Origin of the sequence: Spirosoma flavum (genome assembly GCF_042686045.1) — a bacterium.
GTDB classification, from domain to species: Bacteria; Bacteroidota; Bacteroidia; order Cytophagales; family Spirosomataceae; genus Spirosoma; species Spirosoma flavum.
On record NZ_JBHUOM010000043.1, the window covers coordinates 1 to 57,671 of the forward strand.

At 40.4% G+C, this 57,671-nt stretch carries 54 protein-coding genes and 1 pseudogene (1 of these 55 running past the window's edge); 23 read left to right on the forward strand and 32 right to left on the reverse strand.

Annotated elements, in window-relative coordinates:
• The 3 genes from ACFS25_RS28280 to ACFS25_RS28290 all read right to left on the reverse strand — a co-directional run.
• A partial coding sequence (locus ACFS25_RS28280) for an MBL fold metallo-hydrolase (protein WP_381508031.1) occupies window positions 1-1,327 on the reverse strand: 1,327 nt, incomplete at its 3' end.
• Window positions 1,328-1,924: 597 nt separating this feature from the next.
• Window positions 1,925-2,377, reverse strand: a complete 453-nt coding sequence (locus tag ACFS25_RS28285) for a type II toxin-antitoxin system VapC family toxin (protein WP_381508033.1) — start codon at window positions 2,375-2,377, stop codon at window positions 1,925-1,927.
• Complete coding sequence (locus ACFS25_RS28290; RefSeq protein WP_381508035.1) at window positions 2,374-2,556, reverse strand: hypothetical protein; 183 nt, start codon at window positions 2,554-2,556, stop codon at window positions 2,374-2,376. Before ACFS25_RS28290 ends, ACFS25_RS28285 begins: the two co-directional genes overlap by 4 nt.
• A 527-nt stretch (window positions 2,557-3,083) precedes the next feature.
• Here ACFS25_RS28290 and ACFS25_RS28295 point away from each other — a divergent pair.
• The 3 genes from ACFS25_RS28295 to ACFS25_RS28305 all read left to right on the forward strand — a co-directional run bounded on the left by ACFS25_RS28295 (window position 3,084) and on the right by ACFS25_RS28305 (window position 8,682).
• Window positions 3,084-5,423 carry an nSTAND3 domain-containing NTPase gene (locus tag ACFS25_RS28295; RefSeq protein WP_381508038.1) on the forward strand — a complete coding sequence of 780 codons (2,340 nt, stop codon included), beginning with the start codon at window positions 3,084-3,086 and terminating at the stop codon, window positions 5,421-5,423.
• A gap of 220 nt (window positions 5,424-5,643) precedes the next feature.
• Window positions 5,644-6,873 (forward strand): IS256 family transposase, encoded by a 1,230-nt coding sequence (locus tag ACFS25_RS28300; RefSeq protein WP_381508040.1) that lies wholly within the window; start codon window positions 5,644-5,646, stop codon window positions 6,871-6,873.
• Window positions 6,874-7,146: 273 nt separating this feature from the next.
• Window positions 7,147-8,682, forward strand: coding sequence for a ComEC/Rec2 family competence protein (locus ACFS25_RS28305; RefSeq protein WP_381508042.1), 1,536 nt, complete (start codon window positions 7,147-7,149; stop codon window positions 8,680-8,682).
• Between the two features lie 383 nt (window positions 8,683-9,065).
• Here the strand turns inward: ACFS25_RS28305 and ACFS25_RS28310 are convergent, their stop codons facing one another.
• Window positions 9,066-9,224, reverse strand: coding sequence for a transposase (locus ACFS25_RS28310; RefSeq protein WP_381508044.1), 159 nt, complete (start codon window positions 9,222-9,224; stop codon window positions 9,066-9,068).
• 428 nt (window positions 9,225-9,652) lie between these two features.
• Between ACFS25_RS28310 and ACFS25_RS28315 the strand changes: the two genes are divergently transcribed.
• Both ACFS25_RS28315 and ACFS25_RS28320 read left to right on the forward strand, forming a co-directional pair.
• On the forward strand, window positions 9,653-10,798 hold the full coding sequence (locus tag ACFS25_RS28315) for a DUF3800 domain-containing protein (protein WP_381508046.1): 1,146 nt from the start codon (window positions 9,653-9,655) through the stop codon (window positions 10,796-10,798).
• Window positions 10,799-10,996: 198 nt separating this feature from the next.
• Window positions 10,997-12,577 carry a DnaB-like helicase C-terminal domain-containing protein gene (locus ACFS25_RS28320; RefSeq protein ID WP_381508048.1) on the forward strand — a complete coding sequence of 527 codons (1,581 nt, stop codon included), beginning with the start codon at window positions 10,997-10,999 and terminating at the stop codon, window positions 12,575-12,577.
• 80 nt (window positions 12,578-12,657) lie between these two features.
• Here ACFS25_RS28320 and ACFS25_RS28325 read toward each other — a convergent pair whose 3' ends face one another.
• The 10 genes and pseudogenes from ACFS25_RS28325 to ACFS25_RS28370 all read right to left on the reverse strand — a co-directional run bounded on the left by ACFS25_RS28325 (window position 12,658) and on the right by ACFS25_RS28370 (window position 24,048).
• On the reverse strand, window positions 12,658-15,057 hold the full coding sequence (locus ACFS25_RS28325; RefSeq protein WP_381508050.1) for a hypothetical protein: 2,400 nt from the start codon (window positions 15,055-15,057) through the stop codon (window positions 12,658-12,660).
• A gap of 6 nt (window positions 15,058-15,063) precedes the next feature.
• Window positions 15,064-16,248, reverse strand: coding sequence for a hypothetical protein (locus ACFS25_RS28330; protein ID WP_381508052.1), 1,185 nt, complete (start codon window positions 16,246-16,248; stop codon window positions 15,064-15,066).
• Window positions 16,249-16,482: 234 nt separating this feature from the next.
• Complete coding sequence (locus ACFS25_RS28335) at window positions 16,483-16,824, reverse strand: hypothetical protein (protein ID WP_381508053.1); 342 nt, start codon at window positions 16,822-16,824, stop codon at window positions 16,483-16,485.
• A gap of 757 nt (window positions 16,825-17,581) precedes the next feature.
• Window positions 17,582-18,493, reverse strand: a pseudogene (locus ACFS25_RS28340) (IS3 family transposase); the annotation flags it as partial.
• Between the two features lie 11 nt (window positions 18,494-18,504).
• Window positions 18,505-18,882 (reverse strand): transposase, encoded by a 378-nt coding sequence (locus tag ACFS25_RS28345; protein WP_381508055.1) that lies wholly within the window; start codon window positions 18,880-18,882, stop codon window positions 18,505-18,507.
• 99 nt (window positions 18,883-18,981) lie between these two features.
• Complete coding sequence (locus ACFS25_RS28350) at window positions 18,982-19,419, reverse strand: hypothetical protein (RefSeq protein WP_381508057.1); 438 nt, start codon at window positions 19,417-19,419, stop codon at window positions 18,982-18,984.
• A gap of 379 nt (window positions 19,420-19,798) precedes the next feature.
• Window positions 19,799-20,272 (reverse strand): hypothetical protein, encoded by a 474-nt coding sequence (locus tag ACFS25_RS28355; protein WP_381508059.1) that lies wholly within the window; start codon window positions 20,270-20,272, stop codon window positions 19,799-19,801.
• Window positions 20,273-20,570: 298 nt separating this feature from the next.
• Window positions 20,571-21,509 carry an ArdC family protein gene (locus tag ACFS25_RS28360; protein ID WP_381508061.1) on the reverse strand — a complete coding sequence of 313 codons (939 nt, stop codon included), beginning with the start codon at window positions 21,507-21,509 and terminating at the stop codon, window positions 20,571-20,573.
• Between the two features lie 213 nt (window positions 21,510-21,722).
• On the reverse strand, window positions 21,723-21,977 hold the full coding sequence (locus ACFS25_RS28365; protein ID WP_381508063.1) for a hypothetical protein: 255 nt from the start codon (window positions 21,975-21,977) through the stop codon (window positions 21,723-21,725).
• 22 nt (window positions 21,978-21,999) lie between these two features.
• Window positions 22,000-24,048 carry a toprim domain-containing protein gene (locus ACFS25_RS28370; RefSeq protein WP_381508065.1) on the reverse strand — a complete coding sequence of 683 codons (2,049 nt, stop codon included), beginning with the start codon at window positions 24,046-24,048 and terminating at the stop codon, window positions 22,000-22,002.
• Window positions 24,049-24,238: 190 nt separating this feature from the next.
• Here ACFS25_RS28370 and ACFS25_RS28375 point away from each other — a divergent pair, with 190 nt between their 5' ends.
• Entirely contained in the window at window positions 24,239-24,925 is a 687-nt protein-coding gene (locus tag ACFS25_RS28375) for a hypothetical protein (protein ID WP_381508067.1), read from the forward strand.
• 25 nt (window positions 24,926-24,950) lie between these two features.
• Here ACFS25_RS28375 and ACFS25_RS28380 read toward each other — a convergent pair whose 3' ends face one another.
• Window positions 24,951-25,082 (reverse strand): hypothetical protein, encoded by a 132-nt coding sequence (locus tag ACFS25_RS28380; protein ID WP_381508069.1) that lies wholly within the window; start codon window positions 25,080-25,082, stop codon window positions 24,951-24,953.
• A 243-nt stretch (window positions 25,083-25,325) separates the two neighbouring features.
• Between ACFS25_RS28380 and ACFS25_RS28385 the strand changes: the two genes are divergently transcribed.
• The 9 genes from ACFS25_RS28385 (at window position 25,326) to ACFS25_RS28425 (ending at window position 34,066) form a co-directional block, all read left to right on the forward strand.
• Window positions 25,326-25,682 carry a hypothetical protein gene (locus tag ACFS25_RS28385; protein ID WP_381508070.1) on the forward strand — a complete coding sequence of 119 codons (357 nt, stop codon included), beginning with the start codon at window positions 25,326-25,328 and terminating at the stop codon, window positions 25,680-25,682.
• Between the two features lie 291 nt (window positions 25,683-25,973).
• Window positions 25,974-28,442: a VirB4 family type IV secretion system protein gene (locus ACFS25_RS28390; protein WP_381508072.1), complete on the forward strand. Its 2,469-nt coding sequence runs from the start codon at window positions 25,974-25,976 to the stop codon at window positions 28,440-28,442.
• Complete coding sequence (locus ACFS25_RS28395; protein WP_381508073.1) at window positions 28,439-29,374, forward strand: hypothetical protein; 936 nt, start codon at window positions 28,439-28,441, stop codon at window positions 29,372-29,374. Before ACFS25_RS28390 ends, ACFS25_RS28395 begins: the two co-directional genes overlap by 4 nt.
• An 18-nt stretch (window positions 29,375-29,392) precedes the next feature.
• Window positions 29,393-30,019 (forward strand): hypothetical protein, encoded by a 627-nt coding sequence (locus ACFS25_RS28400; RefSeq protein ID WP_381508075.1) that lies wholly within the window; start codon window positions 29,393-29,395, stop codon window positions 30,017-30,019.
• Entirely contained in the window at window positions 30,019-30,813 is a 795-nt protein-coding gene (locus ACFS25_RS28405) for a DUF4138 domain-containing protein (protein WP_381508077.1), read from the forward strand. The genes ACFS25_RS28400 and ACFS25_RS28405 overlap by 1 nt, the downstream gene beginning before the upstream one ends.
• A 12-nt stretch (window positions 30,814-30,825) precedes the next feature.
• Window positions 30,826-31,989: a conjugative transposon protein TraM gene (traM, locus tag ACFS25_RS28410; protein WP_381508079.1), complete on the forward strand. Its 1,164-nt coding sequence runs from the start codon at window positions 30,826-30,828 to the stop codon at window positions 31,987-31,989.
• An 8-nt stretch (window positions 31,990-31,997) separates the two neighbouring features.
• Entirely contained in the window at window positions 31,998-33,230 is a 1,233-nt protein-coding gene (locus tag ACFS25_RS28415; RefSeq protein ID WP_381508081.1) for a hypothetical protein, read from the forward strand.
• A gap of 3 nt (window positions 33,231-33,233) precedes the next feature.
• Complete coding sequence (locus tag ACFS25_RS28420) at window positions 33,234-33,587, forward strand: hypothetical protein (protein ID WP_381508084.1); 354 nt, start codon at window positions 33,234-33,236, stop codon at window positions 33,585-33,587.
• On the forward strand, window positions 33,566-34,066 hold the full coding sequence (locus tag ACFS25_RS28425) for a hypothetical protein (protein ID WP_381508086.1): 501 nt from the start codon (window positions 33,566-33,568) through the stop codon (window positions 34,064-34,066). The genes ACFS25_RS28420 and ACFS25_RS28425 overlap by 22 nt, the downstream gene beginning before the upstream one ends.
• A 335-nt stretch (window positions 34,067-34,401) precedes the next feature.
• On the opposite strand, the gene ACFS25_RS28430 is transcribed toward ACFS25_RS28425, so the two are convergent.
• From ACFS25_RS28430 to ACFS25_RS28465, 8 genes are all read right to left on the reverse strand, one after another.
• Complete coding sequence (locus ACFS25_RS28430; protein ID WP_381508087.1) at window positions 34,402-34,890, reverse strand: hypothetical protein; 489 nt, start codon at window positions 34,888-34,890, stop codon at window positions 34,402-34,404.
• Between the two features lie 438 nt (window positions 34,891-35,328).
• Entirely contained in the window at window positions 35,329-35,937 is a 609-nt protein-coding gene (locus ACFS25_RS28435) for a hypothetical protein (protein ID WP_381508089.1), read from the reverse strand.
• Between the two features lie 86 nt (window positions 35,938-36,023).
• Window positions 36,024-37,298, reverse strand: coding sequence for a hypothetical protein (locus ACFS25_RS28440; protein WP_381508091.1), 1,275 nt, complete (start codon window positions 37,296-37,298; stop codon window positions 36,024-36,026).
• Between the two features lie 582 nt (window positions 37,299-37,880).
• A complete protein-coding gene (locus ACFS25_RS28445) occupies window positions 37,881-39,149 on the reverse strand; it encodes a Y-family DNA polymerase (protein ID WP_381508092.1) in 1,269 nt (422 codons plus the stop codon).
• Complete coding sequence (locus ACFS25_RS28450; protein WP_381508094.1) at window positions 39,146-39,613, reverse strand: LexA family protein; 468 nt, start codon at window positions 39,611-39,613, stop codon at window positions 39,146-39,148. Before ACFS25_RS28450 ends, ACFS25_RS28445 begins: the two co-directional genes overlap by 4 nt.
• 178 nt (window positions 39,614-39,791) lie before the next feature.
• Entirely contained in the window at window positions 39,792-41,690 is a 1,899-nt protein-coding gene (locus tag ACFS25_RS28455) for a type IV secretory system conjugative DNA transfer family protein (protein WP_381508095.1), read from the reverse strand.
• Between the two features lie 210 nt (window positions 41,691-41,900).
• Window positions 41,901-42,956 carry a DUF5712 family protein gene (locus tag ACFS25_RS28460; RefSeq protein WP_381508096.1) on the reverse strand — a complete coding sequence of 352 codons (1,056 nt, stop codon included), beginning with the start codon at window positions 42,954-42,956 and terminating at the stop codon, window positions 41,901-41,903.
• Window positions 42,953-43,471 carry a hypothetical protein gene (locus tag ACFS25_RS28465; RefSeq protein WP_381508098.1) on the reverse strand — a complete coding sequence of 173 codons (519 nt, stop codon included), beginning with the start codon at window positions 43,469-43,471 and terminating at the stop codon, window positions 42,953-42,955. Before ACFS25_RS28465 ends, ACFS25_RS28460 begins: the two co-directional genes overlap by 4 nt.
• A 672-nt stretch (window positions 43,472-44,143) precedes the next feature.
• On the opposite strand from ACFS25_RS28465, the gene ACFS25_RS28470 reads away from it, so the two are divergent.
• The gene (locus tag ACFS25_RS28470) at window positions 44,144-44,842 is read left to right on the forward strand and encodes an AAA family ATPase (protein WP_381508101.1); all 699 of its coding nucleotides are present in this window, start codon (window positions 44,144-44,146) and stop codon (window positions 44,840-44,842) included.
• A gap of 9 nt (window positions 44,843-44,851) precedes the next feature.
• Window positions 44,852-45,406: a RodZ family helix-turn-helix domain-containing protein gene (locus ACFS25_RS28475; protein ID WP_381508103.1), complete on the forward strand. Its 555-nt coding sequence runs from the start codon at window positions 44,852-44,854 to the stop codon at window positions 45,404-45,406.
• Between the two features lie 14 nt (window positions 45,407-45,420).
• Here the strand turns inward: ACFS25_RS28475 and ACFS25_RS28480 are convergent, their stop codons facing one another.
• Together ACFS25_RS28480 and ACFS25_RS28485 are read right to left on the reverse strand one after the other, a co-directional pair.
• Window positions 45,421-45,693: a helix-turn-helix domain-containing protein gene (locus ACFS25_RS28480; protein ID WP_381508105.1), complete on the reverse strand. Its 273-nt coding sequence runs from the start codon at window positions 45,691-45,693 to the stop codon at window positions 45,421-45,423.
• A 74-nt stretch (window positions 45,694-45,767) separates the two neighbouring features.
• Entirely contained in the window at window positions 45,768-46,019 is a 252-nt protein-coding gene (locus ACFS25_RS28485) for a helix-turn-helix domain-containing protein (protein WP_381508107.1), read from the reverse strand.
• Between the two features lie 863 nt (window positions 46,020-46,882).
• Between ACFS25_RS28485 and ACFS25_RS28490 the strand changes: the two genes are divergently transcribed.
• Window positions 46,883-47,977, forward strand: a complete 1,095-nt coding sequence (locus ACFS25_RS28490) for a replication initiation protein (protein ID WP_381508109.1) — start codon at window positions 46,883-46,885, stop codon at window positions 47,975-47,977.
• 51 nt (window positions 47,978-48,028) lie between these two features.
• Complete coding sequence (locus tag ACFS25_RS28495; RefSeq protein WP_381508111.1) at window positions 48,029-48,667, forward strand: hypothetical protein; 639 nt, start codon at window positions 48,029-48,031, stop codon at window positions 48,665-48,667.
• Window positions 48,668-48,842: 175 nt separating this feature from the next.
• Here ACFS25_RS28495 and ACFS25_RS28500 read toward each other — a convergent pair whose 3' ends face one another.
• The 3 genes from ACFS25_RS28500 to ACFS25_RS28510 all read right to left on the reverse strand — a co-directional run bounded on the left by ACFS25_RS28500 (window position 48,843) and on the right by ACFS25_RS28510 (window position 50,555).
• Complete coding sequence (locus ACFS25_RS28500; RefSeq protein ID WP_381508113.1) at window positions 48,843-49,082, reverse strand: hypothetical protein; 240 nt, start codon at window positions 49,080-49,082, stop codon at window positions 48,843-48,845.
• Window positions 49,083-49,353: 271 nt separating this feature from the next.
• Window positions 49,354-50,241, reverse strand: a complete 888-nt coding sequence (locus ACFS25_RS28505) for an IS3 family transposase (protein ID WP_381508115.1) — start codon at window positions 50,239-50,241, stop codon at window positions 49,354-49,356.
• Window positions 50,238-50,555 carry a transposase gene (locus ACFS25_RS28510; RefSeq protein WP_381508116.1) on the reverse strand — a complete coding sequence of 106 codons (318 nt, stop codon included), beginning with the start codon at window positions 50,553-50,555 and terminating at the stop codon, window positions 50,238-50,240. Before ACFS25_RS28510 ends, ACFS25_RS28505 begins: the two co-directional genes overlap by 4 nt.
• 349 nt (window positions 50,556-50,904) lie before the next feature.
• On the opposite strand from ACFS25_RS28510, the gene ACFS25_RS28515 reads away from it, so the two are divergent.
• Entirely contained in the window at window positions 50,905-51,249 is a 345-nt protein-coding gene (locus ACFS25_RS28515) for a hypothetical protein (protein WP_381508118.1), read from the forward strand.
• 657 nt (window positions 51,250-51,906) lie between these two features.
• Window positions 51,907-52,563, forward strand: a complete 657-nt coding sequence (locus ACFS25_RS28520) for an FkbM family methyltransferase (RefSeq protein ID WP_381508120.1) — start codon at window positions 51,907-51,909, stop codon at window positions 52,561-52,563.
• Between the two features lie 136 nt (window positions 52,564-52,699).
• Here the strand turns inward: ACFS25_RS28520 and ACFS25_RS28525 are convergent, their stop codons facing one another.
• The 4 genes from ACFS25_RS28525 to ACFS25_RS28540 all read right to left on the reverse strand — a co-directional run bounded on the left by ACFS25_RS28525 (window position 52,700) and on the right by ACFS25_RS28540 (window position 54,144).
• Complete coding sequence (locus ACFS25_RS28525; protein ID WP_381508175.1) at window positions 52,700-53,032, reverse strand: transposase; 333 nt, start codon at window positions 53,030-53,032, stop codon at window positions 52,700-52,702.
• Window positions 53,033-53,035: 3 nt separating this feature from the next.
• On the reverse strand, window positions 53,036-53,536 hold the full coding sequence (locus tag ACFS25_RS28530) for a hypothetical protein (protein WP_381508122.1): 501 nt from the start codon (window positions 53,534-53,536) through the stop codon (window positions 53,036-53,038).
• A gap of 183 nt (window positions 53,537-53,719) precedes the next feature.
• A complete protein-coding gene (locus ACFS25_RS28535; protein WP_381508124.1) occupies window positions 53,720-53,929 on the reverse strand; it encodes a transposase in 210 nt (69 codons plus the stop codon).
• Entirely contained in the window at window positions 53,842-54,144 is a 303-nt protein-coding gene (locus tag ACFS25_RS28540; protein ID WP_381508177.1) for a hypothetical protein, read from the reverse strand. Before ACFS25_RS28540 ends, ACFS25_RS28535 begins: the two co-directional genes overlap by 88 nt.
• 413 nt (window positions 54,145-54,557) lie before the next feature.
• On the opposite strand from ACFS25_RS28540, the gene ACFS25_RS28545 reads away from it, so the two are divergent.
• Complete coding sequence (locus ACFS25_RS28545; RefSeq protein WP_381508126.1) at window positions 54,558-56,249, forward strand: TlpA family protein disulfide reductase; 1,692 nt, start codon at window positions 54,558-54,560, stop codon at window positions 56,247-56,249.
• Window positions 56,250-56,977: 728 nt separating this feature from the next.
• Window positions 56,978-57,671 carry the beginning of a DUF6734 family protein gene (locus ACFS25_RS28550; protein ID WP_381508128.1) on the forward strand. Its footprint extends 851 nt past the window's final position, so 694 of the gene's 1,545 nt are visible here — the first part of the coding sequence; it begins with the start codon at window positions 56,978-56,980; its stop codon lies beyond the right edge, outside the window.

Consider the following 57,671-nt stretch of genomic DNA (forward strand, 5'->3'; position numbering starts at 1 on the left):
CCGGTTTACCCGTTTTGGGTAACCACACCAGGTCGTCTTCAAACAACAGCTGCTGATCCGGAAAATAGTAGATTAAGTAATCATTGGTATGAGCCGACTGAGGACCCATGTGATAGATCTCCATCCGGAACTGGCCATCGGTAATGGTTTTGTGAGCACCCACTGATTCAAGTTTCAGTGGTTTGGGAGCCAGCGCCAAGCTGTCGGGGCTTAGCTGATGGGTAGCTGCCGTCACATCATGAATATAGGCTTCGTTGCCAGGGCTGCTCAAAATGGTAGCCCCCCGGTGCACAAAGGGCCGAACACCACCCAGATAATGGGGATGATGGTGGCCCGCCACAAAGTAGCGGATGGGCTTAGCAGGAACCAACTGACGGACCTGTTGAATAATAAGCTCCCCGTTCTGACTGCTGAGTGGTGCCTCCGCTACCAACAAAAAATCGGTGAACTCAACCAGCATCACCCGGTCATCGGTGTGGGGCAGGGTGATGAAATAGATGTGATCGCTGTACTTTTCCGAGTGCAGCGTAGCGGTCACTTCCCCCACCGGTGTCAAGGCATAGTCGGCCGGTCGCTGGAGTAAAACGGGGGCCTGCGGGGTTAGTTTGGCCTGAGCGAGTAGGACCTGATCGTGTAGCCGTCCATTAACCTTATCTATGGTGATGCGGGTTGGTTGCCAGCTATGGCCTAGCCGGCGGTATTCCTGGTAGGTAATGGTCGTTAATAAGTCGCCCAGCATCGGATCAGCTTCCAGCAGCGTAACCTGGTCCAATAGCCCGTCCGAGTGCCGAATAAACAAACGAACCCGGGTTTGATTAAGTTGGAGCTGATAACAGGCCCGCTGGGTTGAGCTACGCTCAGGGTCAAGCGCAGGCGGATACCGATGGGCATAGTCAAGCAGCCAGATTGGTGAATAGCGAGCAGCCGCTAGTAGCTGGGCGGCCAGCCGTTGCGGGCTGACCGTCGCCAACTTATCTTCTCCCGGCTCAAGCAACAGGAGTGTCTGGGGGTCCGCCTGCGTTTTGGCGTAATACACCTTTTTACGGGTGGGGCTATAGAGTGTGTCGACTTGGCGGAAGTGAGTGGCATTGATCCATAAAGTGCCCCTCGCCTGATAAGGCGTTTGTTGCCAGGGTTCGGCAGTATGCTCCAACTCCGAACGCTGTTCCTGATAGCTGACTTGTAGATACTGCGGACCGAGGGGCTCAACTTGCTTGGCCCAGCAGCGAGCCAGGACCTTTTGGCTCATCGTCCCTGATGGTCGGGAAGCACTGGTTAGCCTAGAGTTAAGTAGATTCAGTAGAAGTAGATACAAAAGGAATGGCATAGGTAGACGGGTCATTGGCTGCCAAATCTACGTATTCTACCGTATCCAAGTATCAAGCTTAACCTGAGTTTGACGCAGCAACTCGCTGTCTTGTCAAGACAATCGGACTATTAATTGGCTTCGTCTCAAATAAGGCTCCTAAGTGAGACGATGTATCTTACGTGTATATACTTCCAACATGACCACGCCCGCAACGGTGGATCGTGATGCTTCGGGTGTTTAAAGAGACCCAATCCGATCTTCAACTAGTACTTTACCGTTATCTGAAATAAAGGGAAGCTGAACTCACACTTTTTTAGAATTTGTACATTTCATAGTAAGCGTTCAGATAACGCAACCTTTTCGTGAACGATTTTAGGGAGTAATCGAAAAGGCAAGGGTACATCACTGAGCAACAAGTAACGTCCAGTTGACCAAGCGATTTCGTGGACGTTTTTCACTTACGCGAAATAGTGGTACAGCCTACTGATATACAAAAGGTTGTGCGTTCAAATAATCTATTTTATTTGCCTTTAAATGAACGGTTCGGCTCTTAGACGTTAGAAAAGGGATCAACAAGGTCAACGGCGTCTAATGGAGAAGTGGCAGCTATGTCTCTTAAATACGTCTGGTACTTTGGAGGAGTTGCTGATAATTTTCAGGCTTATATAAAGTAATCCCCTTCATTCGCTCGAAATGCTTAGGATTGAGCGTAAAAACCGGAACGTCAAACACTAAAGCCGTCCCAATCGTATAGGCATCACCGACACCGGTATCAGGCCATCGGCGGGCCACCGCTAGGGCTTGCTCACTAACCCCATCACTATTTAGAACGATGTAGTTATCCAACCGCTTTCGATGCCGATCATACTCTGCCCGACTAATAGGCATGGCTAGTCCCCGTTGAATGAGTAGCCAATGTTGTAACTCGATGAAGACAGCCGTGCTGATAGTTTCCTGGTACTGTTCAATAGCTCTTTGATACGCTTCTAAAAACGGTGGTTTGGCTAAAAAAACACGGCTTAACAACCCTGTATCACACAGCAAGGCAGGCTTTGTTACGGTAATCAAGGGATAGGGGTCGGTTCGATATGTTTGTGTTTGCCCAGTTCACGGGCTATGGCCAATCCAGGGTCTTCTGTTGACAGTTGCCCTGATGGGATGATGCCCTCAATCACCTGACCCGATGCATTCAGAAGTTTTACCTTAAGCGGCCTTTTGGCCCTTGACTTGGTTTTGGTCGTTGCCATAGCTTGATCGATGTTCACAAAATTAACAAAAGTCGTGACGAATAGATCCAACTAATACTTATATCCGAAAGCCAGATGAGGGTTGTTTTTGAATTAGTGAAAACATAAATAATACGATGAGTGGGATTGCCATTCATACACGTTCTAACTAGTTTTTATAGCTTCTTGACTCCCAGTAGCTTATATATATTTAATGGATTGTCCTATCAACAGTGTTTCAACCGGGAGGATATAATGTGAAGAAACCGCCCAATTAAGCTAAGCGCACTCCCGAAGGGACTTAAACTTTTAGCGTAAGTTGTTGATATTAAGTATAATATATTAATTTAGTTGGTTTGGTTGACGGAATAGTTGACGGAATAACAAATGTGCCAAATTATTTACAGAGTAGTTGACGGTCTGATTGACGCGGAAATGTATTTTTACCCTTCAATCGGGCGACCTCTACCGGCTAATTAATACGGTTTGAGCTAGATGGGTATTTGAATCGATACTAAATTTAGAATTAAAAGATAATTTCGCGAAATATGGATGATTATAATTTTACTACTCTAAATGATAAAGAGTTCGAATTAATTGCCAAAGATTTGCTAAATGCAAAATACAAACTTGGACTTCAAAGTTTTAAATCAGGTAAAGATAAAGGTATAGATTTAAGATTTTCCACTTCTGGAAACAATAATTCAATAGTTGTTCAGGTAAAACACTATGTTGGATCCGGTTTTCAAAAGTTCAAAAAAGTTTTAATAACTGAAGAGTTAGATAAGATAAAAAAATTAGCACCAGATAGATATATAGTTGTTACCTCTCTTCCGCTTTCCGCCGTTCAAAAAGACGAAATTAAAGTTGCACTCGATCCCTATATCTTAACTTCTAATGATATATTTGGAAAAGAGGATTTAAATGGAATACTTTTTGACTTCAAAGAAATAGAAAAAAAATATTTTAAACTTTGGTTCTCAAGCATTAATATTCTGAATACAGTATTTAATAATGCCATTGAAGGTAGGACAAAATACATGTTAGAACAGATAAACGAGAAAATACGTTTTTATGTAATTACTAAGAAGATAAACGATGCTATTAAAACACTACAAAAAGGTAAATTACTGCTTATAACGGGTCAGCCGGGAATTGGGAAGACAACTTTAGCTGAAATTATATTATTTGACAGAGCTAAAAATGGGTTGAAAATATACAAAGTTGAAAATATATTAGAAGCAGAAGATGTTATATCTCCGAATCCTGATGAAAAACAACTATTTTATTTTGATGACTTTTTAGGTGCCAACTATTTCGAAATAATGAATGCATCTAATACCGAGACGCAACTAACAAATTTCGTCGAGAGAGTAAAAGCTACACCGAATAAATATTTAATTTTAACTACGAGGACAGTAATACTTAATCAAGCGATTGAAAGATATGAAAAAATAAGTAGGTCTAGGCTCAATAATCAGCAATTTGAGATAAAGCTGTCTGATTATACAAAATACGAAAAAGCACAAATTTTATATAATCATCTATATTTTAGAGAAATACCTGAGCGATTACTTGATGCTATAATATCGAATAGGTTTTATATGAAAATTATAGAACATAATAATTATACACCACGAATAATAGAATTTATTACTGATACGCATCGAATTTATAATTTATCGCCTGATGCATACAAACAATTTATTTTAAACAATTTACGTAACCCAAAAGAGATTTGGCGTTATTCCTTCATTAATCAGATACAATATTTGGATAAATGCTTATTGCTAACTCTGTTTACATTTGAAATTGAACAATTTGAAATATCACTCATTGGAGCATTTGAAGCTCGTTTGCAGTATGAGAAAACGAAACATAACCAAATAATTACTGCGAATCAGTTTCATGATTCTATTAAAGTTCTCCTAAACGGTTTTATTTTATCTAGTTTGCATAGTGGAAAACCGATAAAGCGTAGCTATAGATTTATAAACCCCTCATTAGTAGATTTTTTAATTGGGTACGTTGTAGAATCATTTCCTGAAAGGAAAAGTATAGTGTCCAGCTTTTTATATGTAGAACAACTTGAGAGATTTAATCCAGAAAGGGGAATAATTCCTTTAGAAGAAGAGTTGCAAATTATTATAAGAGATATGGTTCCTAAAGAACAATTAACAAGTATACAAAGAGATAGGGTAAGTTTTGTAGGAGGTGTAAGGAGTGCTGCTTATATGAGAATTTTAATTACATATTGCCCATTAATAGACACAGATGCGCACCTCCTTGAGAATTTTAATAAGCTCAATTTTGAGGAAGATTGGGATCTTTTTTTGGAAGATATTGAATATTTTCTAGTTAATGTCGCTGACGCACCACAAACGTATCATTACATTAAGCAAAATTATATTAAAATTATTGAAAAGGTTATGATTACAAATGATGAGGTTGCCAGTGCGGAGAAGATACCTGAATTATTTGAAAAATTTGGATATAAATATTTAGATTATCTACAAGATAATGATAAAGCTAGAGATATAATAACAGATATGATAGAGAACGTATTATGTAAAAGTGAGGAAGATCTGAAGTATGCACATGAGGATACAGTAAAAGATAAAGATGAAGTTAGTGATATATATAAAGAAATTTATATTCTTGAAGAAAAATTATTAGAGGTCTTATTACCTGATATTTCACCCTCTTACGACTTAAAGGTTACTATAGATTGGTCTTTTTGGGAAGAAAAAGTTGAAACCAATATTGTAAAAGCTGAAGCTGAGGATTCAGCTTTTGACGATTATGATGAAGATTATTATAAAGAAGCAATGAGTGATATGAGTGATGAGGATGATGAAATTGATAATCTATTTTCGAAAAACGATTAGACTGAATTGCTATGTATAAAACAGTAAAAGGCAAGGTTGCTAGTTTGTTCTAAACTAGTCGGTCACCTTATAATAGTCTATTTGAGATGTTAAGTTCGACTTATAATGAGATAAACTATACAGAATGGTAAAAGATCATGTTGAGAGACTGCTCGCTGAACTGTGTCAAGCCTGAGGGTGAATAGAAGGGAAAAAGAAAAAATTTTTTATTTTCACTATCATGACGGACACAACTAACAACTTCGATTTCGAGTCCTTCAAGCAAGCGGCCATCAAAGGCCTCTACGAAGGCAAACTCTTGACGGGCGAAAACGGACTTTTCGCCCCTTTACTCAAACACTTCCTGGAATCAGCCTTGGAAGGGGAAATGAATGGACACTTGGTGCAGACCCTGCAAACTGAACAAAACCGCCGAAACGGCAAGGCCACCAAGACCGTCAAATCCAGTGCTGGTCTACTGGATTTGACCACACCGCGCGACCGATCCGGTACTTATCAACCTCAGATCGTGCCCAAACGGCAGCTGGTCCTTACGCCCCAGTTAGAGCAGAAAGTACTCTCCCTCTACAGCGTTGGAAACAGCTATGCCGACATCGCACATCACCTCCAGGAGATGTATGGTTACTCGCTCTCCGACAGCGAGTTGACGGCTATCACTGACAAAGTCATTCCCGCTATGCGCGAGTGGCAAAACCGGCCTTTGGAAAGCTTGTACGTATTGGTTTGGCTCGACGGCATTTACTACAAGGTGCGCCATGAGGGCAAAGTTGTCACGCGCGTGCTGTACAGTCTGATCGGCCTGACGTTGTCGGGCAAAAAGCAGGTGCTGGGCATCTATACGGCCGAAAGCGAGTCGGCTAAGTTTTGGCTTTCGGTGCTGACCGATTTAAAACAACGGGGGGTGGACGACCTGCTGATCACCTGCGTAGATGGGTTGAAAGGCTTCGATACGGCCATCAACAGCGTTTTTCCGGCCGCTACGGTCCAGCTCTGCATTGTCCATCAGTTGCGCAACTCGTTCCGCTTCGTACCGGACAAGTTGTTGAAAGACTTTGCCAAGGATTTGAAGACGGTTTACCAGGCTCCTAACCGAGAGCAAGGCATGGAGAATCTGTTGTTGGTACAGGAAAAGTGGGGATCGGCTTATCCTAAAGCGGTGCAACCCTGGTTAGAAAAGTGGGAACTGCTGTCGCCCTTTTTCGACTATCCAGCTCCCATTCGCAAGGTGATGTACACGACAAATACGGTCGAAGGCTACCACCGGCAGTTGCGTAAAGTGACGAAAACCAAAGGTGCTTTTAGTTCGGATGTGGCTTTGCAAAAGTTGGTCTATTTAACAATCCAAAACCTACAAATCAGATGGGAGACGACAACCTATAATTGGAAAGAACTGATTAATCAGTTCAGCATTATATTTGATGAACGCATAAAGCTACATCGCTTCGACTAAACCCTGCTGACACAGTTCAGCGAGCACTCCCTTTCAACGTGTTCACATTCATCGATTAGTGGCTAAGCTTTCATCTTATCAAGAGAACAATTCGTAGCTTCCATCCAAAATTTAGATAAACAGCAATGAAACTAAATCCTAGTTATCAAACTGAGATAAATTTCAATAACTAAGGTTCGATTTGGAAAGTTGACTGAGGGTGAATAAATTGTAGGTGTTCACAACTAACTAAGTATGAGTAAGTTTTACTCTAACTAGTTCACCACAAATCGTATGCCTGTCCCCGCTACACTTTCTACACTATCTACCCAAGGCCACGGGTTTGCTGTCTTTCCTGAAGTGAGGATATGTCGTGTCCCAAATGGCAAAGGCTTTCAACATTTATTATTTGGCGATTATATTACGCCACCTAAAAAAAGTGACGGGTCTTATTCTCGATGGGGAGAAGACTCTACTCAGGAAGTAAACGGGGAAACATGGCTTAAGGTCAGAAGCCGTCAAGAAGAAGGCTGGATCAGGCTTAGTGAGATTCAGACCCAACGACTTCTTGAGGTCAATTTTGTGGACATAGGACAAGGGGACGGTTGTCATTTGGTTACACCTAGCGACGAACATTTTATCATTGATGCCGGGGAAGGAGATAATATGTACCGATTTCTTCGCTGGCGCTTTAACCTGTCACAATCCGGGGGCCAACTGCCTAAGTTCACGGCTATAATTAGCCATCCTGATGAGGACCACTACAAAGGCCTTAACTTGCTATTAGCCCAGCCTCCTGCGAATCAAAAGAGACAGATTCGATTTGACGAGGTCTTCCATAATACCATAATTCAACGTGCTGGTAGTACGTTAGGGAAGTCCACCTCTTTTAATGGCGTAAATTATTTATCAGAGTTTATCGATACTCAGGCTAAACTAGTAGACGTCTTAGGAAAAGATGGTGCCAAGAGTAATTATGAAAAATTGCTTAAGGGAAGCCTGAATACTTTTCCCAACCTTTCTATAAAAGGAATTTGGAAAGATATGGGTCAGGAGACCCTTATATACGATGATCCTTTATTGAGGTTAGAAGTTTTAGCCCCTATCCCTGAGACCATAGAAGTTGATGGTGTGAAACAGAAAGCGTTGCGATGGTTTGCCGACGATGTAGGAAAAACTAAAAATGGGCATTCCGTGGTACTCGCTGCCCGGATTGGTAAAATGAAAATATTACTAGGGGGTGATCTAAATTCAAAATCGGCTGATTACTTAATGTCTCGTTACAGTGGGAAGAATGTAGAGCTGGTCAAGAAGAAAATAGCCTTAAGTAACGATGAGCAGGAGTTAGTGGAGCTACGGTCAGAACTTCAGGAAATTATAAACGAAAACCGGACGTATTTTCAGTCTGAGGTAGCTAAAGCCTGTCACCATGGAAGCCATGATATAACTAATGAGTTTTTACAGGCAGTAAATCCAATCGCTACCATTATCTCCAGTGGCGATGAGGAATCGTTTTGTCATCCTCGTCCTGAAACATTAGGGGCTATTGGAAAATTCAGCCGAGGCGAACGTCCCTTAATTTACAGTACTGAACTAGCCCGTTCTTCTCCTGAGTACATTACTCTTCAGACAAAAAACCTTAAAACAGATACGGTGAAGCAACGGATTGTGTCGACCTATGGCATGATCACGCTGAGAACGGATGGAGAAACCGCTGTGATTGCCCAAAAACTGGAAAAACCTCGTTCCTCGTTCGGTGATATTACCAAATGGCAAATAGATAAGCTGATTTGGAATGACGAACGAGGCGAGTTTATCTCGAAAAAGTAGCGTTTTCGTGGACGAAAGCACAAAAATTACTTTTGCACTTTTTGCAGATAATAGAAAACACTTTCAAGGTATTTAGGGTAGTGCATAATTGTATTATTTCTTAAAGCTTGGGTATGGATTCGTACCAATAGTTTTACTGACTCATCTCATAAAACAAAATATGTTGTTAATTAATGAGATGGAAATTTAACCGGGCCCATTTCTATGGTTTACGCAAGTGGTGACACATAATTTTTGTCATATTTTCACCCCAAGCCACCACCGCGTACACCCGATGACTGAGCTTATTGCGATCGGATCGCCTAATCGACTGCATTCAAGACGAGCATTTTGTTCTTACCCTATTTGACTTTGCCACACCGGCGGACCGGCTGGTAGTAATCCTACAGTTGGCCCTTCGCTCGAATAGCTGTCATCGAGCCTAGATGGAATAAAGATTTGAGCCGTTTACGGGCATGCTGACTCACACCCGGTCGCCCTCGGACACTGCTACCCGACCGATAGTTAAAAGGAGCACTTCCCCGCATGACAGGCCATTTCATTAGGCTCCGTAGTGGTCTACATTTCATTCATAGCAATGACGATCTCCTTGGCAGTGGCCGTACCAATGCCGGGGACTTATCACAAGTTGATTCGTAGAGTTATAAACGCAATGAAGCCACTACAAGTCTACTAAAAGACAGCCCGTTTAGTGTGGCTCGAGTCTAGAGATTCTGCTAATAAACAAGTTCTGACTTGAGACTTTTAAATCATAGGAATTACTCGGATGAGTCTGCTTGGTTTATTTCGACATAGCGCCGACGAAGGATTTTGTAGTCTGATTGCTTGTAGTTTGCATAAGGTCAACAAGTTACAAATATTACAGCCTTGATCACTGATCAATAATATATAAAGCCAAAATGGCCTGTAATTAGCCGAGCTATTTTTTTCATATATTGCTATATCCACACTAATCTTTTGTAATAGTCTAATGGAAGCACCAGAGCCAAACCCCAATCAAAATGAGGAGAACCAACATTTATCAAATGAAGAAGGGGAAGCAGTTGACGAATTAAGCAGCAGGAAACAGCGGCAGAATGAGGCAGGTCGTGAGCAGATATTAGCAAGCGTTGGTAGTAATAGACCTAAAACTACCAAAGAAAAAGTAGCATATGTCCTCAATCGATCAATTGAGGCACGTAATTCGGATGTTGACTTAGCCTGGGAATATTGGGGTGAATTTGAGTCTGACAGATTTAACGGTCATTCAGTTACTAAAGACGATTTGAGGTCCCTAACGGGCTTGCCATCCATATCCAGAGCAAGAGCTAAAATACAAAATGAATACAAATTATACTTAGCTGATGTTGAGGTAAGGAAATTTAGAGGAACGCTAGATGAAGATATAAGAAAAGAAGTTGTTGAGGATCGGCCTGGTGATTTGGGTGTATATACGGTTTACGTTGATGAAGCGGGCAAAACACAAGAATTTATATCTGTTGGCTCCCTCTGGCTGCTAGATGCTGGCTCAGAGGTTATCTCTAGACAACGCGAGATTGAGGATTGGGTTAAAGCTAAAGGAATAAGACATGAGTTTCATTTTAAGGCACTTACAAACTCGAGAGATCAATTAAATTCCTACAAACAGTTCTTTACCTTATTTCTTGAGAAATTCTCTACAATAGGCTTTAAGGCGATTATTTTAAATAATTCTGGGTTTTCAGACACCCGATCTGTGATAACCGACTTAACCTATCATTTAATAAGTAAAGGCATTGCTCACGAAGATGAAACGCAACGGGCTCCGCTGCCAAGGTTACTTCAAGTCTGGATTGATGAAGAGGAACGCGGAAGCGATACATTGAAACTGGAGAATATTAAAGAGCGGTTAACTAGTCAAAAAATAGCTGGACTTCACTTAAATACATTTACGGCTGTTTCATCTAAAAACAACTTCTTCATTCAGATGACTGATCTATTTACTAGTGCTATTAATAGGAGACTCCATAATGCCCCGAGTGGTCATTTTAAAGATGAATTAGCCGATTTTATTTTACATGAAACTGGCTTTAATCTTGATGAATTGGATAAAGGAAACAACCAATCCGACAGTGCAAGGGTGTTTAATTTGAGATAAACCAAAAACTATCAAAAGATTGCTGGATAATTTTTAAAAGACTGATTAATAGCTTGGTTATTTTACAATAAAAACTGGCCAGGTTGGTAATCAATCTATTAAAATTGTTTACAGTAGTGTTTAAAAGTAAAAAAAATATCTCCAAAACTATCCAAGAAAAATTTATTTGTCTTGGTTTTTCAATAGCTCATTTGTTATATGGCATCTAAAAGAAAGCTTCAAGTTTTTGTCTCTTCAACTTACACCGATCTTATTAAAGAAAGGCAGGCTGCTGTTGAAGCTATTTTAACGGCTGGGCATATTCCTGCTGGTATGGAATTATTTTCAGCTGGCGATAAATCACAGATGGATGTCATAAAAAGATGGATAGATGAATCAGACGCGTATTTATTAATACTCGCTGGTCGATACGGTTCTATTGATCCAGAATTAGACAAAAGTTATACTCAGCTGGAATATGAATATGCGCTTGAAAAAAGCAAAGCATTTTTCGCCTTGGTAATTACGGAAAAGCGGTTAGATGAGAAGGTTAGATCTGAAGGTAAGGGTATTTTAGAACTTGACAATCCTCAAAAATTAAAAGACTTCAAAGCCTTAGTCGAAACTAAGATAGTTAAGTTTTGGGATGATGAACGAGATATAAAGTTAGCTATATTACAAACGCTTCCCGAATTTGAGCGCCGTCCTGAACTGATTGGTTGGGTTCCAGGAAACGAGGCAACAGCGTCAAATATGGTGGCTAAAGAGATCGCCCGACTGGCTGAGGAAAACTCAGCTCTTAAAGCTAGAGAGTCGTTCAATGTTTCTGTTAAGAAGGCTCTCGAAAGGCTCGAAGGAAGGACCTTCTCGGAAGGACTAACGGGGGTACCTTCTATGCTTATAGAAATAGATAGGCTTACCTCTGGTTGGCAACCTTCAGAACTAATTATCATAGCAGCTCGGCCAGCTATGGGCAAAACTTCGCTAGCCATCTCGGCGTTGCTGAACGCAGCTATCCATTTTGGTACACCTGTAGCTATCTTCACAATGGAACTCTCTAAAGAGCAGTTAGTTGATCGTCTTATTGCTTCAGAAACCGAAATCGATAGTGATAAAATCAGAAAAGCAAACTTGGCTCCTTATGAATGGGTGCAAGTTAGTAACAAGTCCCAACAGCTTATGGAAGCGCCAATTTATATTGAGGACACCTCCTCCCCTTCAATCAGTGAAATATGTGCCAGATGCCGCCAGTTGAAAGCCCAGCATGATATTCAAATGGTTGTAATTGACTATCTACAACTCATAACAGATGATGATAGCAAAGGCATAAATCGTGAAGAGGAAATCACTTCTATTTCAAGAACATTAAAAAACCTAGCTAAAGAGTTGAATATACCAGTCTTAGTACTCTCACAACTAGGTCGGGAAGTGGAGACGCGAGGTGGTGATAAGCGGCCGCAATTATCTGATTTACGAAATTTAGGAAGCATTGAAGCCAACGCAGATGTGGTCATGTTCCTTTACCGGCCTGAATATTATAATATCATACAAGACGATAACGGAAATTCGACAGCAGGTGTAGCCGAATTGATTGTTGTTAAAAATAGAAGTGGTAGTCTTGGTACGATCCAGCTCAGGTTTATTGGGCGGTACACAAAATTCGTTGATTTGGAAAGTTATAATGTAAGTAATTCCAGCTCCTTTGATTCTGTGTTCAAAAGCACAAAATCTTCAACAAGTCGTGCTAGTCGATTTTCTGGTCTCGGAAGTGCTGACCCATCAGATGAACCCCCTTTCTAGTTTTCAGTTTTGTCAAACTACGTTAATGACGACAAGTCCATCATCAAGTCACGACCAAAAATCCTAAGTTAAACATTGCTTCACTCTTCATTGATTTTTTCAGCTACAAGCCTATCAAATTTTGATTTTATATCTTCTTTAACTAATACTTCTTTTCTAATATACTTGACTAGGCCTTTAAGTATTGTGTCTTCATTTTTGTAAAATTCTTGCTCTTCTAAGAGAGCTATACAATCTTCAACTATACCAAAAGTAAGTTTCAGTTTTTTGATTGCAATCGCATAAAAAAATTCATTCAATGCTTCTGCGTGATCATCCGCAATATGTAGTATCATATCACCTAAGACAGATTGCATTTGTATACTTGACTCTTTTGAAATACTGTAATCCAGCTCATCATTAGAACATGCTCTCAATAAACAAGCTTGTATAATACCATCATTAAACCTAACGAAATTGCCTGGATCAAGAATGTTTCTAACGTAATCGCTTTGGTCGAATATTCCTTTATTTCTCATGTCATTTAAGACAGAAGATACGATAAAATAGATCTCTGACTGTTTTGATTGTGAAATAAATTTATTATGTGCCGTGCTACCTTGAAACGGGGCAAAAGCGAATCCATTTCTAATTTTCAGCACTTTATTCCTTATTGTGGGTAAAAATAGATTGTTGGAAAGTCCTTTATTTTTACCGCTTTGTGTAAGCTGTAATATTCTTTCATTACTATAATTAATGATAGCGTTAAAATCTTCGAAATTTTCAAAAAAATCCTGAAACTTTTTCACTGCTTCTTCCTCAATATGCCATGGAGTTTTCTGTGCTTCATTTGAACAGTGTATAGTTTCAACATTAAATATTTTATGAGTATCAACCCCAAATTCTCCCAACCCTAAATTTGATTGAAGAAAATCCAAATGATTTTTATTTCCAGTTCTGTTTATAAAAGTAAAATATAACCTTCTGTAAGATGATTCAACATCTCGCAGCGCTCTGCTTAAATAAAGTAGATTTCTACCTGTTACTATCGAGGAGCTTGCGATTACAATAGATCCTTTAATATTTTTATCTATTTTATTTATTTCCTTAAGACTCAATATTTTAACGGAAGTATTTCCATCGGAAAAAAGAATTTCATTTATTATTGAAGCTAATTTCCGAGAACCATCATCTGGTAGTGTGATTATGTATCTTAATGATGCGGGAATATTTTGAAGAAGATATTTCTCAAGCTTATTAAAAATTAGCTTATATGGATGGTTTTTATCTTCTCTATTTTTCCATTGATCTAAAATAGAAGCTACATCAATATAGATTTCGTATTTTTTATCATTAAATCCATTCTCTTTATGATAGCAGCGTATAAGTGGTTCTGCATCTTTATTGGATTTTTTATAGTAGTTTGAAAAGTCTCTTATGTATATAGGTAAATCAGTCTTTTTTATTAAATGAGGAGTTACAATTGGCTTTTCTAAAAGAAACACATCTCCTTCTACCTTTAATGCTTTAGAACCAATTGAGCAAAATTTACATACTTCACCACGGTTTACATTATAACTCTCAAAAGGTTCTATACAATCAGAGTTGTGTTTATTTTTAGTTAAATCGCAAATAACTTGTTTGTTATAAGGAGACTTTACACTCAGACCATATATTATTGCTATATTATTTAATTCAATGTTTTTTACATTCTTATTGACGTCAGTCATTCGGTTCAATATGCTACCTGAAGTTGAAGACGAGATTAGAAATAGTGAATTACGTCTTGCTTGAAATTTCGACTCCTCAAACATTTTATAAGAACCAAAACTTTCAACATGTACCGACTCTTTAAATGATGGATTTAGTTCTTTTAAAAGGTTTATATATGCATATACTAATGAATTTATTGATGATGTATCAGAGTATATTGATTCAAAACTACTCCTTTTAAAATACTTAATTAAAGAAGCAGCTATAAAGAATATTTCAGTTCCAGCTACTAGAACATTTCCCGTACGCAAAAACCTATTACTGTGTTTTCCCGATGGGAATACAAAGTGGTGCGCTGGCTGAGATATAATAAGGCCTCCGTGCTTTCGGAAAATTTTAATCATTCCTCTTGTAAATATATCATCTATTTCATCTGCCGATGGGCATAAACCAATAACTGATTTAAAATCACCTTTTTCGTTTAAAGAAATTACACAAATTCCTTCTTGGTTTTGGTTAAAGTCAAACTTTGGAATGTAGTTATATATATCCGAATCACTGTTAAATAATTCTTTTACATCATCTTTATTAAATTCAAAACAAATTACAATTAATTTATCAGGTAATGTATGCTGATAAAAATAGTCTCTTAATTGAATTTGAAAATCAGATTGACTTTTCAGTATACCTTTATACGGAAAAAATACTATCAAGTGATTTTGTTTTTGTAAACCTTTACTTTCTACAAAAACCTCTTTGGTGAAACCAAAAATAAAACTATTTTTCATTTATTATTAATTTAAGGGGTAAGCTAGTGTTATGAGCGTGCCCTCTACATTTGCCATTTCACTGTAACTAGAGTGATTGCATTTTATCCAGTCGTAAAGCTCTATTTCATGTGGTACAGTTGTTGATTTATAAGGTGATATGATTAAATCTCGGTAGACTGAAACACGACCAGTACGAATTTTGAGAAATCCTTTTTTTTGGTTTAATAGTTTTAACACTTCATCTAAACCAAATCCTTTACTTTTAGTCTCATTATTTGTGACTGATGATTGGCCTTTAATTAAACATTTACGTATCGTGTCTATATCTTCTTGAATTGGTTGGTTAGATAACCATTTTTCTCTTAAAAATCTTTTAACCAACCCTGGTCCACTGTCAAATATAGATATTTCAAGAATAAAAGATTGACCCGAGTCGATTAGAGCAGATTCATAATAAGTTTTTAAACCTCTATGGTTAGTATTATCAATGAAGTTTCTTTTCGAACTTCGTTGAATCCTCAAAAACATACCTCTTGTATTTGGTGTCAGCTTGACTTGATCTAGATAATCTTTTTTTGCATGTTCGTCAGTGTTTTTCAATAACTCCCAAATTATTTTGAGTAAGCTCTCAAAAGAATCAGCGATATTATTTGACAATCTGTTAGTGTATATCTTGGAGAGATGTTTTAAAATAAGAAATAATGAGTTATCAAAATCGAATGGTGTTTGCCAAAAATTAAATTTTTCTGTATAGAACCAATGTGATAAACCTTTTTCATTTGAATAATGGTCAAAACAGGGAATCAAGATATCCTCATTTGGTAACTTTTCTGACAAAGATTCAATATAAAAATGTATTACAGGTGTATATTTTCTAAAGGTTGATCGCAACGATTCACCTTCTTCATTAATAATTTCACAATGTCTCCATATTGTTGATAATACTAAATACCCATAAAAATCAAGAGTAAAATGCTTAATAGATTCTTCGTCTGTTATCTTTATTGGTATAATTAATCTCCCTTTTTTAGACCGCATCCATGTAAATATTATTGAATACACAGCAGGTAATATACCAAAACCTTTGTAACTAACTTCAAATGGGATTTTAAGATCTACCGCTTCTGGCTCTTCTTCTAATTCTTTCAGCAGCTTTTCAAAAACTTCGAATGAAATATTCTTCGGAATGAGTATTGTTCTTTGATTCATTATAAGTCTTAGATATTAAAGATGCCCGTTTATAGATCTGTAAATTAGTCCGCAAAGTAACTACACCTATATCTTGTTACACTAAGCTCGGTTGATGCTCATGTTATCCCGCTTAACTTTACAGACTTGCTCACGGGTCAATAAATAAGCCTGACCTTTCGAGACGTTTGCTCTGTCAGCCGCAAGCCGCTGTACAAAACTTGACTGGAGAAGCCCGTCGCCGGAACGTTATGCTTACTTGAACTTGATTGCAATGTCCTCACGAGCACCAGTTTTGATAATTATTCCATCAAATTCCTTCTTCTTTCTTTCCCCTATTTTAATCGCCTTCTCTATTGCGGCAAAAGTGAAATCACCTGGTTGGGAAACATTACTGACACGGGTGACAAAATTGAAAGCTATTTCATAGTCGCCTACTGGCTCACATTCTAAGAATACATATTTACCAGATTTTTTCTCAACACGGACTAGCCCTTTGTCAGTCTGGTCGAAGCTGCGTTGATAGGTGGTGGTCGAAAACGCGAACAGCCCAGTGATCAGCAGTCCAGCCACAAAAAACGTAATGGATTTTTTCATGTATTATAAATTGATTGTTTCTTGTGTCAAAACTTTATAATTATGGTGTTTCCTATGTCATTCGAAACCCGCCGAACGAGCAAAGACCTCACCTCTGCGGCCTGCAGCCTGTCGCCGGAATGCTGCCTTGCAATCTAATTTATGGATCTGCACCCGACATGTTAAAGGGCGTAAAGCCACTTAATTACTTTCAACTGATAATCAATTACTTAGAGTTAAGTGTATCTTGTCATCAACTTTAACAGTTAGCATTCAAATATGTAACAATTTTAAATTATTAGGTTGATTATAGTGAGAAAACATCTAGTAAAAATGTCTATTTTTCTGTTATTAAATGAATATGGTGTACTGAAAGGATGTGGCGTCAGCCAATAGGAGGCCGCCGATAGGATTGGCTTTGTACTATCGAAGACTAGACAAATGCTCCTGTAAGGATAAAGATGAAAGAGAAAGTATTCAAGTTTATTATCAAAATCCTAGAAACCGTTTAGCAAAAGCCAACTAGGGGCCAAAATTGTGAACGATTAAACTGAACGGGTTTATTGGACGCAAAAAGGGATGTCTCCCACCCCTTCCCTCCTACCCGGCCACCGTTCATTTAAACGTCCGAATGATTTCTGGACAAGACAGTTTGTATCGTCCTAAAATAAGTTGACCGTTGTCCGATCCTGAAAATAAGTTGTCAGTTTTGGGGTCAGCAATTTTGGTCAATAGTAATCCTGGTATAGCGTTGTCAAAATAGATGAAACAGATGGACTTACCCAAATTGGCCCTGGTCTCGGACAACCTTGGACCGTTTATATACCTTCGGTTTCCAGTGCTTTTTAAGCGGATGCTCACTCTGATGAGCCATCACCGGAGTCAGGTAACCACAGCTCATGTGCGGGCGCAGGTGATTATAATTGTAAATACTTTTTTCAACCGCCTTCTCAGCCTCCTCAAAAGTAACGAACACTCGGTTCAGCCGGAAATCCGTCTTTAATATTCCATTCACCCGTTCAGCGATGGCGTTTTCATAAGGGTCGCCTTGCTGTGTCATGCTAATCAAAATGTTCGCTCCTTTTAACTTGCGAACGTAGTCATAACTACAATATTGGCTGCCACGGTCTGAATGATGAATCAATTCATCTTCCCTTTCCAAATGGGTAGCTAAAGCCATATCCAGGGCCTTTAAACTACCTTCTGCTGTTAAGAATGGATGCAGGCAGTACCCCACGATCAGCTTTGAATAAGCGTCCGTTATTAACGATAGATAGCCAAATCCTAACCCAATATACAAGTAAGTTATATCACTAACCCAAACCTGTCTGGGAGCATTTATAACCCTATCAATAAGCAGATTAGGATATCTCTGTAAGCGATGATTAGAATCAGTTGTCTGGGGTACCTGTCGACCCTGACGGATAACCATAGCATGATTGTATAAGATCTTGTGCAACTTGTCACGACCTAATTTGATGCCACTTTTGGCTAATGGTTCGGCCAACAAAAGATGTAATTTCCGAGTGCCCAAGCCAGGCACATCTCGTCTGAGGGCCGTCACCAGGGCCAGTACTAACATCGCATGGCTCACCGATCGCTGAGCACGTTGTTTTCTAGCATGAAATGCTTGTCGGCTCACACCAAACAGTCGGCAAAGGCTTCCGACGCTCACCTTTGCTATCTCGTTCTCACGAAGGTTTAAGACCGTTTGGTGCCAGACTTTTTTCTTATTGGCACATTTAGTTCTTTTTCAGCGGTCTCAATCATCGTGTTAAGTGCCAGAATTAACAGATTGGCCTGCTGCAGAGTCTGTTCCAGCTCCTCGTTGCGCTGTTTGAGAGCTGCCATGTCGCGTTTTTGTGCTTGCTTCATGGCGGGTAAAGTTAACAGGCCCGTCTTCATCTTCTGACGATAGAGTTGCACCCAGCTACGAATCGTGTAGCCACTATGAATGCCTAAATCTTCCATCACTTGGCTAACTTCTTCTCCGCCGAAGAGAATACGAAACACGGCCGTCTCCCGGAGTTGTTCGCTGTACTGAAAGCGACTCAGCAGGTCGCGAATGTGGTCTTCCATAGTTGTCAATTTTTGGTGAAAATTGACAACCTATATCAGGACAAGACAGTTTTTTGTACCGTGAAAGCGCGTCTTATTAGAGGAAACGATAAAAGTTTATCAAAGGCTCATTATAGTTTCAACGACTTGCGTCATTTTCTCCACCTCGGCCTGACCCCACAGACGGGGGTCTTTCTGCTTTCGGTAAAAGTTAGACGTGTCAATACCTAGTTTTTTGCAGAGAAAGGTAACCGAAATATCGGCTCGTTTAATATTATCATCAATGACAACGGTCATTTGATGGCCTAATTTGTGAGCATCCTCAAAGAGTTGGATAAGGCTATCGTCTTTTAGGAGTTCAGCCAACGCTTTTATTTCCTCAATTGGAATATTTTGCGGGTAGTTTAACCGCTGGTAATACATGTTTGCAGTTAGCCCTAACTCCTCCTTGAGTTCCCTTAGGGAAGATTCGGCTTTTACTCGGCTCTTTATTGTGGCCGCACACTCAGCCAGTTTTTGTCTGTAAGCGTTATACGCTCCTGTAATGTCAGATTCCATACTAGTCTATCTTTATAAGCATATTGACCGCTCCGGCGTACCGATGAATCTAAAGGTTGTCTGGATCTGCGGCCAGGCTACCTGTATAGGCTATTATACCATAACAAAAAGAGTTGTAGAAGAAGCCTCTACAACTCTCAATCAATTTGTTGAAACTTAAAAAGGACAACTTCTTCACAGAAGCTGAACAGTTAAGAGATACAAATATCGAGAATTAGTGAAAGATTAAGAGCCATTAACATTTGTATTTATTAAAAACAAAATCGTTACATAACTCTATTTCTCGGTAGTAGGTTGATCTAAACTAATCCAATCAACTAGGGTCACCAGTTTTCATTTTTTACGATTTTATAAAGCATCAACAAAGCTAAACCATTGTTTATGAACGCTCTGCAAAATGTATATTTTGTTGTTTACAATAAAAAGATGGTTTGTCGGCTCTGAACTTAAGAAGAGTTATACGGTGAAGTCCTGAACTGATATAATGTTTATCCTCCGAAACTAAGTAAATAATTGATGAACAATCTTTATTCCACGGCAAAACGTTAGTCGAATTGATAAGGTTGTCGTCTATCTTGGCTATATCCTCTTTTGCGTATTTGTATACTCTCCGTAGTTTATTTAATAATTGAAGCCAGTTTAAGGATTGAATCTCATTGGTAAATCCCCTTCGGAAATAGTCTATATGGCTTGAATACAGACCAACTACCTTATCAAGATCTATATTAACTCCCTGTTCTGGCTCGCCGTGGACAAACTTTACTTCTCTCAGCAATTCCACTTCAGTATAAGCAAAGGCAGGCAATTCAGTATTAGGGTACTTTTCATGATAGATGTCAAGGGATGTTTGCATCGTTCAACTATTCAAAAGATTCTTATAAGCCGCTATTATAACGGGTGAACTAACTGATTTTCAATTCAAGCTTTATACTCTTCCCAATTCATGCCACTGTATGTAGAAGCGGTAGGTCTTTGTTGACGTTATGCCACTGGTCATTGTAATAAGCTATTTCGTCACGTTGGGTGGTTCCGCTGAGGCATTTTTCTATGGAGTTAAACTTAGGTGAATTTTTAAAAAGTTCCGGCGTAGCCGGACGATTTTATTAATAATTGGCCCGAAACCGTAGCGGCTCCGGGCCTTCAATAGTGGGTTATTCTTGTTCCGGCATCTCCTGTAAATCAGTTAAGTTAGGAGCAATGAAGTTTACTGCCTTTTGTGCTTCTTTGGCTGCCCAAAAAATGAATTTTTTATCTTCTTTCAGTGACCTTAACCAGCCTTTTAAATAAGCGGCTGAATTATCAATTAGGGCTGAATTTGCAATGCCCGTAAACGTAGATAGAAAGGCGGCTCCTAACTCAGCCACTAATTCTTCTTTACTGTAGTTAGTTGAACCATACCGGCAAAGATTGGTAACACCCTCCCGGTTTAGTCGGCTCTGGTGGCCGGTGCTGTGGGTCAATTCGTGGAATAAAACATTATAGTACTCGGCAGAGGTGTTAAACTGCTCGATAGCTGGCATATTAACATAATCAGCACTAGGCACGTAATAAGCTGCATCTTTATTGGCATGACGGATGGCCGGGGCCATTGGCATACTAGCTACAATATTTTCACAGATATTAATTGTTTCATTGGGATTTTGGGCAACTGTCGGTTCAGGTAATATAAAGTCTATCCCTTCCACGTCACGGACATTAAAGACATTATAATACTTTATAAATGCGTTTTTCTTCGGCTCGGCCTGACCATCGCGGGTTACTGTCTCCGTCTTGGAATCAACAACGTTCCAGTACACGACTGGTAAACTTTTTGCGCCTTTACGAATGCTACCGCCTTGCGCCTTTGCTTGATTGAACGTACAGAAGTAAGGCACATTAAAAGGAGTCATGCCCAACAGAAAAAGATTAATACCGTGATAGCTTTGTTTGCTGAAATAATTTTTAGGAACAATACCAGACGTTGACCAAGTTTTGTACCACGGATTTACGCCCGATTCAATTCTTTCAATGAACAGGTCTGTAATTTTTTGGTAAACATCGGTTTCGGCTGTGGGAACATCCGTTCGAGGGGTGAATTTAGACGATTTCATAACTGTTTCCGTTTAAGTGTTTCAACTGATTGATTATGAAGTAAAGATACGTCTTTATTTCATATTACGCAACAGTTTTCACGTGAAATAGTGAAATATCATTATCTTTAACCCTTTTTTTCCCCTCTGTTCTTTTGTAATTTCTCGGTATGGAATATCTGTATAAAAATGAAAACCCGCCTTTTCGACGGGTCTCTAAACTGTTATATTATTTCAAATAAATGGTTCTTTACTTATGTTACTATTGGTTCTCAAGTAGAGGTTATAGGTCAGTTCGAAGGCTTTGTAAGGCGTTATTTTTAGGAATTGAGCTAAGTTATGTATTTCTTCAATGGATACGTTTTTACAACATCTTTGACGGTTTTTATACCAGGTTGTAACCTGCATGTTCATTGACTGAGCAATAATTTTATGTTTGATTCCTTTTCGCTTTACGTAGGCTTCAATTGTCTCATTTGTTGTTTTCATGAGCCTTAATTTAAAAGATGTATTACATAGACAATGAGCGTTTGCTTTCCTGCTCCTGGCTAATGTCTTGCTTCGTATCTTTTAAATCAGCTCCATCGACATTACCGGCTCCCCGGTTGGTAGCTCCCGCAACTTCTTTGTTCATCGCTGTTTGTATCTCTCGTCCAGAAGTACCTTCTCGCGTCAATTCTTCTTGATCGTACCGCTGCTCCTTGCGAACGTTGCTATGTCCTTGACTATCTACCTCAACTTTATATTCTGTCTTCCCGACTATATTACCGTCGCCATCCACTACTCGTACATCTCCTGAATTTGCCTTTGCTTCCGCTTCTGCTGCCTGTTGCTGACGGTCGATAGCAGCCGTTCCTTGCTGATTATGTTGTTCATTTACACGTTTTTCAAATTCGGGCGTTGCTACAACTCTTTCGTTCTCTCGGTCATAATGAGCTAACACTACCTTCTTTGACCCCTCATTTGTCCTGATCTCCATATAAGCAGATACCTCTTTTGCGTCTGGTCTTTCCTGAGCTTTTTCAGCTACTGCATTATAAGCATCGACCTCTTTATTATAGCGCCCTGCAATATGCTCCCTACTATTCTGTTCTTGATAAGAAACTATATATGGGTTAGCCCGTTTCAAATCTTCATTATAGTCTTTCTCAGCCGGGCGCCGTACTTCCATGTGATTTTCTAAACCACGTTCTTTAATAAGAGCTTGCTCAACGCTGATAAGATTTTCCCGGTTGGCAATAAACGCAATCTCTATTTCTGACGAACGAGAACCGTTTTGTACAACTACGGCCCTAGCTTCCCTCTCGGCTCCATCAGGTATGCTTTTATTAATGGCAGTAGTAAAGCGTTCGGCTATTTCCTTTAACCGCTCTTGCCCTTCCTGCTGATTTTGGTGATTGATGGTTATAAGTAATCGTGCGTCGGTACGATCATGTATATTCAACTGAGCATGTGTATTCTCACTTTTTTCAGTAAGGTTTAGCCGACCGGCTATATTGATATTTTGCTTTACCCCTCCGGGGTCATTGTCATTAGCCAAGACCACTTTCTCAGCTTGACTTTCCTTAACTAGCTTTTCGATAAGTACGGGTTGATCTCTGGATATATTACCGGCTGTAGCTATATATAACCGCTTTTCATCTCCTTTAGGCGGGTTAAGTTGATGATAGGAAAGCGAGTCAATTGGGCTTTCGTGTATAACAACTGCGTTAACTGGTCGCTTGTCAAAGTCCGTTCTAGACGACCAAACAGCGTTTTCTTTCGGTCGTTCAATACGGTTATATTCTTCGTTACGATTAATAGACGCTATAACGTGTTCTTCATTACGAAGGGGAAACGATGTATTAACGATTATCCGATCAGTAGCCCCTTCGGGAGCCTTATATCCATAAGTGTTTTTTAGGGATTCTAAGTAGTTGGCTGGCAGTTCGTTCGTGTCTTTAACATGATTCTGAACAGTCTTTAATTGATCGAAAAAGGGCTTAGAATAGTATTTCTCCAAGCCTATTTCCTGAATCTTAGCTTTATCCGCTTCGGCTATTGGAGCCATTTTACCCAATTGATTGACTCCATTTTCTAAATGCTGTTTATAGCTGAACTCCTTATTGAAAATCCTATCCTTAAACTCGTCAGCATGGATAGTAGTCTTATTGATACCCCTACTCTCTAAATACTCAGTTTCTGTGATAGGCTGAAACTTGAAATTATGCTGGAAGGCTTGGTTATGAGAATGTGAGTTGACTTGCTGCGGGAGTTGGCGCTCTTGGGGGACTTCACCGACGTAACGGGCTAATTTATCGTTGATGTCCTTCCACTCAGCCCCGTTTTTGAGCCTTTCAAAGCTGATTACATCTCCCCTCTCTTTGGAATTATTAGGCGTATAGAAATAATCATGCTCTTGCCCCTTATACACGACTATAGTGTCTTGGGTTTGCCCCTGGCTCTTCTTGTCTAGTACGGCTGCTGTAGCAGTCGATTTAGCGTCGTCTTTCTCCCATCCTTGACGCTGGGCGTACTCGGATAGGTCTATCCGCTTCTTGTACTCATCGAAGGTCGTCATAAGTCATTCTTTAGATTTAATGCCTGTACACTAAAATGCTATTTTTTTCTACCATTCTCCAAATAAAAAAATATTTCTTAATGAGTAAAAAAAGTAGCACACAATTCTAATAAATTTTTTCCTATACTTGTTAAATATTTCAAAAAAAGCCGCCAAATAACCAATATGTTGCACTTTTACTAATTGTAATATGATTAAAGTGGGAAGTTTAATCAAATGGCTACCAATATGCCTAGCATCAGTAGGAGTATTTTTATACGCTTTTAGTGGTAGAAATTTTGCCCATAACTTATTTACTTTTATCATTGGTGATTCTTATAATCTTGTGGGCTTATCCTTAGCAATACTGTGGCTAACATGCTTAGTATGGGTAATCATCAAAGGTCGGCAAATAGAAACATCTGAGGGTGAAAGTTCAGGCAGTCTTTTTAAAATAGCTAGTGTCCGCGAACACCATCTACTTCACGTATCAGCAACACCGTATAACGAGCAAAGCAGGCAAGTCATAGCAAGGTTCAATCCTGATCCAGCTAAAGGACAGGAAAAAGATAATAACAAAGGGCCAGCCGTAAAACAGGAACACCAAAATAACACAAGCATAACCGGCAACTTCCCTAACAATGGAAAAAAAAAGGAGCAATCAAAAGAGGTAGCAAAAGAAGCTGAAACAAATACCGAAGACAATAAAAAATCAGCTCCTGATTCCAAGCCTGCTGAGGTCTCAAACAAACCAACAGATTCTATCGACAAAGGCCCACTTGCCGATGTAAATACAAGTATTAAAGGGGTAAGCCTACTCGATGAGGAAAAAGCAAATAAAATAAAAGGAAGATTGAAATTTTACGGACCAAAGCGTAAAGAACCCCAAGAAAATTAACAACCAATCAATTATCAATTATGAATCACACAACATCCTTTTTACTCGACAATAATGCGTTGGCAAAATCGCCAATACCCAACAAATTATTAATGGAAAGCACGTACATAAACACATTGGAATCCATGTGTAGTTCGCTGTTAGAAAACCTGATCATGATCTTTATAGCAATAATAACAATAGCCATAATAAGACAGTCATTCCGATTAATAATACTTAAAGGTTTTAATTATAACCAACTGAATAGCCTATGGAAAAATAGAGTAAGTGTAGCGCACAAAAATTAGGAGACGTAACTGTTTTTGTTGCATTATGTTGATTTAAATTTTCAATAGTAATGAAGCAGATTTTCCGATTAACAGTTTTTTTAATTAATGTTCAATAATAACCAATTACAATTATGTTACTCACAAAAAAAGAAAATGCAAAAAAAGTAACTCGCACAGTGGGTTTTATCATTATTGCGTTCGCCTTGACTTTAATTGCACCTGACGCAATGGCTCAAGGCGGTGTAGCTGGCTCCGTTAAGAATATCGCCAAAATAATTCAGACTTCGGCCAACGTCTTATTTATTATTTTAATGGTAGTGGGCTTAATTCGTACTGTAGCGGGATTCATTTCAAATTCTCCTAACGCAAGCAAGAATTTACTTATGCTAGTTGTCGGTGCAATTCTATGGTTCGGCTTTAACACGATTGTTGAAGATATTACCTCCTCAGTAGGTAGCAGTTCATCAGGCGGCTACGAAGGAAGGTAACAATTAGCCCTATGGAAGTCAGAAAATCATTGGAAAAAAAGACCCTAATATTAGGAATTGAAATACGTGATTTAGGAATAATACTGGGGCTTTTTTTCGGAGTTATGATTCTTATAAATATTGTACGGGTGTTCTTGCCTATTTCAGTGTGGTACAATATCGCGGGAATTGTTGCAATAGGTGTATATGTGGGGATTGTCAGATATGGGTTAAAGAATAGGCATCCGTCTTATATAGTAAGCTTACTCTCATACCATTTCTTTCAACCAAAGCAAATCTGGATGAAAAAGTTTGATTTCATCGAAAAACGCAAAAAATCCAATGGTAAGCAACGACACAAACACTAGAACTATTGATGACATCATACCAATATTCTCGGTAGAATCGAATCAATTAGTGTTGAAAGACGGTCGTATAGCAGTAGGTTTTTCCGTCTCTGGTATAGAGACGGAAAAACTTAATGCAAAACAGTATGACTACCTAAACACGTTAATTTATGGAGCGTTAAAAGTTTTACCAGAAGGTACTATTGTTCAAAAACTTGACACTTACTACTTTAAAGAGTATGGTGAATCGACGAAGAATAAGACGTACTTTCAACGTAGAACTATAGAGCATTTTGCGGAACGACCAATACTAGTCCATGATAGCTATTTATTTATTTCTATTGGACAAAGTGTAGACAGGGAACGTAATGCTGCAAATACATTATTTGCTCTAGGGAAAAGTGTAATAAAAAATCCCTTTGAAAAGATTGCAGAAAGACAGGCTTCTATTGAACAATTGGCCAACGATTTCATAATAACCATTACGTCTTTTGAAGGAATTTCTTTCAACCGTTTAGATGACCAACATCTACAAGATGTATACCTCCAATATTACAATCTTGAGTTTGATTCAGATAACCAGCCTACGGATTCATTAAGGACGTTTACACCCTGCTCAACTCACGCGGCTATTGGCGAAAAACGAGTTAATGTTATTACTATGTCTGGTCAGGGTGGGCCGATAGAGCCATTTGCCCGGAATAGACAAAATATTATGTCGCCCTGGATATACCCCATTGCTAACTATCTGTATTTCCCGCACGTACTGAGTGTATCCATCAAGGTAATGAATAAAGACAAGGTTCTGTCTGGTATGGACACAACGGCCAAAGTTATTCAAAACCTTGATTTCATGATGACTCAGGACAACCGAATTAAACGGGAAGAAATATTAGAGTTTACAGAAGAAGTAAGGAGCGACAATAAAAACATAGTTACAACGAATGTCAGTGTAGTAGTGTATTCGAGCAATGATTATGAAGTTGAAAAAAACATTCAACGGACTGTTGCTGCATTTCGGGAAATGGGTTCTTCTGAGTGCTTTATAGAAAGTATTGATACCGCTAACTTATTTATCGCTAATGCTCCGGGTAACTCAGACCAAAATTATCGGTGGTTGACTATGACCGGGGATAATGGGGCGGTATACTTAAATTTTATCACAAAATATACGTCTGATCTTAAAGGCGATTTACTTACTGATCGCTCCGGTGAACCATTATTAGTAAATCTTTTTAATGAAGATTTAGAGAATCAAAATGCTGTCGTTGTTGGTCCTACTGGTAGTGGTAAATCTTTTACAATTGCCAACTTTCTAGTACAGCGGTTTGATAGAGGAGAACCCCAAATTGTAATAGACGTAGGCGGGACATATTTAAGTGCTTTCACAGCTTTGAACGGAAAGTATTTTGAATATGACCCGGAACGACCCTTGAAGTTCAACCCCTGCTTGGTTCAACGTGAACTGGACGGTACATTCACGTTAAACAATGACAAAAGTAACTTTCTAACCAATTTAATAACCGTCATTTGGAAAGGCCAAGACGGGGTAATACGTCAGCATGAAAGGTCTGTATTGAATGAGTTAATACTACACTACTATCTAAAATATAACGAAATAGTAAAGAAAGATTCCAGCATTATATTACTGCCTTCCATATCGGGATTTTATGAATACATCATTGATTACATGGATTCCCATAGCGAGGATTTAGAATACAAAAAGCAAGCGGGTTCTTTCAATTTTAACGAGTTTCTTTTATGTCTTAAGCCTTTTGCTGTTGGGCAATATAAAGAAGTGTTAAACTCGGATGAATACGAAGATTTAGCAGCTTACAAGCTGATTTGTTTTGATATGAAGAAGATTAAGACAAATCCTATTCTTTACCCCGTTGTTGGCATGTTAATTACAGAGTTAGCCGCTGACCAATTAGCTCGTTATCCTAAAACCAACAAATGGATTTACATGGATGAAGCTTGGTCAATGCTTTCTGATACCATGACTGATTTTATTGAATTGATGTACCGGACTATCCGTAAAAACAATGGTAGTATGTGTATCATCACTCAGGGTATTAATGAAATTATGACTTCACCCATTGGTAAGGCAATTAAAATTAATGCGGCTACCAAAATAATACTTCGCCATACTGACACGGAAGAAGTAGGCACTTTATCTAAAGAGTTTGCTTTTACTCAGCATGAAAAAGAAAAAATCCTTTCACTTTCGACTGCACCTACTCACAGAGAGATTTTCATAAAACAGGGTGAATATGGTAAAGCATATCGTGTAGACGTTCCTTTTGCCGTACAAGCTATTTTAACATCTAAACCACGTGAGCGGGAAATGTTAAGAGACCTCACAGCAGAGTACGGTGATATTTTTGCGGCAATCAGACAATTTGTTGAACTAAAAAAGACAGGAAAATTATGAACACGTTAAACCTCATTTTACTTCAAGCTCAACAAAACATTGGAGAAATGTTTTTTGCGTCTGCAATAGTACTTATCAAAGGCATTGTTACAAAATGCTTGACATTTATTCCCTTAATGCTATTTGTTCATTTAGTCATTTCACTTACTAAAATGTACCTTGGTGATATGAGGTTTGACCCCTCCGCATTAATCAAAGTTATTGCTATTTGGATTTGCGTTGCAGCTTATGAGCCGATAGTATACGCTATTTATGATGCGACCTCTTGGTTCAATGCGCTGGTAAGCAACGTTGATACTGATATTATGAAGTCTTTAAATACACTCTCAGAGACAGGTTATTTAAAGCAGCATACTAAGGAATTTTCCTTCCCTAACGTCAAAGTCCCATTTGATGATATGACCTCTTTTTTTACCTGGCTCATATTAGCTGTAGAAAACGGGCTTTCAATGATTGTACGCTTATTTATCGAGCGTATACGGGGAATGTTAATTGCCTTCATCCTAGCGTGTGGTCCTGTTGCTTTCACGATCAGCACCATACCGGGCTTTGGTGGCACTATCGGCCATTGGCTACGGATTTTCCTTTCTACTGCTCTTTGGGGGCTAACTCTCGGTATTCTGGATGCTATCATGGTAGGCTTTATTTCAAAATTTACTATTCCTACCGGAACAACTCTTTCAGAAGCATCAGCGGTGCTTGATTTATTAGTCGTAAATGGAGCCGTAATCTTAATGTACTTGAGTGTTCCGCTTCTAACCTCTTTTTATATCGGTAGTGCGGCTTCGTCGTCTTTCCTACGAGCGGCCCAGGGCGCGGCTGGTGCGGCTACAACGTTTGCTGGTGGTGCGGCGAATAAAGCACTAAATGACTATCGGAAGGATCGGGATAAGAAAAAGGAGCGGCAACAGCAATTACAGGAAAGTAACTAACCATAACATCAGCCAACGATGGTAACAGATAATAATAAGCTCGGTGTAGCGGTCAATTTCAGCAAAGCATTTACGGCTTTGAAATGGATTACAATTGCCGCTGTGATTCTGCTCTTTGCTTCCAATGCTTTTTGGGGCTGGACGTATTCAAATAGCTTAAAGCAAGCTCGTCAAACGGTGTATGTCGTTTCTGATAGAGGCACTACCGCTGCGGTTGAATCTCCCACCGCTACCCCTAGTGTCTACGAAGCGAGAAACCATGTCAAAGACTTCATGCGCTTGATGTTCAGTCATGATGCGGAGACGTACAAAGATCGTATTGACTTAGCGATGAAGTTAATTAACCGGCAAGATGGGTTAGCCATTTTCCAAACCTTCCGGGAAGGGAAAGTACTGGAGAATTATAATCGGTATAATATCCATACTGAACTCGAAATAGACAGTGTAAAGGTGAATGTAGCGACTGAACCGTATTCAGGTATGGTCTATTCAAAACAGAAAGTTATCTACCCTGACGAGGTACAATACGTTCCCGTAGCGGCAAAATTCCTCCTGCTTCAAACCTACCGATCTGAGGACAACCCATTTGGCTTGCAGATTAAAGATTTCAATTTCATTCAATATAACCCCAAATCAGAACCATAATGAAAGCGATTATAGCCCTGTTCCTTTGGGGCAATCTGCTAACTACGCAAGCTCAAAAATTAGATACTATCAGTGTAACCAGTGAGGGAACTAGCTACCTGATTTTTGATGAGCCAATTAGTTTAGTCAATCTAGGTACGAAAGCGTATATAGGTAAGGTTGAAAAAGACCGGATGCTTTTTTTAAAAGCTCTTTCTCCTAACACTGAGCCTACCACCCTCCTTGTTCAAGCGGGTTCAACTCTGTTTACTGGCTACGTTCGATACGTTAAAAAGCCTTCTAGGAGCTTCTATGATTACCGGATAATGGACGAAAGTAGTAGTAGTAGTCCAGCAGCAAGAAGCGTGGTTTCATCCCTTGCTCCAACGATCAGCAAGTTAGTAAAGATGAAAACAGGCAAGCCCAATGTCAGTGTTCGGGAAGTAAAAGACGGTGTAGACATCGAATGTATACAGGTGTTCAATGATACGCAACGTACCTATTTGAAGCTGGCCGTTAAAAATACGACAACAATAGCCTACGTGTTGGATTTGGTGACGTTCACCTATAAAGAACGTTTACCACGTCGGTTAAGAAATAAGGTTGCTCCTCAATATGAGGAAATGACACCAGACGACAGAATAGAACCCGCTCGGATAGAAGCTGGTAGGATCAAATACTTTTATTACTCCTTACCGCTCTATTCTACTACTGAATCGGGATACCTGGAAATGATTTTTCGGGAAAAAGTTGGTGCGCGGGTAATCACCCTTGAAATACCGGCTAAAAAAATCATGACTGCATCTCTACTCTAAAACTTCTCAAATATGAATGTAACGGCCAAAATAATAGACATTCTCGGGCTAAGGAAACAGCCCGAAAACGCTTCCTCTGTTCCCGCTGAAAATCCAGGAACGGTTTCCGCAACTAGCCAACGATTACAAAGTATCGCGGCTAAGAATAAGACTACGCTTTTAGCAACTGCGGCTGTTGTATTGATCGCTGGTGCTTTGTTTGCATTGCGTCAGGTAAGCACTGGCCTAAGAGGGATGCATATAACCCCATCTGACCCTAATCTATACAAAACGGTCAAAACTAACGTCGGCAAATCCAGCATGGTAAGCTCGATGGAAACAGAAATCAATAACAATAGTTTGAGTGGCAAGGGGCCATCTACTGAGGTTAGTATGGTCGCTCAAAAATGGAACTACAAGCCTGTAGGTTCAATACCAGCCAAAAAGCTGCTCGACACCAGTAAGGTTAATGCAACTATTCCGGTCGCTTTATCTTCAGTTACGGCTCCTCCTACTTCTTCCATAGTTGCGCCCAAAGAACGGATTGTTGTTAGAAATGTCTATCCGAAGTCGAAGCGTAAGGAGAGACAAGCTGAGGTTTACGACCCGTTTAATACCGTTCGTGTTGGTGAAAGTGAACCCTCATCTACTCGTACTGCTGCGGCTCCTCCTGTGGTTACAGCTTCTTCAGCTATAGAAGCCGAAGAAGTACGCTTTATTCCGGCGGTAGTGTATGGCAAGCAATCTCTTAGAACAGGGTCTAAGGCTCGGTTTAGAACTACGGAGTCCGTGACCTTTCAAGGTGTTTATATACCCCGTAATACAATCCTAACCGCTATCACTTATCTAGGTTCTGGCCGGATTCAGTTTCAAGTCCCTACACGTGTCGTAGCTGGGCAAAAGTTGCCGGTAGATTTAATGTGCGTTGATAAAGATTATCAATCAGGCATAACCTATAACTATGATTATGTAGACGACAATATGCGACAAGTAAGCAGCTCAACTGTCAATGACGCTGTAAACGGAGCTACTTCTTATCTGCCCTACAGCTCTGCGTTCGGTGTAGCTGGTGCTATTGGTAGTTCTGCGGTGCGTGGTATCACTAATGCTGTTACATCAGGTAAACGGCAACGCTCGATGCAACAAGTAGAAATTCAGGACGGATATCAGGTCTTTTTCAAATCAACCAAAAATTAATAACAGCGATGAAACGTAAATTCATGTTAGCAGGCGTTCTCTCATTCTTCATGCTGCTTGCCCGACCAGCTAGAGTAGAAGCTCAGATTGCCATTGATGTAACAGCCATTCAGCGGCTGATTGAGCTGAAAAACTTGGTTGATAAAGCGAAGAAACAGCTTGGCGAGTTACAGAAATCGAATACCATCAACAACGGTACTCGTCAGAATACCAGCGCAATACTTGAAACACAGGTTGAAATTGAAAACCTGCTCCGGCAAGCGAATGAGTTCTTGAAAGTTGCGGCAAAATTAAATCAATTCTCTGATGTTGCCACGTTCAACCATTTCGCAGATTTCCATACGGTTTCCTATTCTGAATACATACAGCCGCTTCTTTGGGACCAAGCCTATATTTTCAGTAAGGTACAATCCGATCAAGCGTTGGGCGAAACTGATGGTATGAAATTATATGATTACATACAGACAGGGCGAACGGCTGAAAGTCAGGCGGAGGTAAACGACCTGGGGGAATACTTTGAGGTTAAAAGAAACTCCCTTAACCGGACGTATGGACTGCAAACGGTCATGCAAAAGCGCAAAGTTCAACAAGCACTGACGTATTATAAAATGGCTGAGGAGTTGGAAAAGAAGGCGTTTGCAATGAATCTGGCCGTTAAAGGCGAAATAAAGGGCACTCCCTTAATGGTGGCTAACAAAGGATTGTTTACTACAGGCTCATTAGCTGATGGTAGCGTTTACGGAGATCCGTTCAACTTTGATAATACCTGGAGTGATGGGGCTATGTCGAACCTCATCTCACTGTTTTCTGGCGGTTCGGGAAATAGTAGTAATGGGTTATTGGGCAAGATTCATGATTTGTTAGAAACCAAGTCTGAAAAAGAAATTGACAAAGCTGTCAATGACATGGTAGCACGTGCTCAGGCGGATGCTCTCAAACAGTCAATGTCTTCATTTCAGGGGGGGGCAAATGTTGATTATGCGTCGTATTCAAATGCACCCGCTATAGGTGCTGCGGCTTTCGGTACATCCTCAACGGCTACTGGTTTACGCATGACTACCGGCGAACGAATCGCCAACCAGAAAGGCGCATTAGACCTTTATGTGAAAGCGGCTGAACTTCGTCAGAAAGGGGATGAATTAATGTTCGAAGCTGTTCAGCGAACACCCGAACAAAAGTATGTAGACGGTATGCGCGAACGAGCCTTTCAACGCACTGCACTGGCAGCAGTTAAATTATAGGTTATGAAAAAGGCCATACTAACACTGCTAGTAGGCGCTGTTCTAACGGGGTGTTCAACGAATCCGAACACCCCTGAACATACCTGCGAGGTTTATATGAGCTGCATTAATGCTCAGAAATGGGAGTCCGCTACTCAATTCCTTTTCGACTCTACTACCTCCCTACTACAGCTTTCTCCATTGATGACCAAGAATTTCCAGTACAAGAAATTCAAATTTGTGAAGGCTGATTATGGTCAGGATTCAAGTCGTGTACGCGTAAAGGGAGTATTAATTTATGCCGATGAGACCTACTTAGATGCTGTTTTCTTACTGGAAAAAACTCAATCGAACTCATGGAAAATAAAATCAATCTAAAAAAACAGTTACCATTAATAACGACTGTACTAGTTTGTCTGATAGGCTTTTCTGTCCTAGTGGCTGAATTAATCGTGCATTTTTCGTCTAGTCGCAAAAAAGCAAATACAGCTCTTGAAATGGTAAGCACTGTTGAACCTAAACAGGTTCTAAAAACTGTCTATCAAAATGCAAATAATTACTTTGCAGGAGATTCAGTTGCTATGCTTCATTCGATGACTGTTCACTGTTCAAAGCCATTGGTTCAGGTATTTAATAAGACTCCCGGAATTATGGAGTATACCTTTGCTAGAGAAACCCGTAATGGTCAGTTAAAGGCCATTGATGTTATCTCGCAAGAGTTCAAAGGGGCCGATTCTGCCATAGTGAATGCAAGAGCTTTATACAATGATGGTACAACAAAAAACTTTAAACAGTACTTCATCAGAGAAAGTGGCAAATGGAAATTAGGATTGAAATACGGATATGATATACGATAGCTTATTCTCTGCTAACAATTAACCAAAAACAAAATAGTGGGTTTAGCCAAACAAACAGGGACGATTCTCCCATTAAAGGGCTACCTATAGCGAATGAAATGTAGTCATTTACGCCAATTTCTCATGCGTTTGCCGGGGGTAGCACACTGTCGCTAAAACGATAAAAAACACGCTTCTTTATATGCTTGCCTATCCACCCAACGCCAACGGGTGTTGATGGTAAGAGCAAAACTCAACTGAACAACCGTACTTGAACCTTTACACACCCGTTTGGTTGGGCTGAAAACTGTCCTGTGAGACGTTCTACCTGTCGCACGAGCCACGCGGAGCGCAAATTAACTATTCAATTTTTTCCCCTCCAGTTTGAATCTTTTACTGTGTGAGGAAATAATGCCCGCTGCTCTTTCTAATTCCTCACATGCTTCATCTATTTTTCCCTTTACATATGCAGGGAATTGGGCATCTTTCGTGTCGTAGCTACTGTGCAAACTGTATCTGGGTTTCTCGTCGATGAAAAAATCCACATCGCGCATCATTTTGCCTATCATCGGAAGTTGAAGGTCAAAAACTTGAGCAAGTTCAGGATATTTCTCCTTAAACGGCTGGGCAAGCTTGTCAGCTACATTTATAATTCCAATGAGTTCATAAGCTTCTCGCCGAGGTACTACTCTACCTTTAAACTTCTCTCGTATATTATCTAATAAGGTAGCAATATCGTTTAGGGCTACTGACAGATGACGCTTCTGTCTTTTTGGAAGCCCTAAAATCAAATTCACCGAGTCCCAGAATATATCCCAAACGTCTTTAATTACTCCCATGTCCATGTTTTCAAGTATTTACGTTTTTAATTTGTCTACTGCGACCTAAACAGATTTCGTTTACTTTCCCAACTAGGGCGTTCGCGTTGTCGACCGAGACCCCGAAATGGAAGCCCAAAGCTGCCCTTGCGGGACGTGCCACCTGTCGCCGAGACACCGGCACACAAGCAATTACTTGGACGGGCCACCCAACACCCACAAGTGTTGATGGTGAGTAAGCTACTCAAAAAAACGAACGTACCTCAACCTTTACACACCTGTTTGAGTTGGGCTGCAAACTCTCTTTTAGGACGTGCGGTCTGTCACAGGAAAGCGACCCCACGCGGAGCGGACAAAACGCACCTTCCGCTTTTTTATGCTCAGAGCTAAACATAACAACCTAACCAATACCTCTTTTTGCAAAGTGTGAATTTCTCGATGGGAAATGCGTTTGTTCGAAGCGAATCAATAGGGTGGTACTCCTACATAAGTATCCCATTGCGGAATTGCCAATCTAAGACCTCCATTGCCACTAGTAGCCGAGTTAAAAACTTTATCAGCAAGAGCACTACCATCTTTCGTAGTAATATCAAAAACAGCAAAACCTAAGCTGGCTAGTGCCGCTGCAATACGCACAGGAGCTGGACCTGCACGCAGTGCTATCTGAGTCAATACACTGCTAATGAGTAAAGTTGAACTTTTTTGAAAAGCTGCTTGATAATTACCTTGTGCAAAAGAAGTCCCTAAATCAATGAATTTGAATCCTGCCGAAATTTTACTAAGTACAGAGCTCATGTGTTCCATTTGTTCAACTATATCTTTTTCAACTTCTACCCCCAAAGTTGCAGCTTCAACCAGTTTTTCAAAAACATCCTTGTCTTTATCGAAATATCCAACTGCATCTAATAAAGTATACTGTGGATTAGTCGGTTTTGAGGAAAGGCTCGGTCCATTTCCATTACTATCATGTCCACCGTGGGGAACACCGTCGTGGCCGGGTGTAGGTGTAGCGGGTCTATCGGCAGTTACGACAATACGTTCAGGTTGATCTTGCGAATTCGAATTCGCGTACATACTATGAAAATTAGATGTGTGGTTTGAAGTCGAAATTCTTAGCATTTGCGAAAGCCTTGTGTGTAAAGGCTATTTAAATTCTCTGATTAAAAAGTTGTTTTTCCTACAATTATAATGTCAAGTAATATATCATCAATACCGGAGAAACTTTCAACTTTATTTAAAGGAGAATCAATCTTAATTGACCAGTTTCCCTCTGGATCTGTGTCATCATCTGAGGAGCCGATAGGACTGGCATTGCAAAGGGAAATAAGGCCGCCAATCTCGACTGGTGAAGTAGATTTTCGATTTTCGACACGACCTAACAAACAGAGAGGTATAGCAGTCTGATCAATTGGTTTAGGTTTGCCATTTTCTCGGTAAAAAACGGCCTGTTTTGGAACACCAATAGTTATTGTCCACGGAAATAAACCAGCACTACCAATTATTGAAGCGCCAACTCCGCGTACTCTAACGCTAACATGGGTTCTAAAAAAATCAGAAGGAATATGTAAAGGTAAAGGCGTATCAAAGTTTCCTAATTTATTCCATTGCTCATCGCCTAGTAAATATCTTACCGAGACAACACGAGTAAAACCTTGCTCTAACTGCTGATACGCAATCAACCATTCTATAGCTTCACTGTTCCAAATGGCTAAGCTCGAAATCAAATTTTTCTCTTCCTTTGGAAAGTTTTTTTGCTCATATCCATAGATTGATTCAAGCCCTTGTTTTGCAACGGCTAAACGGTCGTAAGCATCTTCATAGTTACGTTTCAAACGTTCTTTGACCGCATCAATACGAATAGAAAGGTCAAATAACCCACCACTTTTTGTTTGCTCTCTTTTCTGATCATGCAAATGACGTCGAGTACCTATTTGTGTCTTACTGTTACCCTCATCTTGATTCACCCAAACTGCTTTGGTACTTAATAAGTCGGCTCTAGAGTTTCTCTGTATTTCTTCAATATTTTTTTCAACCAATCTTTGTGATGCTTGCTCGTATGGTATAAGCCCCTCACCAGACGCGCCACTATTGCTATTATCGTAAGCACCTCTTGCGGCTTTCTTTGATTGCTGGAAATCATTTTCCGAATCTTTTAAAAATTTATTTTCAGAGTCAATATAAACTCGATCTCTATCAAAATAGGCATTATCGCGTTTCTTTTCTTCTAACACAATACTATCTAGCTCAGCCTGTAAGTTTAACTGAAATTGTTTCCATTCAAAATTAAGAGTGTTATACTCTCTCTCTTCTGCTAGACATCTTTCCAGTAAATCAGCCGATTGATTCAACAAAGCCTCAACGTGCCATATACGAAATTTTGAGGATAGCTTATGGGCTAAAGGTTTGTATTTTAGTAGTGTGCTCGTTAAAGTCATGATAAAAATTGATTTAAAGATTAAATTTAAAGGATTAAAAAATGTGGCTGACCGGGACGTTTTCTGTGTCATATGCGACCTGCCGAACAAGAAAAAAACCTGACCTCTGGGACGTGCAACCTGTCGCCGGAATGCTGACGAGCGGAACCCGATGAATTTGCACCCAACAAGTTATTGTATGCAATTACGCTTAATATCAAACTAATCTAAATCAGTCAGTTAGTATTAAGCGTTACGGTATACCCCACTATTGATCTTATCATTAATTAATGAAGAATTGCATACAACGATAGCTATTTCTGATCAGACTCATGTAGATCCAATGATCAGAGTCATCACTTTAAAGGCCTATTTATTGTGCGGTAGTAGGAGACTCGGAAATTCAACACGGTTTCTAGTACTATCAGAAGGTGGTGTTGTTCTCAATCATCCAACTAAAAGGTATCAAAAGGACAAATGATGAATGATAAAACTAAACGGCTTTATTGTAGACTAAAGTTTGTTTGGGCTACTTCTCTCTTCCCATCCGCCTTCCAGAAAATCGTCCGTTTCAGTATGAGTATAAGTACCCACTTTTCTGAACTATTTAGTTATTCTTAAAATCTCGTTCCAACGAGTAGTATAACGTCTACTTAAAAATTTGCTGCGTGGTTTCCAATGGTCGCTATATCCTTGAGCAGCAAAGCGTATTTTATCTCGTCCATACTTTTCATTCAGCATATCAATCGTCTTACTGACAACCCGTAGACGCTCATCAGGTACTTCCGTGAAAAGGTTCGATTGTTGAAAGTCCTCTGGTACGAAACCAGAAAGCATAACCCCTACCCTCTTGTAATGATAAGCAGGTTTATAGATGGAATTTAAAACGCCAATCGCGTACTGAAGTAGTTCCGGCGTGGCACTGCTTGGGTGCGGTAAAACGACGGATTGATGATTGAAATACTGTGGTTCTTGTTTCCGAAAGGGATTGGTTTGTAAATAGACCGTAAGTAATCGGGCGGCTGATTGCTGCCTGCGTAATTTCTCAGCGCAACGGACCACATGCGTTGTTAAAGCTTCCTGAAGGGTTTTTAAGTCGTCCACAGGCTTACCAAAAGTAGGTGATGTTAGGATCGACTTTTTAGGTTGTGGGTATCGCTGGATTGATCGGCGGGGGTTTCCTCGCAATTCATCAACCAAGCGTAAACCATCAATGGTCATGTGTTTTTGAATCCACACATCATGACACTGTGTTAAGTCATAGGCGGTTATTATGCCATTCTTTTTTAGTAACTGGTTGTATTGGTGGCCGATGCCCCAAACCTCGCCACAGGGGAAGTCTGATAGGGCGTTCTGAATCTCGTTTGGATTACTCAGTTGCAAAACCCCGTTGTGTTCTGGTCTTCGTTTAGCGAACCAGTTAGCAACTTTAGACAATGTTTTATTCGGTGCTATACCGACTGATACCGGCAAACCAAGCCACTGATTTACGGTACTCTTGATCTGGTGAGCAAACATTGGTAGATCAGAATATACTTGCTCATAAGTAGTTAAGTCCAAAAAAGCCTCGTCTATTGAATAGATTTCTATCTCCTCGACGAACTGATTTAGAATCCGCATTAACCTTGCTGAAATATCGCCATAGAGGGTAAAATTTGCGCTTAGAAGCTGTACGTTATGCTTCTTAACAAGCTCAGGCAATTTAAACACAGGCTCACCCATTGGTATTTTTAGGTTCTTAGCCTCGTTTGACCTGGCAATAACATTACCGTCGTTTGAACTCAAGACAACGACAGGTTTACCTTCTAGATCAGGCCGGAATATCCGTTCAGCACTTACGTAAAAGTTGTTGGCATCTACTAAGAATATCATGGGATGATGGTGGGTTTTTGGAAGAAAAACGTAACCAGCCCAAACAACTTAAAGTCGTCGTGTTCATGGACATAGATTGGTGTGTAATCGTCATTAGCAGGCATTAGAACAACCAAGTCGCCTATTTTATTGACTCGCTTAACGGTGAACGCTCCGTTGACCCAAGCCACTATTACAGCTCCCTTCCTGGGCTTCTTACTGCGATCTACGATCAGCCACGTGCCGGGCGTTATGTGGGCATCAATCATTGAATCTGACTCGACGTAGACGAAGTAGGTAGCATCTTTGTTATCAATGCATAATTCGTTTAAATCGCACCACTTCTCGATATGTGAATCAGCAGGATTTCCGAAACCTGCGGCTACGTGAGCTGAGAAGAAAGGTATAGATAAAGTGCTACTTGACTCAGCCCGTACAAAACATTCCAGACGTATCTTATCATTGGGGTGAATCTCTGCTTTCATGCTATGGCAGCTAATTTTTACGCAACATACCAAGTTCTAATACAAATCAAATACAATTTCATAGGATATATGTTTTACATATAATATAAACTTACACTCCCTTTTTCTCTAATTAGAAAAATGCACTCAAAAAAAGACCGCTTGAATCAAGCGGTCTTACCAATTAGTTTGCATCCATTTACTTAGTTGACGCTCGTAAACTACTGGCTATCAATAAGTTTTCATTTACTGGATCAATCTGTCCTTTTATGATAGCGTTACATTCTAATCGGATTCGTTCAAAGTTCAAATCAGCGTCAACGTCTGTGTAGAAAACAGGCAATGGCTTGTTAGTACCTGTGGGAAAATTGTAGGTTGGTAGCTTTAAGCGGGTATGAAAGACCGGCTCGGCGGCTTCTGCCGTAATACCAACAAACTCCCCTTGTTCCATACGGTTAACCTCGTGGGGTTTGAACAATGCCTTATCCTGAATAGAGAAACTTACCCCCTGGCTGCTTGAACCGCTTTTGGTATCCAAGCTATTAGGATTACTGCGGTTCTGGCTTTCGTTTCGTTGTAGCATTTCCTCCTTACCAAATAATTTACTCACATACTCACCCGTTTCAATGTTTGGATTCTTACCAAACATCTGTGTATTTAGGTTCGATATGATTGCATAAGCTTCTTCTTTTCCATAAGCTTTAACCATCTGGCTAATATCCTGAGCCATGTATATAGTGGCTACTTTGTTACTTCTGCCCGTTGCTGGAAGATCGGATAAATTAGGAATGTAACACTGTGGCCCTTCATCCAAGAGAACCATGCTATGTTCTTTGTCCGGGTTGTTTAACTGCTTGATCGACGCTGTGATAATTAAAGAGACAACCGGAGATAGAGCCTCTATAATGTCCTGCTTTGTACCAATACAAAGTAGTTTAGGTTGATCCTTGCTGTTAAGATTAATATCGAAATCGTCACCCGATAACACCCAAGCGATCTCTTGGGTATTCATTCTGCCCAACGCATTTTGCAGGGTTCCGTACTGGCCCGCTAACTGTGGTTCAGCTTTCGTTTTGATAGCTGTGCTGACGCTGGCTACAATCGTTTTAGTCTGGTAGTTCGTTTCTAATAAACCGATCAGTTGGTATACGTCATGACCTAAAATCATGTTCAAAACGTGAGGTAATGTGCAATAGTCGGGGTAGTGAGTTTTCATATACCAGATTACTCCCGCTAGTATGGCGATGGCCGATGTATCCCAAAAGTCTTTTTTTCTGATTGCTTCTCGATTCAACGTACAATAGAATGCGGCTGCAAACTCATACGCATAGGCTTGAAAGTGTAACAGTTCCGGCAACAGGGGATTAATGCGGTGACTCCTTTTCAAGTCAACAAAATTGACAACTACCAAGTCTACTTTACATTCACTGCGGCTATAGTGATTATATGCATACTCAGTTAACGAGGGAAATTTAAAATCGAATAGAACCCCCGTATAGTTCTTATAGGCCGCTTGAGCTATAATCTGCTGCGCTACGGATGCCGTTTTACCAGAACCGTTAGAACCAATGATACCTACCCCTCGTGCGGGGTTTGGAATGTTAACCCATGTTCCATTAGCTCCCTGAAAGCTAAAAGAATCCGGGTTATCAATTCTCTTTTTATCAGTGGGTATCTTATACTTAGATTGTTCTCCCTTCAACCAGTGAGTTAAAAAGGGCGTTGACGGTAATACTAATAACAAACCAGCAATCTCGAAGTAGTAACTGTACGGGAAGATATCTGCTTTGAATAGCAGTAGACAACCTAACGCATAACAGCCAGCGATCAACAGCAATGCCATCTTATCAACGCTGAATATACTTTTTTGCTTCTTCTTGTCTAACTCAGCTTGCAGAGTGGTATCAGGTAATAGATAGCAGAAAGCATACATAATCACGAGTAAGGCCCGGACATAGATCCCGAACTTAAAGACCTGCTGAATGACAAATGAATTGAATTGTAACGGGTCGTAGTAAATAGCAACCTCTACCCCAAAGAGAGCTAACAAAAAAAGTGTAAAGCTCCAGACCCCAATTTTAAGCTGACTTATGACCATCGCTTTTGAGATTAAGTGTTCAGAAAATTTTTAAGATTCAGTAGTGTCGTTTGAGCGATCACGGTACTTTCTAAGTTTAGTTATGTGCTGGTTTATAGTGGCTATTTTGCCATTCGACGTAGAACCTACTATCAATATTGCTCTATACGGATTAAGTGATTCTCCCCCTATTTCAGTGTTAGAATTATCGTTTCTCATATTTATTGAATGTTACAAACCGAAGTGACCACCCCGTTTATTTGACAAGTCTTTTAAAATCTCTCGGTCGTCGTCCTTATTGTCACCAGCTCCTCTAAGTACTGACTCGACAGCATAACTTACCCGTTGGCTCTGTACTGCTTGTCGTTGCTGGTTAGCCTGGCTGTGGGCGAACTCCCTGTTTTCGCGCGGTTCCGCTTTGCGTAAATTCGCAAACTCCGTTAGGTCGTCTTTCCTCCCTTCCTTGTTATTTATCCGCGTACTGTAATCTTTCAGCCCTTTGTAGAACTCTTTGGAATACCCGGACTCTGCGGCTTTACTCCGAATGTTACCAACCGTCTTTTCGTCTAAGTCATACTTTTCTGCCAGTCGGTTGATTCGTTTTTCAAAGTATCGTACTTGGTCAATATGGCCGCGCTCCTTGTGGGGTTTCTCCTTGTGAAAGTGAGTCTGTTTCTCATAGTTGAACTGCTGTTGAAATGTCTCAGCGTTCTTTCTTTGAAAATCAACGATATTAAAACGTGCCTTACTGGTATCAGGATTCAGAGTAGTTTTCTGCTCTTTATCACGTGTAGAAACTACGATATGAATGTGAGTTTGTACTCCCCCTTTTTGTTCCCCTTCTTTCGCCTTTCCTTCTTTAACTTCCTTGTCATCCCATTGATACTTACGTGTTTCGTGAATAATCCCGTACCAAACTAAATCTTTACCTTCTAATTGTTTACCATTTTTCAAGGTAAAGTTTTTGGCGTAATTTTCCATCACGTCAATGGTATATTTTTTTAGCATTTCAGGGTCACCCTTGATATGGGCTAACTCCTCGCTGGATGGCGAGATAACCAGTGACACGAATTTTGTATCATCCTTCTTTAAGCCTTTTACGTTTCCGTCAATACTGGCAACTACTTCTTCCTTACTTAAACCGTCTCCGTCCTGAGAGAAGTAATAAGCCTCTTGCCCTTGCTCCTTCCCCTCATGTTCAAAATAATTCACTAACCGTTCAGAACTACCCTTATTATCGTAGTTGATTTCCCGGTTTTTAGTGGCTGGCAATACCTTGGTAATCATCCCTTTTTAGGTTTATGATTCATCTTTTTCTGAGCAAACATCTTAGCTGCCCTAGCTTTATGAGCTTCCTGCTCCTGCTCACTTAGCCCTAAACCGGCTAAGAGTAAATCTATAAATATTTCCATCAGATTTAGCATATCAAAACTCGTATCCTCTAACGTATCAGCTTTATTTTTTAACTCGTATACATCCTGGACGAAAGGCATCAAGTAAGTTCTCTCCTGTACTTGCATGAAAGAAAAGACGTTGTTGCGAAGCTTACGCACTTCCGTTAACACATCCTTCTCTTCACCCATACTTCTAGGGTCAATGTGATTCTTCATAAAGTAGGATAAAGCAGCCTCGCTATAGCTGCGCAAAGTCAACTGTACGGGTTTAACTACCTTTTTTTTCTTCTTATCTAAGCTGCTATTGTACTCTAAGTCGGCTAAATTATTCAATATCTTAATCTCAGTTTTAACCTGCTCGTGAATGCTTGGGTCAATCTCGATAGCTGCTGTTTTACGGTCTGTCATGGCATATTTGCTTAAAATCCATGTATATATAAGAACATATAACTGATAATCAAGCAATTAATTATTTAGATCCATGTCATTCAGAAGCTATGCTTTTGTTAGTCAAGGTTTTAGCTCTGCTAAAATCGTCCCTTCTTGCTGAAAAAATTTGCTTTCCTATTATTAGTGTACCCCTAAGATTATATAACTCAGTCTTTGAGAGCTATTGTTAACAAAATAACATAGTTAACAAATACACAAATGTAATTTTGTATTATATGTACTTTAACTCTAAAAGATATTTATTAACAAAAGAACTTCTGTTAGAAATTACAAAGAATACATAGTAATCTCTACTTATAGCACTTGTATAATCGACTCTTAATCAGTGAATAACCCGACACAAATATACTTTATAACATTATTACAAACGTAACTTTGTATATTTTTAACATTATTAATAAGTTAATTACGTAACAATAATTTATATTATTTTATTACTTTGTGTACTATGTTACATTGTTAACAATATAACATAGTACACAAAGTAATTATGTGTAAGACGTAATTTGTTATTTTATAAATTTTATAATATAAATAAAAAAATAATTTATTTAAAATGTCATTATGATATTAAGTATATTATGTATGTTTGTTAACAAATAAACACTGACACATTTTTAACAGATCACCATGAGAATCATTTGTGCGTCTACAATGAAGGGGGGGGCTGGTAAAACAGCTACTACCTGTTGGCTGGCTAACGTGTTGGCAAAACACAGCGATCAGAGGATATTGGTAATTGATGCAGATAACCAAAAGTCAATTACTGACCTCCGCGAAGAAGATAAGGAAATAGTAGGAGAGGGGCTAAAATTTGATTGGGACTTAAAAACAGCCAACCCGGAAGAAGCTCAGGCAATTATAGAAGATGCATATGAAAATGATAAGTATGATATTATTTTCATTGATATGCCCCGGATGACAGGCTTAGAAGATGATGCCATTATAGCACTACTAGCAATGGCAGATAGTTTCATCATCCCCGTAAAACCGGCTCGTACTGACGCTTTGGCTACAGGTCATTTTATGGCAACAATGGCTGATCTAAAGAAAATTCGTGAGGATGAAGGAATGCCGACTTACATCTACGCATTCCATAACTTTTATAGAAACATTAAAGAAAATAGTTATTTACCTGAATTTGCTGAAGGGATTGGTATTGAACTATTCGATTCTAAAATCAAACTGAAAAAGATTTACGAAAACTATAATACGCATACGTCTCTACTAGAAAGTGCCGAAGGTCGGGATGAGTTCTTGCCCTTCGTTTATGAATTTATACAGAAGTACGAGTTAGAAACCCAACTAACTATTCCAACCTCTAAATAAGCTTAAGATATGACAACGGGAAAAACAAAAGGCTTTGGATTAGTATCCAGAAACGCAAGGGAAAAAGCGGCTGAACAAGCTACAAAAACGCTTAACAGTGTAGATACTGCGAATGATGACAACGCATCAACCCCAACTCCACCAATGGAACAAGGTACCTCGGCTCCCGACCCTGCGGCCCCGATCACCGAAACAGAGACTCCTGCTATCGCCCTGTCCCCTTCGGTTGAGTCTACAACTCCTGAACCCGTGCCTTCTATCGCTGTGGGTATTGAATCTACAAATGATGAGTCTACGCACTCTGAACCTGCAACTCCTGAACCTACACTTTCTGAAACTACCGTTCCAGAACCAGCACCTAAACCAGCATCAACTAAACGAGAAGGGAAGAATAAAAAGACTAGTGATACACCTGCTGCACCGCTGAACGCTGCAAGGGTATCACCACGAGCACATAAATTGTTGAATATGATAAGTTCGTTGGAGAACAAGACGCAAAGTGAAGTCATTGACGAACTTATAGTTCTGCATCCTTTGTACAAAAAACTGAAAGACTTAGTATAGCGTTTACAGACTAGTTATTTTGAGTCTTTCTCATTCAATTGATCTTTTTCATCTGAGATATCATTAAGCTCTCTCAAAATTATTTTTACTATCGCGGTTGGTGTCCGTTTAAGTACTTTGGAAAGTTTCATGATCTCTGCAATTGTGTACTGGTCTGGGTTATTTTTTCGCTCCCGAATTGTAGCACGATTATAATTCAAGACTTCTGCCAGGTCTTGTAAGGTTATATCTGACTCTTTTATAAGGTCTGACAACTTCTTTGAATCAGGCTTATTAGAATCCTTCATAGTTTAATTTTTTTATCTGCATCAACAAAAGGTAGGTCCAACGACTGTGTTAAGACTTGTCTTTTGAGCTTATCCTACTTTTCCTTATTACTGGCCAACTCCTCAGCCGATTTAATCAGTACCCATAGCGGAATATCTAAACCTACCGCAATTAGCCAAGTTATGTGTATGCTTGGATTTACCTTACCACGTTCAACGCTCGAAATATAAGTCCTATCCAAATTACAACGAAAAGCGAGTTCTTCTTGAGAAAGACCTTTGTTCAACCTTTCTTCTCTCATAGCTCTACCAAAGGCTACAGATAAAACCTTAGCGGTTGCTCCCATTTTGGCAAAGGTGTGGCTATGTAGTCTATTTGTCTACGGACTATTTACCACATAAAGCACAACTTAAATAACTAAATTTATAGTTGCCGAAAGATTTTTTTAGCATTTACACGGTTTTATGCTAAAAAAAATTGAAATTATGATATAACCAGTTTGGTTTTTGTTGTCTTTTTTTCCCCTTTGTCCCTTTTTTTAGTAGTTTGTCTAAATTCTCTAAAAATTTCTAAAATTTGATAGATTAGAGGCAATTTAAGTGCTTGACTATTAGTATTTTACTAACACTAAAGCGACCAGAGTACGAAGTTAAAGCGACCAGAGTACGAAGTTAAAGCGACTATTGTACGAAGTTAAAGCGACCGAAATACGAAATAAAAGCGACTAAAGTACTACCTGTAGTCACACAAAGCGACCGGAATACGAAGAGACTTTTCAAGTGCTCTGTAATTCAAAAAGCGACTAGAGTACGAAGTTGAAGAGAAGTAGCAAGGCAAATTCAAAAAGCGACCGGAGTACGAAGCTATTTGTACAGGTAGTTACCCCGGAATATGGCAATATATTCTTAATTAATTGTTATTCATGTTTAGAGGTGGGTGCCTATAGATGTTGATAAATTAGCACTAATAAGCAGATGTTAGGCGCTAACTATCAGTAGATTGTGTAATGGTAGATTTTTCTACCATTGTCTAAAACCACAAAACGACTTGGATACGAAGTAAAAGCGACTTAGCTACGAACACGACGATTATTAATATACTGAAATATAAGTAGTTGGGAATACGGTAATTTTGATCAACTCATATTTGGCAGTGATATAATTATTTATAAATTGCAAGCGTTTTTCAAAATAACCTAACCTTATCCTTATGTCGGTTTCAGAGGAAAATCTAATGATTGTGCCAAATAAGAAGCAGAAGAACAACTACCAGCCCAATCTGATTACTGAATCCCGGCAGATGTTCACCGCGTTGGAGAAGAACATAGTTGTGATGGTTATTAACCAACTCACGATTCGCTATTTCGAAAAAGGCCAACCTCTCTTTCCTAATCAGAATGTTGAGTTTTTACTTCCTTTCTCTGATCTCAGCAAAAGCAGGAACTATAATGAGATAGAGCGAGCGGCTAAGTCATTACAGTTGAAACAACAAGGATTCGCTTACACCAATGAGAAAGGCGAACGTTTTTTCAAGTATATGATACCTTTCCCCCTCGTCGAAAATATCATGAGCAAAGGTAAAATGTGCTTAAAAATCACCATGTTTTCCGGTGCTGTCCCTTACTATACGGAACTGGGAAAATCATGGACAAGTTATGATTATGAAGTTATGCGCTCGTTAGGTTCATTATACTCTAAGAGAGTATATGAAATTATAATGAGTCATTATAGAAAGAATGAGTTCATATATGAAGTAGACCATTTGATGCACATCCTCAATGTACCCGATACATTCAAGTTCTACGACTTCACAAGGAAATGTCTAGACGTAGCAAACAATGAAATTAAGGCCAAAACAGGAATGTCGTTTACTTATCAGCCTGTTAAAAAAGAAGGGAAGAGAGTCACTGCACTAAAGTTTGTCAAGATAACACCACATAGTCAGGTTGAAAGCGAGTCAGATAAAAACCAGCAGTATATCAATAATATGCCTGTAGGGGAAGCGGTTGCCCTAGCGTGGAAATGGTTTTCAAATTACACCTTGAACAACGCTCAGAAATCGGCTATAACGGACAATTCTGATAAACTTGATACATTCCTTCGTATTCATTCAGAAGTAGCGTCAGGGCGGCGTAAAAACGTCAAGAATGCTACAGCTTACATGGTTAAGTCCCTGAGCCTTGAAAACGTTAGAGATAAGAAAAAGGAAATAGCACCTAAAGCAACGGCTCCTCGTAAAACTGCAAGTCCTAAAGCGCTTGGCTCGATCATAGGAACTATGGACTTATTTAGAGCAGAAGAATAGAACAGGGGGGAAAAAAGCGTTAAGCAATCGCCAACAACAAACTCCGACGTTATGAACACGTATAGATTCTTTGGCCTATTGGGTGTCGTTCTGGTACTAGCTGGTGGCTGCAAAAAAGACCCGGACATAGTTACTGTAAACAACCAGATAGAGTTTACTGAAAATCCTGATCCTGTTAAAAGGATATCAGGTACATACGATGCGGTGTTAGTTGATGCTGGTTTTAAATCTGGAACTGGCGTTAGAAGTTACCGTGAAGGAAACCTTTCACTTTCAAAACCTGACGGAAGTATAAAGGGCGGTGGTTATAAAATAAGTATTCAGCCAGCCGGAGCGCAAACAGTAACGATTTCCGTTGAGGGGTCAAGTAACAACTTTGCCAATGTCCCTAGTCATACCATAGGCACATACACCGTGTACGCGGTCCCAAATGGCAGTACTACCGAATACCAGTTACGGAAGTCGCTAAATGACCCTATTGCTTTACTGGTGAAGCGCTATGATGCTTACAATGAACTAACCGGATTTGAGTACGATGTAACGTTTAGCTACTATCACAATAAAAGTACGGGGGATTTCCATTGGGGCGAGCATGAAGAAATTGAACCGGCTCCTACCTCTTGGTTTTATTTGAATGGGGATGAATATACTGTTTACTGTAAGATGCTAAGAAAAGTATCCAAAGGTTGAGAAAGTTTACTTGGTAGTGTAGGTAAAAGCAAAAAAGCAGACCAATAGTACCAGGCTGTTTTTTTTTGGCTCCTCCTTAATTTCTAATTACTAATTTATAATTAGAAAAAGGATTAATGAAAGAAAAAGGCCACTTTGTTAAAGTGGCCTTTGGTTATAACTTATGTCAGCGTTTTCAATTATGACACTGATTAAATTTCTTGTCTAAGACCTTATCAGCGACCATTTGACATTCATCCATCAATCCAATGTTCATTTCAGTTATTTCAGTAAGGATACTCTCAAAAATCTCTGTGGGGGTCTTTTTGAGAAGTCGTGCCATTCTGATAATATCCTCGACGTTAAAGAGTTGCGGCTTAACAACGAGTTTTGCTAACTCGTCTAAAGCATTTTTTTGACCATGAGCCGTTACCATGATAGAGTTGGATTAGTTAAGTGTATCCAAATTCGCACCTATTCACTAGTAATGGCAACAAAAGTTGGCGAACTAGCCTAATTAGTTGGTGAGGGGGTGAATGTCTTGTTTTAAGGGGTGAAGTGAAGGTATTCGTTCATCAGTAAGATACATTCTTACATATTTGTAAAACTGTACTGGTTTTACCGAAATAGAGGTAAGCAGTCATATAGGAGAAAAACTAGTCTCACAAACTCATGTGTACTGGGGTGGTTCGGTTTAGCGGGACAGTTTAGTGCTTAGTTTTTGACAAATTTAGATAATACTCGTTTTCAAACTGTTCCGGGCTCAGGTAGCCCAACGATGAGTGCTTACGTTTTCGATTATAGTAGCACTCGATATATTCAAATAACTCGGTACGGGCATCCTCAAGGTTCTGAAATATGCCATCCTGAATCAATTCAGCCTTCAATCTCGACCAGTAAGACTCCATAAAAGCGTTGTCATATGGATCGTCAGGACGACTCATACTTTGGCGTAACTGGTTATCTTTCAGCGTTAAACGAAAGCCTTTGTCAATGTATTGACCGCCACGATCAGAATGGACAATCGCTTGTTCCTGAATCGGATAAGCCACTAACGCCTTTTTGAGGGCTTTATGTATCAGCGAAGCTTCCATATGTTTTTCTACCTGCCAACCTTTGATACGTCGGCTAAACAGATCCATCCAGGCCGCCAAATACGCCCACTCTCCGCCCGCCAAGGCAATGTACGTAATTTCGCCTACCAGAACTAGTCCAGGTGCTGTTGGTAGCGGGGCTTCCAACAGCAGATTAGGGCTAAATGGGCCATCATGGCGGCTATCGGTGGTACGCGGCACAAAGATACGGGGTTGGATAGCTCGTAATCCCTGTTGTTGCATGAGCTGTTGTACTTGATACCGACTCACTTGATAACCCTGATCGCGAAGTTCTTCGACCAACCGACGGCTTCCGTAGCGTTGGCAATGATCAAGAAAGCTTTCCTCAACCGATTGAGTCAACTTTTTCTTCCCCTCTGTGGGCTGATAGGTTTCACCAGCCTGATACCTGTAAAAGCCACTGCGACTAACACCAAATACTTTGCACAAGAGTTGGACAGCATGCTCATCGATGTGCTGACAGATAAACTGATAAATCAACCGGAGGTCTGTCGGCTGAAAATGGCCAAGGCTTTTTTTAAAATTTCCCGTTCCTGTTCGAGCTGACGGACTTGCTGGCGCAATCGCTCATTTTCGATAGTGAGTGGAGTATCTGTTTTTTCTTTCCCTTTTGCCAAGCCGGTGGGCGATTCTTGTTGGCTACGCCAGCGATAAAGTAAGTTCTCACCCACACCCAGTGCCTGAGCCACCTGTAGTACACTACGCCCATTGGCTATCATACGCAGGGCTTCAGTCTTGAAATCCTGGTCATACTTTCGGCGGGAAGCCGATTTGGTGCTTTTTTGCTCTTTCATGACTCTGCGAAGTTAAGCACTTGCAGTGTCCCGATTAATTAGACCATCTCATACTACTGAAAATTTGACTTTGATTTGTGAGAAATAACTTGAGATACTGTATAGCTTAAATTGATGTAATCGCTAGAAGTCCGGTGACCGTCGCTTAAAAGGGGCGTGGCTGTTGCACAACTCTATCAGTGCCTACTTCATTCCTATGCAATTCATAAGCCAGTATGCCCCTTATTACCGACCCAGTAAACCCTTCAAGAATCTCAAACTCCTCAACTATAATCAGCCGACTATCTCACTTTCCTTTTATTAAAAGCACAAGTATTCTATCCACCGTACGCCTACCAACGATAAGGTCATGTTGCATTTGCGTAATAGTCGGGATGAACTACTCAATCGTTCACTATTTGAGCAACTTAGTGTGGGACAAAACGAGCAGCTACGCCAGACGGGTCAAATTCTACGGTCGCTGCGGGAGAATCCCCAGGCTTATCAGAGTTGCTCTCCTAACTACCATCACTACTACCGTTACTGGTACTGCGCCTTTCGCTACTTTGAAGATGCCACCCTCACCAAAGTTGCCAGCCGGGATGAGCACCTCTTGAAACATACCGAGCGCATCAAAGGGCAAGTTCATGAGCGGCTCAACATTATCTTCATTGACCCCTACTATTTCACCCGGCCTGTGCCTAATGACAATTAAGTTCGTTGACCGCGAACTCGACACATATCCTATTCAACTACGCCAAGGCATCACCATGCTCTATTTGCGAAAAGCTTAAGTCAGGTGACCAGTTTGATCATGCCAGAAGCAGTATCAGTGCCGAGGAAATCACTTAATTACAAAGTCCTAAAGAATATATCTAAATGGTCAAGCTCTGATCAGTTTGAGAAAAGATGATTACTCAAGATGACGGGCGTTAGTAAGGCGTTTTCCCATCTGACCGTTTCATAGCCTACTCAAAGTTATTCAGTTATGGGTAAGATGCCAGTTGCCCCACACTTTTTGATGCTATCGTCTTAAAGGAAAGTTCTGTCGAATCGTACAAAATGCGTCAGTAACGTTGGCAATTCAGTTAAAATGGGGCACAATGCAGAATCATAAATAAAACCTCACCATGTGACCATTTGCTCATTAACGGCAACGTATGCTAATGGCTAAACGGAATTGCAAAGAGGTGGCCCGATAATATTACACGTTTAACAAAAAGTTGAGATGTGGTTTGATTATATTCGTGTCCTGAAAGGTGAACAGAATTTGATCTTCTAAGACGAGCAACTCACAGAAATGCGTGAACAGGGAATTACTTCTTCAAGCTGATAATCAATACCTAAAGCGATCAATAACACAATCACGACTATGTACACATTAGAAGACTATGATTTATTACACACGTCTACTATCTACATGTTGGAGCCGTTCATCTCATCGCACAAATATTTGTTTGAAAACAAAACAATTTATGATATAGGCTCTAATATAGGAGTGTTTGCAGAACTGGTCCATAAATATACTTCAGACTACAAAGAGATACATTTGTTCGAACCATGCTTGTCACATATTGAGTATAGTCGACGCCTTTTAAGCACATTGCCAAACGTATACTTCAACAACTTCGGTTTGGGTGCCACCGACAGCATCCAGCCTCTTTATAAGACACACAATCCTTCTGGCTGGAATACGTTTTTAAAAAAAGACCCTAAACAACCACCTAATTTCTACGAGTATATGTTGGAGGAACAGTGTGTTATTAGAACACTTGACAGTTATAATGGACCTCCGTGTGATTTTATGAAGATTGATGTTGAGGGGTTTGAATGCTACGTTCTTGAAGGCGGGATGAACTTTATTAAGTCTTGTCGCCCAGTATTGTATATAGAGGTTGGCTGGGGTACTTTACACCCAAATTGGAACACGCATAATAAGTTCATCTATCAACGCTTGTTCGATGAGGCTAATTATCGCCCTGTTCATTTTCATAATAATACACAAGATATATTATTTTACCCTGTATGACAGTGTCTTCAGTTGATGTAGTTTGAAGACTTGGGTGATGGCTTAACAATGTTGAATGCCGAAAAAAAACTGATTGATGAACAACTTAATCAACGGAGGTACCCTCAATTTCCGGCTTTTACGCACTTTGTGTGGTTTAGCATCGAAAAAGCACTCGTTGTCGTAATAAATCCAACTTTGCTCGCCCATACGTCTGCCGCTTGATGAGCTTGACCCGGGTCACTTGACCTTCGGTCTGACCATTGCTCCATTCAGTAGATAGAGCTGCTCGTACAGCAGCATAGTCCTCCTGAAGTCGCGACCCAAACTGTTGCAGCAGAGCGACCGACGCGCTCTGACAATGAATCAACCAGTCGTCTGATACCTCCACTTGGCGCCCGCGAACCACAGCGGCAAACTCCTTGGCTAGATTATAAACTTGGTTAAAGGTGGTGTCTTGACAGATATGGATCAGAAGTTGCTGGTCAATCTCTTACAAAAAAGAGGCTGGACGGACCATAAACCAAGCTAATTGCTGAGTAGAGGGTAACTCAAGAGGTGGCCTATGCTCATCAACAAACGACTGACTAGGCAGGGAATCACCAATAACATTCTGCTTTTCGACTGGCGGTGTATCCTCTACCCGACGTCGACTGAGCCATTCAGTATGTTGGCTGTCCGAACCATGATAGCCTTGCTGACAAAGCTCCCGCCATAACTGTTGCCCATTACGGCAACCTTGCTGATAGCGTTTCTCTAAATAGGCCAGATAGGGCGTCAGCATAATGCGACCTGTCGGACGACGGATTCGCTCAGGAAACGATTCGGCGAAAGCATACCGTCGCACCGTAGTCCGGTTCAAGTTCAATTCCCGACTAATCTGGCGAATGGACCAACCCGCCTGATGTAACTGTTGTACTGTCTGGTAATAAGCCAGTCGCCTTTGCCGACTATTATGGCGGGCCTCCAGTTCATTTTGCGAATAGTCCCGCATAATATAAGCTCATCGCTTAGTGGGTTGCTGTGCCGATGAGCTCATTTTCGAAGTCGATAAGTTACGAAGTCGATGGTAGCTACTGGTCAGTATTCGTTCCAAAACTTGCTCCAGGATTTGCAACAAATGCCATCGATCGGCAACTTGCTGAGCACGAGGTGCTTGTGAGGGAGCACCTCGTGCCTATTCTCCTGAACGATCTCGCGTAATCACTTTCACAGCAGGATGGGCTCTTAGCCAATCTCGTAGCCCTTCGGCCGTACGGCCTTCCAACAAATCGATAGGTTGATGTCGATCCAGATCGACTAAGATTGTACCATAGGTCCTGGCTTTTCGTATCGCCCAATCATCAACGCCCAAGGCAGGGGTGTATTCAGAGCAACCGGTTGCCACTTTCGGATGAGTCGTAGCAACGTCTCATGACTGGTAGTCATGTACAACTGAGTCAGTAAGCGACTACCGGCTTTGCTTCCCAACATCATAGATACACTTCGTTGAGCGTGAGCTAACCGGGTAGTACGACGCGCATAAGCAGGTAGCCAATCCGGACAAGGTTGACTAAAGGTTCGCTTAGAACAAGCTGTGTTCAGACAGCGAAACTGTCGCATCCGTAGTTTGAGTTGGATTACTTTGTCGCTAATGGGTAAATCGGTAGGTTTATAATAATAAAACCCATTTGATAGGCTTGAGACTTGGTGGCAAAGTGGACAGTTAGCCTGCCTGTTGATTGAATCGGCGGTTAGGATGTAGCTCTCGTCAAGGGGTTAACAGTGCATGATTTGGTAATTCGGAAGGTACACAGGAAATGGGGGCTGAGCGCTCATTCAAGTAGAACACTAGAAGCAACAAATCAGGTCATTCAAATAGCCAAGCCACACAAAGTACCTAAGAGCCAGTTTATTGGGAGGAGGTCAGTCAGGAAAATAGGCGCTTTGTGATATGGATTGTGTATTTAGGATCGCAATAATTTTTCCTATATTTGACTATTCCAAGCCCATTAATCGAACTCCATATACAAACTATGAAAGCCTACAGCACAATTTGGTTTTTACTCACTACCATTAGCGTTGGCCTTGCACAACCGGCTGGCGTTGTCGCTATCGAAGATCCGCAATTCGATGCCCAGTTTACCCAACGGACGATACCCAAAGTCACCGGTAAACTCCTCCACGTAAGTCCACAGGAAATAACGGGAACGACCATCACGTATACGCTCGTTACATTGGCAGGACAGAAAACAAAAACCGCTCACTTGGCCGCGGACGGAAGCTTTCAATTGGAACTGGACTATCCGCTGCCTTACCAGCAGATTTGGGTACATTTCGGCGAGCTGTTTTACACCGGTCTCTACGCCAATAAACAGCTACATGTCGAATTAGACGTACCCAAACTAAAAGCAGCCGGAAAGGAGCTTGCTTTTAAGGCAGACGGCGTTCGGTATCTAGGCGAAGATGGGGCCCTAAACGAGTACATGAATGAGTATATGCTCTTCAGACGGGCCGACCAACTGGCCCTTTCTGCTCGCGTGCAGCAGATTCGCCCCTCCCAACACCCAGTAGAGACAGAAGTGCTGGCCGCTTTCACCCCTATTTTCGACTCCTTGAAAACGATTCAGGCTGAGTTTGTAGCGACTCATCCGTCCCCCTACGGCTGGCTACTCGAGAATGAGCGCCTGTCCGAGTTTTATAACCAGATTTGTGTTTATTACTGGAGACATACGATGGAACCTGCTCTTTTCCGTCAAATCAAGGAGCATAAGACCTATCTACTATCTAATAGCAACATGGCCTTTCAGCTATACCTGTCCGCTTATTTTCGCCAACTTCCCGCCAATCGAGTGACGGTCAGTTGGCAGGACGTGGCCCGTTTGTCTGATCTGACTGAGCCGGAAAAGGCAGCCCTTGATTCCTTGCGGAGTACCGAAACGCTTTCGCCCGTTCCTGCCCATCGGGACCAGTGGACCAAACAATTGGGGCCCAGAATGCGAAGATTGCGACAGGATCGGATGATTGCCAAAGGGATTCGTTGGCTGGATAGTCTCTACTCACCGGCAAGGGCCGACATCCTGAAGTTGCAGCTGAATACCAGCAAGGATATTGCCGAACAGAAAGCGGCCTTGGAACAGATACTGCCCAGTATTTCCACTGGCTGGTGTAAGGTGATGGCCAAGAACGAATACGCTCGTACTATTGATCAAATAGCCTCGGTTAATAAAGCATTAGCCACTTCCGGAAATTCGCTAACCGCAACCGGTTTTGGAAGCCCATTACAGCAAACTGATTTTGGGGCAACGTTATACAAGCTCTCCGACATGAGCGGAGTAGATTTTCTAGCCAAGCTTAAGCAGAGTTTCGTCGGGAAGGCCATCGTGCTTGACCGATGGGCCACCTGGTGTGCGCCCTGCTTACAAGAAATGCCGCACAGTAAAAAACTGCAACAGGACGCCAAAGACCTGCCAGTGGTCTTTGTCTATGTCTGCACAGCCCAAGGTTCGGACGAGAGCAAGTGGAAACGAAAAATAGCTGAGTTAGAACTACCTGGTATTCACTTTTTCATTGACGAAGCATTGGATGCGAAACTGGCGCAGTTGTTCGCTTTCAGTGGTTACCCAAGTTATGCCCTCATCGATCAAAAGGGGGTCTATAAGTCAGGGGCTATCACGTGGCTGTTAGCGATAAAAGGCAAGGATGACTTGGCGGCACTGCTAAAGTAAAGGGGTGAAGCGTATGAAGTCTGTCATGGTCTAACTTCCACTTCTAAGTGAGTTTGTAAGCGTCGATTAACTCGTTCTCCTAAAGACGGGACAAAAGTGGTATTACCTTTACAACCGACCGGTGATTTAGTCACCGATCCCGTAATTCATCCAACCCATGCCGAAATAAGCAGTACACCTGACGACGAATGCCCTCAACGACCCGACACGTAATGGCTTCACCTAGTCAGCGAAGATTCGACACTGGATTGTACCCAATTTAAGCCAAAATAAGCGGGAGCCTCGGCCTAGACAAGCCTACGAAACGTTGGCACAGGCTGTACATCAATAACAAAATAGTCACATTGAAATTACATTAACTTGTCAAGCAGTGCTTGACAAGTTAATGTAATTTCACGGCGCTTACTACAGATCTTCATTATATTCTGTCTAGCAAGAGCAGTCACTTTGAGTCGATTCCGGTTTGCCAAAATCCGATATCGTTTCATTCCATAGACTAAGGGCCACTGTTATGGAATTTAAAAGAGCGTGGAAGCGATTTGAAGATTTTAGGAGTAAACTATAAGGAACCTGAAGTGGATATACAATATGTGCCATTCTTGTTCGCCTTGTCAAAAAAAGCTGTGTGTGAGAATTTATTTGTACCGAACAGCTTCGAACCTAAGCTCACCCAGAACTGTATTGAAACGATAAAGAGTAGGTATTTTGATGCTTCGAAAATATAATGTATGATAGCCGTTCAGAGTATTTGGTTTAACGAACTAAATGATGGCATAGATTATAGCTGCGGATGGCTTGACGTGCGATTTCATCTATTTAGTTGGACTTTAAGCAGTTTATTATTAGCTCGTCATTTTGATACATGTAGTTTAGTATCTGATGAAAAAGGAACGCAACTGGTCGAACGGCTTCAATTACCTTATACACGTATCTCCACTGAGCTTGAGAGTATTAAACGCATTAACTTTCTCTGGATGCCGAACAAAGTTTATTCTTATTCCATCCAACAGGAGCCGTTTGTCCATGTTGATATTGACGCTTATCTCTTTAATAACTTGGATGAAAAGCTAAAAAACGCACCCTTATTTGCCCAGAATTTTGAGTATGACCTTGATACATATGTTGAGGCATATGAGGATATTCATACGTACTTTAGCTACATTCCGGAGTTTATCAAGAAAGATGCTTTAGGTAGACTAACTGCAGTAAATGCTGGGATTATAGGCGGAAACAATACGCAGTTTTTCAACGAATTAATCAACGTATTGAATGACTTCTTGGAGAAAAACGATGCTCACATACGAAAGTGTCGTTATACACCACTAAACATATTTGCAGAGCAATTTCTTTTTAAGAACTATGCAGATGCCAAAAACATACCTATTGATTATCTAACACCCAGAGAATTTGGCCCTCCCTGCG

What these genes read in the sequence shown, in the direction of transcription:
- ACFS25_RS28355 (WP_381508059.1), bottom strand. Translation starts at nt 20,272, where the DNA reads ATGCAAACATCCCTTGACATCTATCATGAAAAGTACCCTAATACTGAA.
- ACFS25_RS28335 (WP_381508053.1), bottom strand. Translation starts at nt 16,824, where the DNA reads ATGAAAAAATCCATTACGTTTTTTGTGGCTGGACTGCTGATCACTGGG.
- ACFS25_RS28320 (WP_381508048.1), top strand. Translation starts at nt 10,997, where the DNA reads ATGGCATCTAAAAGAAAGCTTCAAGTTTTTGTCTCTTCAACTTACACC.
- ACFS25_RS28300 (WP_381508040.1), top strand. Translation starts at nt 5,644, where the DNA reads ATGACGGACACAACTAACAACTTCGATTTCGAGTCCTTCAAGCAAGCG.
- ACFS25_RS28305 (WP_381508042.1), top strand. Translation starts at nt 7,147, where the DNA reads ATGCCTGTCCCCGCTACACTTTCTACACTATCTACCCAAGGCCACGGG.
- ACFS25_RS28445 (WP_381508092.1), bottom strand. Translation starts at nt 39,149, where the DNA reads ATGATATTCTTAGTAGATGCCAACAACTTTTACGTAAGTGCTGAACGG.
- ACFS25_RS28395 (WP_381508073.1), top strand. Translation starts at nt 28,439, where the DNA reads ATGAACACGTTAAACCTCATTTTACTTCAAGCTCAACAAAACATTGGA.
- ACFS25_RS28470 (WP_381508101.1), top strand. Translation starts at nt 44,144, where the DNA reads ATGAGAATCATTTGTGCGTCTACAATGAAGGGGGGGGCTGGTAAAACA.
- ACFS25_RS28310 (WP_381508044.1), bottom strand. Translation starts at nt 9,224, where the DNA reads ATGAAATGGCCTGTCATGCGGGGAAGTGCTCCTTTTAACTATCGGTCG.
- ACFS25_RS28520 (WP_381508120.1), top strand. Translation starts at nt 51,907, where the DNA reads ATGTACACATTAGAAGACTATGATTTATTACACACGTCTACTATCTAC.
- ACFS25_RS28485 (WP_381508107.1), bottom strand. Translation starts at nt 46,019, where the DNA reads ATGGGAGCAACCGCTAAGGTTTTATCTGTAGCCTTTGGTAGAGCTATG.
- ACFS25_RS28540 (WP_381508177.1), bottom strand. Translation starts at nt 54,144, where the DNA reads ATGCGACAGTTTCGCTGTCTGAACACAGCTTGTTCTAAGCGAACCTTT.
- ACFS25_RS28330 (WP_381508052.1), bottom strand. Translation starts at nt 16,248, where the DNA reads ATGAATCAAAGAACAATACTCATTCCGAAGAATATTTCATTCGAAGTT.
- ACFS25_RS28530 (WP_381508122.1), bottom strand. Translation starts at nt 53,536, where the DNA reads ATGCGGGACTATTCGCAAAATGAACTGGAGGCCCGCCATAATAGTCGG.
- ACFS25_RS28430 (WP_381508087.1), bottom strand. Translation starts at nt 34,890, where the DNA reads ATGGACATGGGAGTAATTAAAGACGTTTGGGATATATTCTGGGACTCG.
- ACFS25_RS28360 (WP_381508061.1), bottom strand. Translation starts at nt 21,509, where the DNA reads ATGAAATCGTCTAAATTCACCCCTCGAACGGATGTTCCCACAGCCGAA.
- ACFS25_RS28435 (WP_381508089.1), bottom strand. Translation starts at nt 35,937, where the DNA reads ATGTACGCGAATTCGAATTCGCAAGATCAACCTGAACGTATTGTCGTA.
- ACFS25_RS28480 (WP_381508105.1), bottom strand. Translation starts at nt 45,693, where the DNA reads ATGAAGGATTCTAATAAGCCTGATTCAAAGAAGTTGTCAGACCTTATA.
- ACFS25_RS28375 (WP_381508067.1), top strand. Translation starts at nt 24,239, where the DNA reads ATGATTAAAGTGGGAAGTTTAATCAAATGGCTACCAATATGCCTAGCA.
- traM (WP_381508079.1), top strand. Translation starts at nt 30,826, where the DNA reads ATGAATGTAACGGCCAAAATAATAGACATTCTCGGGCTAAGGAAACAG.
- ACFS25_RS28290 (WP_381508035.1), bottom strand. Translation starts at nt 2,556, where the DNA reads ATGGCAACGACCAAAACCAAGTCAAGGGCCAAAAGGCCGCTTAAGGTA.
- ACFS25_RS28400 (WP_381508075.1), top strand. Translation starts at nt 29,393, where the DNA reads ATGGTAACAGATAATAATAAGCTCGGTGTAGCGGTCAATTTCAGCAAA.
- ACFS25_RS28405 (WP_381508077.1), top strand. Translation starts at nt 30,019, where the DNA reads ATGAAAGCGATTATAGCCCTGTTCCTTTGGGGCAATCTGCTAACTACG.
- ACFS25_RS28515 (WP_381508118.1), top strand. Translation starts at nt 50,905, where the DNA reads ATGTTGCATTTGCGTAATAGTCGGGATGAACTACTCAATCGTTCACTA.
- ACFS25_RS28440 (WP_381508091.1), bottom strand. Translation starts at nt 37,298, where the DNA reads ATGACTTTAACGAGCACACTACTAAAATACAAACCTTTAGCCCATAAG.
- ACFS25_RS28500 (WP_381508113.1), bottom strand. Translation starts at nt 49,082, where the DNA reads ATGGTAACGGCTCATGGTCAAAAAAATGCTTTAGACGAGTTAGCAAAA.
- ACFS25_RS28350 (WP_381508057.1), bottom strand. Translation starts at nt 19,419, where the DNA reads ATGGAATCTGACATTACAGGAGCGTATAACGCTTACAGACAAAAACTG.
- ACFS25_RS28295 (WP_381508038.1), top strand. Translation starts at nt 3,084, where the DNA reads ATGGATGATTATAATTTTACTACTCTAAATGATAAAGAGTTCGAATTA.
- ACFS25_RS28370 (WP_381508065.1), bottom strand. Translation starts at nt 24,048, where the DNA reads ATGACGACCTTCGATGAGTACAAGAAGCGGATAGACCTATCCGAGTAC.
- ACFS25_RS28425 (WP_381508086.1), top strand. Translation starts at nt 33,566, where the DNA reads ATGGAAAATAAAATCAATCTAAAAAAACAGTTACCATTAATAACGACT.
- ACFS25_RS28545 (WP_381508126.1), top strand. Translation starts at nt 54,558, where the DNA reads ATGAAAGCCTACAGCACAATTTGGTTTTTACTCACTACCATTAGCGTT.
- ACFS25_RS28450 (WP_381508094.1), bottom strand. Translation starts at nt 39,613, where the DNA reads ATGAAAGCAGAGATTCACCCCAATGATAAGATACGTCTGGAATGTTTT.
- ACFS25_RS28345 (WP_381508055.1), bottom strand. Translation starts at nt 18,882, where the DNA reads ATGGAAGACCACATTCGCGACCTGCTGAGTCGCTTTCAGTACAGCGAA.
- ACFS25_RS28380 (WP_381508069.1), bottom strand. Translation starts at nt 25,082, where the DNA reads ATGATCAGGTTTTCTAACAGCGAACTACACATGGATTCCAATGTGTTT.
- ACFS25_RS28465 (WP_381508098.1), bottom strand. Translation starts at nt 43,471, where the DNA reads ATGACAGACCGTAAAACAGCAGCTATCGAGATTGACCCAAGCATTCAC.
- ACFS25_RS28385 (WP_381508070.1), top strand. Translation starts at nt 25,326, where the DNA reads ATGTTACTCACAAAAAAAGAAAATGCAAAAAAAGTAACTCGCACAGTG.
- ACFS25_RS28510 (WP_381508116.1), bottom strand. Translation starts at nt 50,555, where the DNA reads ATGAAAGAGCAAAAAAGCACCAAATCGGCTTCCCGCCGAAAGTATGAC.
- ACFS25_RS28475 (WP_381508103.1), top strand. Translation starts at nt 44,852, where the DNA reads ATGACAACGGGAAAAACAAAAGGCTTTGGATTAGTATCCAGAAACGCA.
- ACFS25_RS28325 (WP_381508050.1), bottom strand. Translation starts at nt 15,057, where the DNA reads ATGAAAAATAGTTTTATTTTTGGTTTCACCAAAGAGGTTTTTGTAGAA.
- ACFS25_RS28315 (WP_381508046.1), top strand. Translation starts at nt 9,653, where the DNA reads ATGGAAGCACCAGAGCCAAACCCCAATCAAAATGAGGAGAACCAACAT.
- ACFS25_RS28495 (WP_381508111.1), top strand. Translation starts at nt 48,029, where the DNA reads ATGAACACGTATAGATTCTTTGGCCTATTGGGTGTCGTTCTGGTACTA.
- ACFS25_RS28420 (WP_381508084.1), top strand. Translation starts at nt 33,234, where the DNA reads ATGAAAAAGGCCATACTAACACTGCTAGTAGGCGCTGTTCTAACGGGG.
- ACFS25_RS28490 (WP_381508109.1), top strand. Translation starts at nt 46,883, where the DNA reads ATGTCGGTTTCAGAGGAAAATCTAATGATTGTGCCAAATAAGAAGCAG.
- ACFS25_RS28455 (WP_381508095.1), bottom strand. Translation starts at nt 41,690, where the DNA reads ATGGTCATAAGTCAGCTTAAAATTGGGGTCTGGAGCTTTACACTTTTT.
- ACFS25_RS28365 (WP_381508063.1), bottom strand. Translation starts at nt 21,977, where the DNA reads ATGAAAACAACAAATGAGACAATTGAAGCCTACGTAAAGCGAAAAGGA.
- ACFS25_RS28415 (WP_381508081.1), top strand. Translation starts at nt 31,998, where the DNA reads ATGAAACGTAAATTCATGTTAGCAGGCGTTCTCTCATTCTTCATGCTG.
- ACFS25_RS28460 (WP_381508096.1), bottom strand. Translation starts at nt 42,956, where the DNA reads ATGATTACCAAGGTATTGCCAGCCACTAAAAACCGGGAAATCAACTAC.